Source organism: Streptomyces sp. DH10 (assembly GCF_029813805.1).
Lineage (GTDB): Bacteria > Actinomycetota > Actinomycetes > Streptomycetales > Streptomycetaceae > Streptomyces > Streptomyces coeruleofuscus.
Map to the genome: position 1 here is coordinate 55,509 of NZ_JARVKU010000011.1, position 57,671 is coordinate 113,179.

Annotated in this window: 46 protein-coding genes and 3 pseudogenes (2 of these 49 cut by a window edge); 27 read left to right on the forward strand and 22 right to left on the reverse strand. The window is 72.1% G+C overall.

The genetic code is table 11. The features are described 5' to 3' along the window. Window positions 1-522, reverse strand: partial view of an RNA polymerase sigma factor gene (locus QC385_RS22855; protein ID WP_279543195.1) — the 5' portion only. Its footprint begins 30 nt before the window's first position; the window shows 522 of its 552 coding nt (coding positions 1-522); the start codon lies at window positions 520-522; its stop codon lies off the left edge, out of view. A 105-nt stretch (window positions 523-627) separates the two neighbouring features. Here QC385_RS22855 and ctaD point away from each other — a divergent pair, with 105 nt between their 5' ends. Together ctaD and QC385_RS22865 are read left to right on the forward strand one after the other, a co-directional pair. Continuing rightward, entirely contained in the window at window positions 628-2,235 is a 1,608-nt protein-coding gene (gene ctaD / locus QC385_RS22860; RefSeq protein ID WP_279543196.1) for an aa3-type cytochrome oxidase subunit I, read from the forward strand. Further along, on the forward strand, window positions 2,232-2,582 hold the full coding sequence (locus QC385_RS22865) for a hypothetical protein (RefSeq protein WP_279543197.1): 351 nt from the start codon (window positions 2,232-2,234) through the stop codon (window positions 2,580-2,582). The genes ctaD and QC385_RS22865 overlap by 4 nt, the downstream gene beginning before the upstream one ends. 91 nt (window positions 2,583-2,673) lie before the next feature. Here the strand turns inward: QC385_RS22865 and QC385_RS22870 are convergent, their stop codons facing one another. Continuing rightward, window positions 2,674-3,561, reverse strand: a complete 888-nt coding sequence (locus QC385_RS22870; RefSeq protein ID WP_279543198.1) for an NAD(P)-dependent oxidoreductase — start codon at window positions 3,559-3,561, stop codon at window positions 2,674-2,676. A 149-nt stretch (window positions 3,562-3,710) separates the two neighbouring features. On the opposite strand from QC385_RS22870, the gene QC385_RS22875 reads away from it, so the two are divergent. Beyond that, entirely contained in the window at window positions 3,711-4,718 is a 1,008-nt protein-coding gene (locus QC385_RS22875; RefSeq protein ID WP_443032975.1) for a GlxA family transcriptional regulator, read from the forward strand. A 1-nt stretch (window position 4,719) separates the two neighbouring features. Here QC385_RS22875 and QC385_RS22880 read toward each other — a convergent pair whose 3' ends face one another. Next, window positions 4,720-5,379 (reverse strand): TetR family transcriptional regulator, encoded by a 660-nt coding sequence (locus QC385_RS22880; protein ID WP_279543200.1) that lies wholly within the window; start codon window positions 5,377-5,379, stop codon window positions 4,720-4,722. A gap of 164 nt (window positions 5,380-5,543) precedes the next feature. Between QC385_RS22880 and QC385_RS22885 the strand changes: the two genes are divergently transcribed. Further along, window positions 5,544-6,800: a YncE family protein gene (locus QC385_RS22885; RefSeq protein WP_279543201.1), complete on the forward strand. Its 1,257-nt coding sequence runs from the start codon at window positions 5,544-5,546 to the stop codon at window positions 6,798-6,800. Here the strand turns inward: QC385_RS22885 and QC385_RS22890 are convergent. Both QC385_RS22890 and QC385_RS22895 read right to left on the reverse strand, forming a co-directional pair. After that, a complete protein-coding gene (locus tag QC385_RS22890) occupies window positions 6,793-8,652 on the reverse strand; it encodes a cellulase family glycosylhydrolase (protein ID WP_279543202.1) in 1,860 nt (619 codons plus the stop codon). The two genes, QC385_RS22885 and QC385_RS22890, sit on opposite strands and share 8 nt — an antisense overlap. An 82-nt stretch (window positions 8,653-8,734) precedes the next feature. Beyond that, a complete protein-coding gene (locus QC385_RS22895; protein WP_279543203.1) occupies window positions 8,735-10,708 on the reverse strand; it encodes a TetM/TetW/TetO/TetS family tetracycline resistance ribosomal protection protein in 1,974 nt (657 codons plus the stop codon). A 197-nt stretch (window positions 10,709-10,905) separates the two neighbouring features. Here QC385_RS22895 and QC385_RS22900 point away from each other — a divergent pair, with 197 nt between their 5' ends. Next, a complete protein-coding gene (locus QC385_RS22900; protein ID WP_279543204.1) occupies window positions 10,906-12,012 on the forward strand; it encodes an XdhC family protein in 1,107 nt (368 codons plus the stop codon). Between the two features lies 1 nt (window position 12,013). On the opposite strand, the pseudogene QC385_RS22905 reads toward QC385_RS22900, so the two are convergent. Both QC385_RS22905 and QC385_RS22910 read right to left on the reverse strand, forming a co-directional pair. Next, window positions 12,014-12,829, reverse strand: a pseudogene (locus QC385_RS22905) (methyltransferase domain-containing protein). 7 nt (window positions 12,830-12,836) lie between these two features. Further along, window positions 12,837-13,382, reverse strand: coding sequence for a metallophosphoesterase family protein (locus QC385_RS22910; RefSeq protein ID WP_279543205.1), 546 nt, complete (start codon window positions 13,380-13,382; stop codon window positions 12,837-12,839). A 210-nt stretch (window positions 13,383-13,592) separates the two neighbouring features. Between QC385_RS22910 and QC385_RS22915 the strand changes: the two genes are divergently transcribed. Continuing rightward, window positions 13,593-15,533 carry a glycosyltransferase family 2 protein gene (locus tag QC385_RS22915; RefSeq protein WP_279543206.1) on the forward strand — a complete coding sequence of 647 codons (1,941 nt, stop codon included), beginning with the start codon at window positions 13,593-13,595 and terminating at the stop codon, window positions 15,531-15,533. A gap of 4 nt (window positions 15,534-15,537) precedes the next feature. Further along, window positions 15,538-16,146 (forward strand): dTDP-4-dehydrorhamnose 3,5-epimerase, encoded by a 609-nt coding sequence (gene rfbC / locus QC385_RS22920; RefSeq protein WP_279543207.1) that lies wholly within the window; start codon window positions 15,538-15,540, stop codon window positions 16,144-16,146. Window positions 16,147-16,810: 664 nt separating this feature from the next. On the opposite strand, the gene QC385_RS22925 is transcribed toward rfbC, so the two are convergent. The 7 genes from QC385_RS22925 to QC385_RS22955 all read right to left on the reverse strand — a co-directional run bounded on the left by QC385_RS22925 (window position 16,811) and on the right by QC385_RS22955 (window position 23,957). Then, window positions 16,811-17,614, reverse strand: a complete 804-nt coding sequence (locus tag QC385_RS22925; RefSeq protein ID WP_279543208.1) for a class I SAM-dependent methyltransferase — start codon at window positions 17,612-17,614, stop codon at window positions 16,811-16,813. Beyond that, window positions 17,611-18,489: a dTDP-4-dehydrorhamnose reductase gene (gene rfbD / locus QC385_RS22930; RefSeq protein ID WP_279543209.1), complete on the reverse strand. Its 879-nt coding sequence runs from the start codon at window positions 18,487-18,489 to the stop codon at window positions 17,611-17,613. The genes QC385_RS22925 and rfbD overlap by 4 nt, the downstream gene beginning before the upstream one ends. Further along, window positions 18,486-19,466 (reverse strand): dTDP-glucose 4,6-dehydratase, encoded by a 981-nt coding sequence (gene rfbB / locus QC385_RS22935; RefSeq protein WP_279543210.1) that lies wholly within the window; start codon window positions 19,464-19,466, stop codon window positions 18,486-18,488. Before rfbB ends, rfbD begins: the two co-directional genes overlap by 4 nt. Beyond that, on the reverse strand, window positions 19,463-20,530 hold the full coding sequence (locus QC385_RS22940; protein WP_279543212.1) for a glucose-1-phosphate thymidylyltransferase: 1,068 nt from the start codon (window positions 20,528-20,530) through the stop codon (window positions 19,463-19,465). The genes rfbB and QC385_RS22940 overlap by 4 nt, the downstream gene beginning before the upstream one ends. A gap of 103 nt (window positions 20,531-20,633) precedes the next feature. Beyond that, a complete protein-coding gene (locus QC385_RS22945; RefSeq protein WP_086850124.1) occupies window positions 20,634-20,816 on the reverse strand; it encodes a hypothetical protein in 183 nt (60 codons plus the stop codon). 179 nt (window positions 20,817-20,995) lie between these two features. Beyond that, window positions 20,996-21,415 (reverse strand): CBS domain-containing protein, encoded by a 420-nt coding sequence (locus QC385_RS22950; protein ID WP_279543213.1) that lies wholly within the window; start codon window positions 21,413-21,415, stop codon window positions 20,996-20,998. Between the two features lie 91 nt (window positions 21,416-21,506). Continuing rightward, window positions 21,507-23,957 carry a SpoIIE family protein phosphatase gene (locus QC385_RS22955; protein ID WP_279543214.1) on the reverse strand — a complete coding sequence of 817 codons (2,451 nt, stop codon included), beginning with the start codon at window positions 23,955-23,957 and terminating at the stop codon, window positions 21,507-21,509. Window positions 23,958-24,143: 186 nt separating this feature from the next. On the opposite strand from QC385_RS22955, the gene lanKC reads away from it, so the two are divergent. From lanKC to QC385_RS44090, 4 genes are all read left to right on the forward strand, one after another. Next, window positions 24,144-26,777, forward strand: coding sequence for a class III lanthionine synthetase LanKC (gene lanKC / locus QC385_RS22960; protein ID WP_279543215.1), 2,634 nt, complete (start codon window positions 24,144-24,146; stop codon window positions 26,775-26,777). A gap of 55 nt (window positions 26,778-26,832) precedes the next feature. Continuing rightward, window positions 26,833-26,949, forward strand: a complete 117-nt coding sequence (locus QC385_RS22965) for a SapB/AmfS family lanthipeptide (RefSeq protein WP_010040504.1) — start codon at window positions 26,833-26,835, stop codon at window positions 26,947-26,949. Between the two features lie 85 nt (window positions 26,950-27,034). Further along, window positions 27,035-28,786 (forward strand): ABC transporter ATP-binding protein, encoded by a 1,752-nt coding sequence (locus QC385_RS22970; RefSeq protein WP_279543216.1) that lies wholly within the window; start codon window positions 27,035-27,037, stop codon window positions 28,784-28,786. Continuing rightward, window positions 28,783-30,753: an ATP-binding cassette domain-containing protein gene (locus QC385_RS44090; RefSeq protein WP_443032968.1), complete on the forward strand. Its 1,971-nt coding sequence runs from the start codon at window positions 28,783-28,785 to the stop codon at window positions 30,751-30,753. The genes QC385_RS22970 and QC385_RS44090 overlap by 4 nt, the downstream gene beginning before the upstream one ends. On the opposite strand, the pseudogene QC385_RS22980 reads toward QC385_RS44090, so the two are convergent. Next, window positions 30,676-31,431, reverse strand: a pseudogene (locus QC385_RS22980) (LuxR C-terminal-related transcriptional regulator); the annotation flags it as partial. The gene QC385_RS44090 and the pseudogene QC385_RS22980 overlap by 78 nt on opposite strands. Window positions 31,432-31,517: 86 nt before the next feature. Between QC385_RS22980 and QC385_RS22985 the strand changes: the two are divergent. Continuing rightward, a complete protein-coding gene (locus QC385_RS22985; RefSeq protein ID WP_279543423.1) occupies window positions 31,518-33,674 on the forward strand; it encodes a SpoIIE family protein phosphatase in 2,157 nt (718 codons plus the stop codon). Window positions 33,675-34,224: 550 nt separating this feature from the next. Here QC385_RS22985 and QC385_RS22990 read toward each other — a convergent pair. Next, a complete protein-coding gene (locus tag QC385_RS22990) occupies window positions 34,225-35,643 on the reverse strand; it encodes a S1 family peptidase (RefSeq protein ID WP_279543217.1) in 1,419 nt (472 codons plus the stop codon). 745 nt (window positions 35,644-36,388) lie between these two features. On the opposite strand from QC385_RS22990, the gene QC385_RS22995 reads away from it, so the two are divergent. The 9 genes from QC385_RS22995 (at window position 36,389) to QC385_RS23035 (ending at window position 45,910) form a co-directional block, all read left to right on the forward strand. Further along, window positions 36,389-36,604 carry a type A2 lantipeptide gene (locus tag QC385_RS22995; protein ID WP_086851420.1) on the forward strand — a complete coding sequence of 72 codons (216 nt, stop codon included), beginning with the start codon at window positions 36,389-36,391 and terminating at the stop codon, window positions 36,602-36,604. A gap of 116 nt (window positions 36,605-36,720) precedes the next feature. Further along, window positions 36,721-37,527 carry an HlyD family efflux transporter periplasmic adaptor subunit gene (locus tag QC385_RS23000; RefSeq protein WP_279543218.1) on the forward strand — a complete coding sequence of 269 codons (807 nt, stop codon included), beginning with the start codon at window positions 36,721-36,723 and terminating at the stop codon, window positions 37,525-37,527. Continuing rightward, on the forward strand, window positions 37,524-39,749 hold the full coding sequence (locus QC385_RS23005; protein WP_279543219.1) for an NHLP family bacteriocin export ABC transporter peptidase/permease/ATPase subunit: 2,226 nt from the start codon (window positions 37,524-37,526) through the stop codon (window positions 39,747-39,749). Before QC385_RS23000 ends, QC385_RS23005 begins: the two co-directional genes overlap by 4 nt. Before the next feature lies 1 nt (window position 39,750). Then, the gene (locus tag QC385_RS23010) at window positions 39,751-42,573 is read left to right on the forward strand and encodes an NHLP bacteriocin export ABC transporter permease/ATPase subunit (protein ID WP_279543220.1); all 2,823 of its coding nucleotides are present in this window, start codon (window positions 39,751-39,753) and stop codon (window positions 42,571-42,573) included. 85 nt (window positions 42,574-42,658) lie between these two features. Continuing rightward, window positions 42,659-43,666, forward strand: coding sequence for a Ppx/GppA phosphatase family protein (locus QC385_RS23015; RefSeq protein ID WP_279543221.1), 1,008 nt, complete (start codon window positions 42,659-42,661; stop codon window positions 43,664-43,666). Window positions 43,667-43,712: 46 nt separating this feature from the next. After that, window positions 43,713-43,901, forward strand: a complete 189-nt coding sequence (locus tag QC385_RS23020) for a hypothetical protein (RefSeq protein WP_279543222.1) — start codon at window positions 43,713-43,715, stop codon at window positions 43,899-43,901. A gap of 133 nt (window positions 43,902-44,034) precedes the next feature. Further along, complete coding sequence (locus tag QC385_RS23025) at window positions 44,035-45,048, forward strand: iron-containing redox enzyme family protein (protein WP_279543223.1); 1,014 nt, start codon at window positions 44,035-44,037, stop codon at window positions 45,046-45,048. Beyond that, entirely contained in the window at window positions 45,049-45,723 is a 675-nt protein-coding gene (locus tag QC385_RS23030) for a HemK2/MTQ2 family protein methyltransferase (protein WP_279543224.1), read from the forward strand. Next, a complete protein-coding gene (locus tag QC385_RS23035; protein WP_279543225.1) occupies window positions 45,704-45,910 on the forward strand; it encodes a CDGSH iron-sulfur domain-containing protein in 207 nt (68 codons plus the stop codon). The genes QC385_RS23030 and QC385_RS23035 overlap by 20 nt, the downstream gene beginning before the upstream one ends. Before the next feature lie 154 nt (window positions 45,911-46,064). Here the strand turns inward: QC385_RS23035 and QC385_RS23040 are convergent, their stop codons facing one another. Beyond that, a complete protein-coding gene (locus QC385_RS23040; RefSeq protein ID WP_279543226.1) occupies window positions 46,065-46,499 on the reverse strand; it encodes a protease inhibitor in 435 nt (144 codons plus the stop codon). Window positions 46,500-46,824: 325 nt separating this feature from the next. Here QC385_RS23040 and QC385_RS23045 point away from each other — a divergent pair, with 325 nt between their 5' ends. The 4 genes and pseudogenes from QC385_RS23045 to QC385_RS23060 all read left to right on the forward strand — a co-directional run bounded on the left by QC385_RS23045 (window position 46,825) and on the right by QC385_RS23060 (window position 49,937). After that, window positions 46,825-47,391, forward strand: coding sequence for a hypothetical protein (locus tag QC385_RS23045; RefSeq protein WP_279543227.1), 567 nt, complete (start codon window positions 46,825-46,827; stop codon window positions 47,389-47,391). A 154-nt stretch (window positions 47,392-47,545) separates the two neighbouring features. Next, a pseudogene (locus tag QC385_RS23050) lies at window positions 47,546-47,884 on the forward strand (cytosine permease); the annotation flags it as partial. A gap of 108 nt (window positions 47,885-47,992) precedes the next feature. Then, entirely contained in the window at window positions 47,993-48,685 is a 693-nt protein-coding gene (locus QC385_RS23055) for an alpha/beta fold hydrolase (protein ID WP_279543228.1), read from the forward strand. Between the two features lie 82 nt (window positions 48,686-48,767). Continuing rightward, window positions 48,768-49,937, forward strand: coding sequence for a lactate 2-monooxygenase (locus tag QC385_RS23060; RefSeq protein WP_279543230.1), 1,170 nt, complete (start codon window positions 48,768-48,770; stop codon window positions 49,935-49,937). Between the two features lie 61 nt (window positions 49,938-49,998). Here the strand turns inward: QC385_RS23060 and QC385_RS23065 are convergent, their stop codons facing one another. The 3 genes from QC385_RS23065 to QC385_RS23075 all read right to left on the reverse strand — a co-directional run bounded on the left by QC385_RS23065 (window position 49,999) and on the right by QC385_RS23075 (window position 52,569). After that, window positions 49,999-51,651 (reverse strand): RICIN domain-containing protein, encoded by a 1,653-nt coding sequence (locus QC385_RS23065; RefSeq protein ID WP_279543231.1) that lies wholly within the window; start codon window positions 51,649-51,651, stop codon window positions 49,999-50,001. Window positions 51,652-51,942: 291 nt separating this feature from the next. Next, complete coding sequence (locus QC385_RS23070) at window positions 51,943-52,320, reverse strand: toxin Doc (protein WP_279543233.1); 378 nt, start codon at window positions 52,318-52,320, stop codon at window positions 51,943-51,945. 3 nt (window positions 52,321-52,323) lie between these two features. After that, entirely contained in the window at window positions 52,324-52,569 is a 246-nt protein-coding gene (locus QC385_RS23075; protein ID WP_003994883.1) for a hypothetical protein, read from the reverse strand. A gap of 186 nt (window positions 52,570-52,755) precedes the next feature. Here QC385_RS23075 and QC385_RS23080 point away from each other — a divergent pair, with 186 nt between their 5' ends. Both QC385_RS23080 and qcrB read left to right on the forward strand, forming a co-directional pair. Continuing rightward, window positions 52,756-53,688, forward strand: coding sequence for a sigma-70 family RNA polymerase sigma factor (locus QC385_RS23080; protein WP_279543234.1), 933 nt, complete (start codon window positions 52,756-52,758; stop codon window positions 53,686-53,688). Continuing rightward, window positions 53,685-55,166, forward strand: a complete 1,482-nt coding sequence (qcrB, locus tag QC385_RS23085; RefSeq protein WP_279543235.1) for a cytochrome bc1 complex cytochrome b subunit — start codon at window positions 53,685-53,687, stop codon at window positions 55,164-55,166. The genes QC385_RS23080 and qcrB overlap by 4 nt, the downstream gene beginning before the upstream one ends. Here qcrB and QC385_RS23090 read toward each other — a convergent pair. Beyond that, window positions 55,126-55,917, reverse strand: coding sequence for an alpha/beta fold hydrolase (locus QC385_RS23090; protein WP_279543237.1), 792 nt, complete (start codon window positions 55,915-55,917; stop codon window positions 55,126-55,128). The genes qcrB and QC385_RS23090 overlap by 41 nt on opposite strands. A gap of 76 nt (window positions 55,918-55,993) precedes the next feature. Then, on the reverse strand, window positions 55,994-57,671 hold the 3' portion of the coding sequence (locus QC385_RS23095) for a glycoside hydrolase family 9 protein (RefSeq protein WP_279543238.1). 566 nt of this gene lie beyond the right edge of the window; 1,678 of the gene's 2,244 nt are visible here — the last part of the coding sequence; its start codon lies beyond the right edge, outside the window; it ends in the stop codon at window positions 55,994-55,996.

A 57,671-nucleotide genomic window follows, 5' to 3' on the forward strand; every position in this document is an offset into this window, starting at 1 on the left:
CCCGGTGTCCGCCGCCACGGCGGGAGACATGCGGTCGATCTCGGCTCTGAGGCGGCGGCGGGCCCGGTGCAGCCGCATCGTGGCGGCACGCCTGCCGCAGCCGAGGGCGACCGCGACCTCGTCGATGCCGAGTTCCTCCCAGGCCGTCAGGCGCAGCACCTCCTGGTCGGACGCGGAGAGCCGGGCGAGTGCCTCGTGCACCCAGGCGCCGGGGGTCTCGGTCTCGGGGCCTGCCGCGATGTGCCGTCCGTGGGCGGTGTCGTCGTTGCCGAGCCGGTCGACGAGCCGGCGGCGGCGTCCGTGGCCGCGCACCGTGTTGGCCAGGCAGTTGCGTGCCACGCCGTACAGCCAGGGCAGCGGGGAGGAGGGCAGGTCGGCCCGGCGCCGCCAGGCGACCGTGAACACCTCCGCCACCACTTCCTCCACCTCGCCGGCCCGCCCGTCCAGTCGCCGCGCGACATAGCGGCTGACCGCCCAGTAGTGCTCGCGGTAGGCAGCGGCGAAGATCTCGTCGTTGCTCATGTCCCGTTCGTGTCCGGCACCTTCTCGATAGTCACACCCGTTTCCGTGATTCTCGTCGCGTCAGGAAAGTGTGACGTCAGGGCGGGGCGCGGACACAGGCGGGGCATGAGGCACCTGAAGTGGCTGACGACCACGGATCACAAGACGATCGGCACGCTGTACCTGGTGACGTCGTTCGCGTTCTTCGTCATCGGTGGCGTGATGGCGCTGTTCATGCGCGCCGAGCTCGCCCGGCCCGGTCTGCAGATCATGTCGAACGAGCAGTTCAACCAGGCGTTCACGATGCACGGCACGATCATGCTGCTGATGTTCGCGACGCCGCTGTTCGCCGGCTTCGCGAACTGGATCATGCCGCTCCAGATCGGCGCGCCGGACGTGGCGTTCCCCCGGCTGAACATGTTCGCCTACTGGCTGTACCTGTTCGGCTCGCTCATCGCCGTCGGGGGCTTCCTGACGCCGCAGGGCGCGGCCGACTTCGGCTGGTTCGCCTACAGCCCGCTGTCGGACGCGGTCCGCTCCCCGGGCATCGGCGCCGACATGTGGATCATGGGTCTGGCCTTCTCCGGCTTCGGCACCATCCTCGGCTCCGTCAACTTCATCACCACGATCATCTGCATGCGCGCGCCCGGCATGACCATGTTCCGCATGCCGATCTTCACCTGGAACGTGCTGCTGACCGGTGTGCTGGTCCTGCTGGCCTTCCCGGTCCTGGCAGCGGCCCTGTTCGCCCTGGAGGCGGACCGCAAGTTCGGTGCCCACATCTTCGACTCCGCCAACGGCGGCGCGCTGCTGTGGCAGCACCTCTTCTGGTTCTTCGGCCATCCAGAGGTGTACATCATCGCGCTGCCGTTCTTCGGGATCATCTCCGAGGTCATTCCGGTCTTCTCCCGCAAGCCGATGTTCGGTTACTCGGGTCTGATCGGCGCGACCATCGCGATCGCGGGTCTGTCCGTGACGGTGTGGGCGCACCACATGTACGTCACCGGCGGTGTGCTGCTGCCGTTCTTCTCCTTCATGACCTTCCTCATCGCCGTCCCCACCGGTGTGAAGTTCTTCAACTGGATCGGCACCATGTGGCGCGGAAGCCTCTCGTTCGAGACGCCGATGCTGTGGGCGACCGGCTTCCTCATCACGTTCGTGTTCGGCGGGCTCACGGGGGTGCTGCTGGCCTCGCCGCCGATCGACTTCCACGTCTCCGACTCGTACTTCGTGGTCGCGCACTTCCATTACGTCATCTTCGGGACGGTCGTGTTCGCGATGTTCTCGGGCTTCCACTTCTGGTGGCCGAAGTTCACCGGCAAGATGCTGGACGAGCGACTCGGCAAGATCACCTTCTGGACGCTGTTCATCGGCTTCCACGGCACGTTCCTGGTCCAGCACTGGCTGGGCGCTCAGGGCATGCAGCGGCGGATCCCCGACTATCTGGCGGTGGAGGGCCTGACGGCGCTCAACACGGTGTCGACGATCAGCTCGTTCCTGCTCGGCATGTCGATGCTGCCGTTCTTCTACAACATCTGGAAGACGGCGAAGTACGGCGAGCGGGTCACAACCGACGACCCGTGGGGCTACGGCCGTTCCCTGGAGTGGGCCACTTCCTGCCCGCCGCCCCGCCACAACTTCGTCGCGCTCCCCCGGATCCGCAGCGAGTCCCCGGCGTTCGACCTGCACCACGCGGACGTCGCGGCGGCGGACAGGGAGCTGACGCTCCGATGACCGCCATGGAAGGTCTGCCCGTGGATCTGCGGGTGTTCCACAACGAGGTCGAGGGCCATCTGCTCGCCGCCGCCGCGCACGAGGAGGCCCGGGCCGCCGCCGCGCGCTTCACCGCCCGGCTCGAACGGCTCCCGGAGGCCGAACGGGAGGAGGTGGAGCGGCTGTTCGCGGCGGAACACCTCGCCCTCGCCCGGGCCTCGTGGCAACGCACGGCTCAGCGCGGGCAGGAGCTTCGGGGCGAGTACGAGGCGGTGTACCGCAGGCTCCGCGCACGGCTGCTGGCCGGTTTGCTGCTGGGATGCGCGCTGCTGGCGGCGGTGAATCTCGTGGTGCTGGTGTCGGTCTAGCGGGTGTCAGGCCCCGGTGCTGGTCTAGCGGGTGCCAGGCCCCCCGGTGTCGGTCTAGCGGGTGCCAGGCCCCGCTGCCGGCCAGGCGGTATCAGGCCCCGCTGCCGGGGGGATTCCTCAGGACCTCGATCAGGCTGGCGTAACTGTCCTGTCCGTGTCCGGCGGCGGCGGCCTTCTCCATGGCGGTCTTGAGGAGTTCGGGCAGCGCGTTGTCGATGCCGCGGGCCGCCGCCGCGTGGATGAGGTGGTCGATGGCCGCGATCTGCACGTCGACGGTGGCGTCGTCGCCGGGGTAGCGGCCGGCGTCCACCTGGGGCGCGTACGTGGTGAGGAAGCGCGTCACCGTGCTCAGCCAGCGGATCGCGACCGGGGTGAAGGCGGTGGCCGGAGTCCGCTCGGCGCCGACCAGCGCGGTGCCGTGCAGCCAGCCGGTCATGGTGGACCACATCAGGCCGAGCAGGGCGGCGTCGTAGAGGGAGGCGAGGCCGGGGTCGGTGCCCAGGTGGAGGGGGTCGCCGAGGGTCGCCAGGGTGGAGCGGTGTGCGTCGAAGACCTCCCGGGAGCCGCTGTAGAGGAACATCATGGCGGGGTCGCCGACACCGGGCGGGGTGGTCATGATGGCTCCGTCGAGGTAGCCGGCCCCGTGGGAGTCGGCCCACTTGACGGCCTCCTGGGCCTGCTCGGGAGACCCGGAGGTGAGGTTGACCAGGGTTCTGCCCGCCAGTTCGCCGGTGGCCGGGTCGAGGGCGGTGTACAGCGCCTCGTAGTCCAGGACGCAGGCGATGGTCAGCGGTGAGGCGGCGATCGCCTCCTGGGGTGTGCCGGCCAGGCGGGCACCCCGGTCGACCAGGGGGCGTGCCTTGTCCGGGGACCGGTTCCAGACGGTGGTCGGATGGCCCCGGTCCAGCAGGGCGGCGGCCAGTGCCGAGCCCATCGAGCCCAGTCCGACGACGGTGACCGGCCGGTGTTCCGTGTTCATTTCCAACTCCTCTTTGCTGACTGCCACATGACGCGTGATCACGTACGGACACGCTCGCAGGGCACGCAGATCGGGAACAGTGACAGCGGTGACGGCCTCCACCAAATTCCTGCCATAGGCTGCGGAGCATGAGTGCCGGTTCTGTCGCCGTGGTCGTGACCGAGGAGATCGGGGTCCCCTCGTGGGATCTGTACGAACTGAGCATCCCGTGCACCGTGTTCGGCAAGCCACAGCCCGATCTGGCCGACCCCTGGTACGACCTGCGGCTGTGCGGGACCGGGGGCGGGCCTGAGGAGGAGGGGGACGGCGGGGCGGGCGGGCACGGGCTGAGCCTGCGCACCCGTTACGGACTGGACGACCTGGTCGGCGCCGACACGGTGATCGTGCCCTCGGTGCCCGACCCGTGCGTCGAGGAGGGCAGGCCGCTCCCGCGGGAGCTGATCGAGGCCCTGCGCCGGGCTCATGACGCGGGCGCCCGCATGGTCTCCCTGTGCACCGGTGCCTTCGCGCTCGCCGAGGCGGGGCTGCTCGACGGACGGCGTGCCACCGCCCACTGGATGCACACCGCACAGCTGGCAGAGCGCTACCCGAAGGTGCGGGTCGACGCGTCGGTGCTGTACGTGGACGACGGCGACGTGCTCACCAGCGCGGGACTGACCGCCGGACTCGACCTGTGCCTGCACCTGGTGCGGCGCGATCTCGGCGCGCACGTCGCCAACCAGCTGGCGCGCCGCATGGTGGTGCCCGCCCACCGGCCGGGCGGACAGGCGCAGTTCATCGAACTGCCCGTGCCGGCCGGCGACGACGAGGGACTGGCGCCCGTCCTCGAATGGGCGAGGGGCAACCTGGACCGGCCGCTGACCGTCGCCGACCTGGCGCGGCGGGCCGCGATGAGTCCGCGTACGTTCTACCGGCGGCTCCAGGCCGTCACCGGGACGACCCCGCTCCAGTGGCTTCTCGACCAGCGGCTGGGGCGCGCCCGGTCACTGCTGGAGTCGACGGACCTGCCGATCGAGAAGGTCGCGGAGCTGAGCGGCCTCGGCACGGCCAACAATCTCCGCCACCACTTCCTGAGGCACCTCGGGGTGTCGCCCGGCGACTACCGGCGGGCCTTTCCGGGGGCCCAGGCGACCGGGCGTGGACGGACGCGGGTCTGAGTCAGGTCCGCGGACTCCAGCCCGGGGGCCGCAGGATCCCCAGCAGTTGCCGGACCAGTTCGTCGACGACCTCGTCCAGCGTCGCGTCTACCCAGCCGGCGCTCCAGTCGTGCAGCAGGCCGTTGACGCTGCCGATGAAACCCGTCGCCGCGAGGCGGTAGTCGCGGGGTGCCGCCTCGCCGCGCGCGGCGGCCGCCCGGGCCTCGGCGCAGATGAGGTCGACCCAGCCGGCCCGGCGGGCGAGCCGCTGTTCCTCCAGGCGCGGGCTGACGCCGATGATCTCGACGAAGGTGATGCGGATCCGGCGCGGATCGGCGGCGAGGTTCCCGGCGTAGGCGCGGAAGATGGCGGTCGCGCGCTCGACGAGCGGCAGGTCCGCCGCACCTGCTGCCGCCTCCAACACCGCTGCTTCGGCCCAGTCGTTGACCTGGAGGTGCAGGGCCGCGAGGACGTCCTCCAGGGTGCGGAACTCCTCGTAGAACTGACGGGTGGACAGCGCGGCCGCCTCGCTGAGCGCCGCGACGGTGGTGGCGCGGAAGCCGGGGGTGTCGCCGAACAGCTGGAGCGCGGCGTCCAGGAACCGCCGGCGCCGCTCGGCCTGCCGCTCCTCGGCGGTCTTGCCGCCGTAGCGGCCGGTCGGCGCTCTGAGTCTGCCCGGCACCGGCTCTCCCTCCATCCGCTCGGACACCCATCTTCGCCCGAACGCGATTTTGTCGTGGCCGCGGTCTTGTGAAGAAGGCCGCCCCTTCCTTACTTTGCAGTAAGTTAACTCTGAAAGCACGTGTGTTCAGATTCCTCACCCCACCCGCAGAGGAGGGATCAGCCATGCCCGTCTTCCGACGACGGCACCTGTGCTCCCTGACCGCCGCCCTCGCCCTGACCGTCACCGTCCCCGCGACCACCGCCCACGCGGACGCCGCGGACTCCACCGCCGCGCTGCGCCAGGTGCTGTTCGTGGGCAACAACTGGGACGGCACCGCCGAAGTCATCAAGTCCACCGGTGACTTCGCGAGGATCGGCCGGATCAACGTCATCCCCGACAAGGACGAGCGGATGGCGGAGATCAACGCCGATCCGATCAGATGGATCGCCTTCATGACGATCCGCAACAGCGTCGGCGAGGGACACGACCAGTTCGTCGACGACATGTACTCCACGCCGGACGGCAAGTCGGTGGTCGTCTCCCGGCCCAGTTTCGCCGACGTCGTCTCCCTCGACCTGGCCTCCGGGCGGATCAACTGGCGCTTCCCTGTGTCCGGTTTCCGCGCCGACCACATGGCCGTCTCCCCCGACGGCAAGCGGGTCGCGGTGTCGGCCTCGACCGGCAACACCGTGCACGTCCTGGACATCGAGACCGGCAAGCAGCTCGGCAAGGCCGCCACCGGCGACAAGCCGCACGAGAACATCTTCACCAAGGACGGCAAGTACATCTACAACATGTCGATCGGCGAGGTGAACACGCAGACCGACGCGCCCTGGCTGGACTGGACGAAGGGCGACCGGCGCATCACCGTCATCGACGCGACCACGTACCAGCAGGTCAAGGTCATCGATATGCGCTCGCGCCTGGACGCGATCGGTCTGAAGGACTTCTCCGACGCGGTCCGCCCGGCCGTGTTCTCCCCGGACGAGTCGAAGCTGTACTTCCAGGTGTCGTTCTTCAACGGCTTCTTCGAGTACGACCTGGCCTCCGACAAGATCACCCGCACGAAGACCCTGCCGAAGAACCCGGCGACCAGCGACGACCGCACCACCTTCGTCAACGACTCCCGCCACCACGGCCTCTCGATGAGCCCGGACGGCAAGAAGCTGTGCGTCGCGGGGACCATGGACGACTACGCCACGGTCGTCGACCGCGGCACCCTCCAGGAGGGCCCGCTCGTCACCGCCGCCAAGCCCTACTGGGCCACGGTCAGCGGTGACGGCAAGAGCTGCGTCGTCTCCGAGAGCGGAACCGACCAGGTCACGGCCATCGACTTCGCCACCGGGAGGAAGGTCGCGTCCGTGCCGGTCGGGGACCACCCGCAGCGCGTCCGGCTCGGCCATGTGGAGGCCGGCTGGACGAGCCCGTCCGCTAGTTGACCTCCTTCGCGGTCCACGCGGCCAGTTCGGAGCGGGCCGCGTTCAGCAGCTCGGCCGAGGGAGCCGTCGCCCCGTTGGTCACCAGCGCGTAGTGCAGGGCTCCCGAGTCCGGCGCGGTGAGCAGCAGGCGGCGGCTTCCCGTGCCGCCGGGCTCCTGGGCCACGCCGACCGGGGTCGTCGAGGTGTACGCGGGCGGGGCGTGGGACGTGCCCAGGTCGGAGACGACCGTGGTGGACGCGGTCGGGAAGCTCGCCGGCAGGTGCAGTTCGGTGGGTGCCCGGCCGCCGTCCGAACGCCACAGCAGCAGCCCGTACTGCCCCGAGCCCACCAGCCGTTTCACGTTCGGCAGTGAGTCCGGCACCGGGTTCCAGGTCAGGGTCGTCGAGCCGTCCCGGGAGCGGTCCTCGTAGGTGAAGCCGACGGTCTTCCCGGCCGTGGCGCTCGGGTAGACGCGGTCCAGGAGCCGGGCGTCCTGGCGCAGCACCGGCTTGCCCGAGTCGTCGAGGCGTACGGCGGACAGGTCCTCGTCGTTCCAGGCGTCACCGGCGGTGAGCACCTTGCCGGGGTTGCCGTTCATCAGCTCGCGGTGCCGCCCGTTGTAGATGTCCCACTGCCACTGCGAGCCGGAGAGCACCGGCCCGGAGGCCGCCGGGTCGGACCACCAGTCGGCACCCTTCAGGCGGGAGTCGAGGGCCTGGTACATCGCCTTGAGGACGGTGGGCGCCTTGTCGGAGACGTTGCCCGCCAGGGGGTGGCCGAACTCGCTGACGACGGCGGCGGTCTGCGCGGCGGCCGCCCGGTCGCGGACCGTGCGGAAGTCGTTCGCGTACTGGCCGTCGGCCGCCTTGCCCCACATGAAGACGCCGGAGATGGCCTTCTGGTCGTAGAAGTGGGTGTTGAACACGTAGCGGGGTCCGAGCTTGCCCGCGTCGAGCAGGCCGCCCTCCTGCCTCTGGAAGTCGAGGTTGGCGTTCCAGAAGAGGTTCGGCTCCACGAAGGCGGGCTTGTCGCGCCAGCCGGCCGCGTCCATGCGGGCCCGGAACTTCTCGAAGAACGGCCACAGCACGTCCTTCTCCCAGGCGCGGCTGGTCTGCCCGGAGTCGTAGACGCCCGCGTGCGGCTCGTTGTAGGGGTCGAAGCCGACGACGCCCTTGAACTGGTCGGCGTTCAGGTGCTGTTCGACGTAGGCCATGGTCTTCTCGGCGGTGGCGAGGAAGGCGTCCTGCACGCCGTGCGCGTTGTGCCAGAAGTCGTACGTGGCACGCTTCACGGCCTCGTTCTGGGTGATGTTCTGCCCCCAGAAGAGGCAGATCCCGCAGGACTCGTCCGGGTAGTTCCCGGCGTCCACCGCCCACTTGGGCGCGCCGTCGCCGGTGTACCAGCTGTCGGCGTCGAACAGGTGCCGTGAGTAGAGGTCCTGGTGGAAGTCGGGGTAGACGCGGATGCCGGCGTCGAGGAACGCCTTCATCTGGGCGGTGGCTGCGGCCAGATAGGCGGTGTCCACCGTGCCGCGCTCGGGCTCGGCGTAGGCCCAGGAGAGCAGGAAGCGGACGGTGTTGCCGCCGCCGAGGGCGCGCAGGGCGGTCGCCGACTTGCGCGCGTCGGCGACGGAGGCGAAGGGCAGGCCCTTGTTCTCCGCGAGCTTGGTCTCGCCTGAGACGTTGTAGCCGCGCAGGACGACCTCGCGGCCGGAGGAGTCGGTGAAGCGGCCGTCCTTCACGGTGACGGTCGGGTCGTCGAACCAGAGGGAGCCGGGAGGGGGCGCGGCGGCGGCGGGCGGGACGCCCGCCACCGACAGGGAGCCGAAGAGGACAGCCAGGACAACCAGCAGACGTACTCGGATAGTCGGCATGTCCACTACAGTCCGGTGATATCAGGACACCGTCAACACCCCTGACTCTGGAGTAAGTTCCCTCTCGGCCAGCGCCCACACCTCAACCGCCCACTCTTCGTGTCACATTCAACAAGTACTCCTTCCTGTTCAGCGGGTTGTGGTCAGTGCGCGGACGCTCGGGAATCATGCCGTGCAGGACTGGCGCATAGTGGTCGAAGGCGCTCTCCAGCTCTCCCTCACCGCGGGTCAGCCCCGGCAGCAGTTGTCCGAGGGCGTGCACCCGGGCCGCCGGCACGGTGCCTTCGAGGACGCAGAGGTCGCCCCGGTTGCGCGTCGCCTCCGGTACGGCCGCGAGCCCGACCAGGACCGGAAGCAGAGCGCCGAGGGTGTCGGCCGGGGCCTCGACACGGAAGCGGTGCATCGGCTCGTGCACCCGCGTCCCGGCCCGCCGCAGCGCCTCGACGAGCACCAGCGGGGTCACGCCGCGGAAGTCGGCTCCGGTGCTCGACATGCTCTTGTCGAAGCCCTGGTGGGCGTGGCTCTGGCGGGGTGAGTAGCCGCTGTGGGTCATGGTGACGGTGCAGTCGGGGACCTGCCAGCCGTGCAGCCCCTGGTCGAGGGTCTCGCGCACGGTGTCCTCGACGGCCTTGAAGAAGGCGTACGGCATGGAACCGAGCTCCACCTCCAGCCGGAAGCCGACGCCCGAGCCGACCGGTGCCGGTTCGACGCGCAGACCGACCGTCGCGAGGAACGGGTTCGGGTCCTGCTTGTTGAACTCCACGGCATGCCCGGTACCGACGAGCCGTTCGACACACAGGGGGGTGGTCTCGCGGAAGGTGACGTGGAGACCGTACTCGTCGGCGAGCGTGGCCTGGACGACCTCCTTCTGCACCTCGCCGTAGAGGGACACGGAGGTCTCCTGCCGGCGTTCGTCGTGGCGCAGGCCGATCAGCGGGTCCTGTTCGGCGAGCTGGGTGAGCGCGATGTGCAGAGCGCCTCTGCTCACACCGGGCCCCGGGACGACGACCGTCTCCAGGGTGGGCGGGGCGAAGAAGTGCTCGTACGCCTTGCGGGGTTCGCCGATCGCGTCGCCGATCCTGATGTCGGCGAGACCCCACAGCCGGGCGATCTGCCCGGCGGCGACGGCGTCCGCACGGGTGTCCGTGCCGTGGCCGAAGACGCTGATCCCGGTGATCCGGCCCTCGGTGCCGTCCGCTCCGCAGGGGATCCGGTCGCGGGTGCGCAGCGTGCCGGAGAACATCCGGGCGTAGGCGACCTTCTCCCCCGCCGGTCCCCGCTCGACCTTGAACACGGTGCCGGAGACCGGCCCGTCCGCGTCCCCGCCGGCGGCCGGCAGCAGTCCCTCGATGCCGGACAGGAGCGCGTCCACGCCGGCGCCCGTGGCGGCGGAGCCGAAGTAGACCGGGTGGACCAGGGCCTCCCGGGTCTGGGTGACGAGGGACCCGCGCAGGAGGGCGTCCGTGACCGTGTCCTCGACGTACGCGGACAGCAGGGCGTCGTCGTGCTCGGTGAGGACGTCGAGGGCGGCGGCCGGGCCGGGCCCCGGGACGAAGCGGGCCGCGCGTGTGCCGAGGCCGGTGGCGGTTCCCATCGGCACGATCGCGGGTGTCAGGCGGGCCGCGACCGACCGCAGCACCTCCTCGTCCCGCGCCCCGCGCCGGTCGATCTTGTTGACGAAGAGCAGGGTCGGGATGCGCAGCCGCTGGAGCGTCCGCATCAGCACCCTCGTCTGCGCCTGCACCCCTTCGACGGCGGAGATCACGAGGACGGCGCCGTCCAGCACGCCGAGCACGCGCTCCACCTCGGCGATGAAGTCCGGGTGACCGGGTGTGTCGATGAGGTTGACCGTCACACCGTCCAGCGGGAACGAGACGACGGCGGACTTGATGGTGATGCCACGCCGGCGCTCCAGCGCGAGGGTGTCGGTACGGGTGTTCCCGTCGTCGACGCGGCCGACCTCGTCGATCACCCCGGCCGAATGGAGCAGCCGCTCGGTCAGACTGGTCTTACCTGCGTCGACATGGGCGAGAATTCCAAGATTGAGCAACTGCACGAAGCGTCATGTCCTTCGGAGAGAGATCCGTTCCTGACTGGGGGGACATGGACGCACGGCGCATCTGGGCTCCTAGGGACTCGGTGACGTCGTCGAATCGTCGACCCGTGCAGTGCAGCAGACCGGCCCGGTGGGCCACAACGGAATTAACCGCCGACGGGGTACCCGGCGGGGGCACGCAAGGAGAGGAGCCGGTCGTGCGTGACATCCTCCCGGTGCTCGGCCGCTGGTACGCGGCCGGGCTCCCGTTCGGCCTCGCGACGGTCGTCGAGGTCAGCCGCAGTGCGCCGCGCGACCCGGGCGCGGCGATGGCGGTGGGTCCGGACGGGCAGGTCGTGGGCAGTGTCTCCGGGGGCTGTGTCGAGGGTGCGGTGTTCGAGCTGGCGCAGGAGGTCGTGGCGAGCGGCGAGGCCCGGCTGGAGACCTTCGGCTACAGCGACGAGGACGCCTTCGCCGTCGGCCTGACCTGCGGTGGTGAGATCACGCTGCTGGTGCGTCCCGTGACGCCCGGGCTGGATCCCGCCTTCGGCTCGGTCGTGGACTGCGTCGCGGCCGGAGAACCGGTGACCACGGCGACGGTGACCGATGGTCCGGCCCCGCGCGGGGCGACGCTCGCCGTCCGGCCGGACCGGGTGTCGGGCACGCTGGGCGCGAACGGCCTGGACGCGGCCGTCACCGCCGACGCGCGCGGCGAGCTCGCTCTCGGTGCCACCGGCCTGCGGCACTACGGGCCTCAAGGACAGCGCCGCGAGGACTCCGTCAGCGTGTTCCTCCAGTCCTTCGCACCGCCGCCGCGGATGCTGGTCTTCGGCGCGATCGACTACGCGGCGGCCGTCGCCCGCATCGGGGACTTCCTCGGCTACCGGGTCACGGTCTGCGACGCCCGCCCCGTCTTCGCCACGCCCCGGCGCTTCCCCGAGGGCGTCGAGGTGGTCGCCGAGTGGCCGCACCGTTACCTGAGGGACACGGACACCGACGAGCGCACGGTCGTCTGCGTCCTCACCCACGACCCCAAGTTCGACGTGCCGCTGCTCCAGGAGGCACTGCGCCGGCCCGCCGCCTACATCGGGGCGATGGGCAGCCGCCGTACCCACGCCGACCGGGCGAAGCGGCTGGCCGAGGCCGGGCTCACCGAGCGGGAACTGTCCCGGCTGCGCTCACCGGTCGGGCTCGACCTGGGAGCCCGTACGCCCGAGGAGGTGGCGGTGTCCGTCGCCGCCGAGATCGTCGCGCTGCGCTGGGGCGGCACGGGGGCGCCGCTGACCGCCACGGAGGGCGCGGTGCATCCGCCCCGACCCCGGTGAGTCAGGGCCGCCGGCCGTCGTCGGCGGGCCGCCGGCCCCAGGCCGAGATCATCGGTGAGGTGGCGAGGTCGAGGCGGCCCGCCTCGACGTTGGCGAGGTGCCGCTCGATCTCCTCGTCCGTGGCGAGGCCCTCGGCGACGAGCTTGTCCCGCACCTGCCGGACGGTGGCCGCCTCCAGGACGTCGCACGCGGGCGAAGTGACCGGGAAGTACGCGTCGGCCTCGACACCGGCGAGCCCGGCCTCGCGCAGCAGCCGCGGCAGCCTGCGTCCGTAGGAGAGGTCGGCGCCACGCTGCCGCAGCAGCTCACGGAAGCCGGTGCGGAGCCGGTTGGCCAGCTCCTGCTCGGGGCCGTACTCGTCGGGGCAGATCAGCGGCTGGAGCGCGGGGTCGGCGTCCTCCACCAGCAGCCGGCCGCCGGGGCGCAGGGCCTGGATCATGGTGCGCAGCGCGGCGTCGCGCTCGGCCATGCGGACCAGGACGAGGCGGGCGTGAACCAGGTCGCAGGGGCCGGCCGGGGGTTCGTCGCGGCCGACGTCGTGGCGGAGCACCTCGACTCCGTCGGTGGTGGCCGCCTCGGTCCAGGACACGTCGATGTCGGTGGCGAGCACACGCCCGTGCGGCCCGACGCGCTCGCGCAGCCACGCGGCGACGCCCGGTCCGCCGGCCCCGACCTCCCAGCACCGCCACCCCTCGGCGACACCGACCGTCTAGAAGTGCCGGAACGTCGAGGCGTCGAAGAGGGCGGCCAGCGCGTCGAAGCGTGTACCGGCCTCGGCCTGCCGGTTGTCCAGGAGGTATCCGTCGTCCCGCGCCATGCGCCGATCATGACATGGCGGTTCCACGGCGGCCGGACACCCCCTGGCCGGGCGTGCGGGGTGGCAGCCGGTGCAGTTCCACGTCGGTGAGACGGCCGTCGGCGACGGTGGCGGTCATGTACGTGCAGTGGGGCTGGCGGCGGCGGTCCGTCGGGGAGCCCGGGTTGAGCAGGCGCAGGCCCGTCGGGGCCGTGGTGTCCCAGGGGATGTGGCTGTGGCCGAAGATCAGCACGTCGAGGTCGGGGAAGCGGGCGGCGCAGCGCTTCTCCCGGCCCTGGGCGGGGCCCGTCTCATGGATGACGCCGAAGCGCAGCCCGCCCAGCTCCGCGTACGCCACCTCGGGCAGCCGGGCGCGCAGGTCCGGTCCGTCGTTGTTGCCGTACACACCGACGAGCCTGCGGCAGCGGTCCTCCAGCAGGTCGAGGGTGGCCGTGTCGACCCAGTCGCCCGCGTGCAACACGACGTCGGCCTGCGGGAGTTCGGCCAGCAGCGGGGCGGGCAGGGCCTTGGCCCGCTTGGGCAGGTGAGTATCGGACATGAGAAGCAGGCGCACATTCTCACCCTAGAGGCTTCCGGCCGCCCCGCCCGGGAACCCGGTCGATCTTCAAACAGGCGGAGAGCGCAGCTCAGTTGCCCCGTGGCCGGAGATGATCACGTCCCGGTCTCGAAAGGTGAGGCAGTGTCGCCGACCGGGTTAGCATCGGGCAACACGCAGTACAACAGGACGTCTACGGCAAGCGACCCGAAGGGGCCCGGAAACCCGATGCCGGTCAAGGTCAGCGTCATCATCCCCGTCTACAACCCGGGGATCTACATCGAGGACTGCATCGCCTCGCTCCAGAGGCAGTCCCTGCCTCCCGAAGAGTACGAGGTGATCTTCGTCGACGACGGCTCGACCGACGAGACGCCGGCCCGGCTCGACGCGCTCGCCGCCGAGGACCCCCGGATGAAGGTCATCCACCAGGAGAACTCCGGCTGGTCGGGCAAGCCCCGCAACGTCGGCATCGAAGCCTCCCGCGGCGAGTTCGTCATGTTCGTCGACAACGACGACTACCTGGGCGACGAGGCCCTGGAGCGGATGTACGACTACGGCGTGGCCAACGGTGCCGATGTCGTCGTGGGCAAGATGGCCGGCAAGGGCCGCGGCGTGCCGGTGGAACTGTTCCGCCGCAACCACCCGCGCGCCACCGTCGAGAACGCCCCGCTCATCGACAGCCTCACCCCGCACAAGATGTTCCGCCGCGCCTTCCTGGACCGCATCGGCCTGCGCTTCCCGGAGGGCAGAAGGCGCCTGGAGGACCACGTCTTCATCGCCGAGGCGTATCTGCGCGCGGAGAACGTCTCCGTGCTCAGCGACTACGTCTGCTACTACCACCTCCGGCGGGAGGACGGCTCCAACGCCGGCTTCGAACGCTTCGATCCGGTCGGCTACTTCAAGAACCTCCGTGAGGCCCTCGACGTCGTCGAGCGGTACACCGAGCCCGGACCGCTACGGGACAAGCTCTTCCGGCGCTGGCTGCGCGTGGAGATGGTCGAGCGGCTGCGGGCCCGGCGTCTGCTGAAGCTGCCGGACGACTACCGCAGGGAGCTCTTCGCCGAGATCCACGAGGTCGTCGTCGAGCGGTTCGGACCCGGTGTCGCGGCCGGGCTCCAGCCGACGCAGCAGGTCGTCGCCGCGCTGACCGCGGCCGACCGGTACGACGACGTCGTGTCCTTCGCCCAGTGGGAGGCCGGGGTCGCTCCCAAGGCGGCCCCCGGGCACGTGGAGTGGCGGGACGGCTCCCTCAGCGTCGGTTTCACGGCCGAGTACACCTCCGGCGGGGAGCCGATGACCTTCCCCGCCGACGCCGAGGCGACGCCGCTGGACGACGCGCCCAAGGACGTGTCCGAGGCGGTGGAGTGGGTGGCCGCGCAGACCGCCGCGCGCTTCGGCCAGGCCACCGCGGACCTGCTGCTGCGGGAGCGGTCCAGCGCCGCGCAGTACTTCCAGCCCGTGCGGTTCACCCGCGAGACCGTGCCCGTCGGGGACGGCGAGGAGGTCCGGCTGGTGCTGCGGGCGACCGCCACCGTCGATCCGGCCGACCTGCCGAAGGACGGTGTCTGGGACGCGCTCGTCCGGGTCAAGCTGGGCGGCTGGACCAAGGAATGCCGGCTGGGCCCGGCGCCGCGGGAGAGCCGGCCCACGCCGGACGTGGGGGTCGTCGGCGGTCGGCCGGTACTGCCGTACTGGACGGATCCGCACGGCAACCTCTCCCTGGAGCTCGGCGTGCGGGGCAAGCGCCTCGGGCTGGGCCGCGCGAAGCAGTCCGGCGTCACCGTCTCCGGCGACCGCGTCCGTGCGCTGCTTCCGCTGTACGTCCCCGGCGACACCGAAGTGCGGCTGCGGTTCGTCTCCGCCCAGCAGATCCTCGAGGCGCCCGGCACGCTCTCCCCCGCCACGGACGGTACGGGAGCCGTGCTGACGGCGGCCCTGCCCGCGGAGAGCCTCTCGCGCGGCGTCTGGCGGGTGGCCCTGTGCCTGGCCCCGGACGCCGCCCGGCCGCTGTACACCGGTTTGCCGTTCGCGCTGCGCTCGGCGGGCGGGCGTGTGCAGGTGGCGCCGGTGCCGCAGCCCGGCCTGGCGCTGCGGGTGGCGCGGCGTGCGCGACGCGCGGTCGGTACCGTGCGTCGGAAGGTTTCCCGTATCAGGATCGGAGGGCAGTGACGGCATGCGACCACTGGGGATAGAGGGCGCCTGGGTTCTGGAGCCCAAGATCTTCCCGGACGACCGGGGCAGCTTCCACGAGTGGTACCGCAGCGCGGAGTTCCGCGAGGCCACGGGCTACGACCTGTCCCTGGCCCAGGCCAACTGCTCGGTCTCCCGGCGGGGCGTGCTGCGGGGTGTGCACTTCGCGGATGTGCCGCCCAGCCAGGCCAAGTACGTCACCTGTGTGCGCGGTGCCGTCCTGGACGTGGTGATCGACATCCGCGTCGGCTCCCCCACCTACGGGCAGTGGGAAGCGGTACGGCTCGACGACGACACCCGGCACGCGGTGTTCCTCGCGGAGGGGCTGGGCCACGCGTTCATGGCCCTGACCGACGACGCGACGGTGGTGTACCTGTGCTCGGCGGGCTACGCCCCGGAGCGCGAACACGGCATCCACCCGCTCGACCCGGCCCTCGGCATCGAGTGGCCGGACGGAATCGAGCCGCTCCTCTCCCCCAAGGACGAACAGGCCCCGACCCTGGCCGAGGCCGAGCGCCAGGGCTTGCTGCCGTCGTACGAGACTTGCCTGGCGTATTACGAGGAGCTGCGGGGACGGCGGCAGGACGGCTGACGTCCGCGTCTACGGCACACCTCGGGGCGTCGCGACCCGGACCGGGCGACGCCCCGAGGGGGTGTCCGGGGACGGGCCGGACGAAACGCGAGACGCCGGAGGGTGACCCGGCAGGGCCGGACCGGGCGCGTGCCGGGTTCCCGGCGCGGGCGCGCGCTGGAGCCTGCCCCGGCCCTGCAGACATCACGTCGCGAACGCCCTGGAGCACGGCGACGGTCACACGGTCACCGTCGCCTGGGCCCTCGCCGTCGAGACGGCAGAGAAGCGGGCGGCTCTTGACACTGGCGCCCGCCTCAGCACGCGGAGGCTCACTTCGCCGACACGCCATGGGGCCGGTCGGCGCGGCGGCCCGACACGCCGTACGGCCGGGCCGTGCAGCGCACGCGACACGCCGCCGGGCCAGTCCGCGCGGCACCCACATCACGCCGTAGGACCGGCCCGCCCAACGCCCGGACACGCCCCAGGGGCCAGTCCGCGCGACGCACGCGACACGCCGGAGGCTGCGCGGGCACGGCTGGGCCCGGGGCCCGGGCCCGGCAGATGGTCGGACGAGGCTGGTTCGGCAGGGCTCACTCCGGCCCTCCAGAGGCGCGAAGGCCCGGGCGCGTGCAGCGCCCGGGCCCGGATCCGCAAGACGCCGGGAAGGCCGACGACGCCGGAGAGGTCAGCGGCTGACGCCCACCTGTTGCAGGGCCTTGCGCAGGGGCTCCCAGCCGATGGAGCGGGGCAGGCCGCGGTTGCGGGCCTGGACGAGGGGGCGCCAGAAGCCTGCCTCCACGAGGGCCTCGGGGCGCACCGCACCGGCCCGTTCCAGGATCGCCTCGGGGACCTTCTGCGGGTCGGGGATCTTGTACTCGGCCATGATCTCGTCGTACTTGTCGTGCAGGACCCGGTTGTTCGGGTCGGCGCCGAAGACGACCAGCTGGCCGGTCGGGGCGGTGTCCACCTGCACCGTGACCAGGTCGGGGCGGTAACGCGCCAGCACCTCGGTGATCTTGAAGACGTCGCCGGTCCAGGCGTTGGTGTGCCGGTCCCGGGCCGCCTCGTCGATGCTGCGCGGCAGCATGTCGTCAAGGACGATCACGCTGGACCAGTCCGAGTACTTCTCGACGTTCATGAAGTCGCGCAGTGCGAACTCGAACAGGTGCATGCCGTCGATGAACGACAGGTCCAGCGTCGTTTTGCGCCAGTAGCCGATCGGGCTGCGGCCGCGGCGCAGGTTGCGCAGCGGGTGACGGCCGCCCTTGAGGTGCTGGAGGGGGTTGTCACGGGCGAAGAAGTCGTCGCTGGTGGCCTTCACCAGGTGGACGTCGCACTTCAGCTCCGACACCACCTTGAAGGCGGGGTCGATCGCGATGCTGGGGACCCGGGACAACGTCAGGCTGCGGCCGTCGTTGACGCCGATCTCCAGGTAGTTGCGATTGGCGCTGACCTTGTGCAGTTCCCGGAGGAACTCATGGCGTTTCACGAAGGGGGACCTTCCTTGCGGATACGGGGCAGTGCTTCGTGCAGGGCGGAGCGCCAGTCGCGCGGCAGGGGCAGGCCGATCTCCTGCCACCGGCGGTGTGCGAGGGCGCTGTACGCCGGGCGGGGCGCGGGCCGGGGGAAGGCCGCGCTGCTGGTGGGGCGTACCCGGTCCGGGTCGGCGCCGATGAGGGAGAACACCTCGCGGGCCAGTTCGTACCAGGTGGCCTCGCCCGAGTTGGTGGCGTGGAAGACGCCGTGCGCGTCGGGGCCGAGCCGTACGCCGAGGCCGGCGATCCGTTCGGCGACGTCCGCGCTCCAGGTGGGCTGCCCGCGCTGGTCGTCGACGACGTCGAGGGTGTCGCGGCGGGCTTCGAGTCCGATCATGGTCCGCACGAAGTTAGTGCCGTGAACCCCGTAGAGCCAAGCCGTGCGCACGACCGCGCTCGCCCCGGGCAGTTCCTCCAGCACGGCCCGCTCCCCGGCCAGCTTGGTGCGGCCGTAGGCGGTGCGCGGCCCCGTCGGATGATCCTCCGGGTAAGGGGTCGTGCGGGCCTCGCCGGAGAAGACGTAGTCCGTGGAGACGTGGATCAGGCGGGCGCCGTGCGCGGCGCAGGCCCGGGCGAGCAGGCGCGGTCCGTCCCCGTTGATCTCCAGGGCGCGGGCCTCGTCGCTCTCGGCGTCGTCCACGGCCGTGTACGCGGCGCAGTTCACGACCACGTCGGGCCGGTGGTCGCGCACAGCCGTGTCGACGGCGGCGGACCGGGCGATGTCCAGGGCCGCCCGGTCCAGGCCCACCACGTCCTCGCCGCGCCGGGTGAGCTCCTCGACCACGTCACGGCCGAGCATTCCGCCAGCCCCGGTGATCAGCCACCTCATGCGCGCTCCTGGGCGACGCGCTGCTTCAGTGGCTCCCACCAGGCACGGTTGTCGCGGTACCAGGCGACGGTCTCGGCGAGGCCGGTGGTGAAGTCGTGGCGGGGGCTGTAACCGAGTTCGTCGCGGGCCTTGGAACAGTCGACGGAGTAGCGCAGGTCGTGGCCCTTGCGGTCCTCGACGTACTCCACCCGGTCCCAGTCCGCGCCGCAGGCGTCGAGGAGCAGCCCGGTGAGTTCCTTGTTGGTGAGCTCGGTGCCGCCGCCGATGTTGTAGACCTCGCCGGGCCGGCCCTTGGTACGGACGAGGTCGATGCCCTGGCAGTGGTCGTCCACGTGCAGCCAGTCCCGGACGTTGCGGCCCTCGCCGTACAGCGGCACCTTGTGGCCGTCGAGGAGGTTGGTGACGAACAGCGGGATGACCTTCTCGGGGAACTGGTGCGGGCCGTAGTTGTTGGAGCAGCGGGTGACGCGCACGTCGAGGCCGTGAGTGCGGTGGTAGGCCAGGGCGAGCAGGTCGGAGGAGGCCTTGGAGGCCGAGTACGGGGAGTTGGGTTGCAGCGGGTGGTCCTCCGGCCAGGAGCCGGTCTCGATGGAGCCGTAGACCTCGTCGGTGGAGACGTGCACGAAGGGGCCCACGGCGTGGCGCAGGGCGGCGTCCAGCAGGGTCTGGGTGCCCAGCACGTTGGTGCGGACGAAGTCGGCCGCGCCGGTGATCGAGCGGTCCACATGCGACTCGGCGGCGAAGTGCACGACCTGGTCCGCGTCGGCCATGAGCTTGTCGACCAGTTCGGCGTCGCAGATGTCGCCCTGCACGAACTCCAGCCGGGGGTGGCCGAGTTCGAGGTTGTCGAGGGTGCCGGCATAGGTGAGCTTGTCCAGCACGGTGATGCGCGGCGCGCCGGGCGCGTCCGAGGCGAGCAGTGCGCGGACGTATCGGGAGCCGATGAACCCGGCTGCGCCGGTGACAAGGAGGTTCATGAAGTGATCTGTACCTTGCTGTGGTCTCCGAGGACGAAGCGGTGGGCGCTGGGGACGCTGGGGGCCGGCGTCACCTCGACGTGCCGGCCTATCAGCGAGGCCTCGATCCGGCCGACGCCCTGGATCGAGGAGTCCCGCAGCACGATGGAGAACTCCAGTTCACTGTCGGTGATCCGGCAGTTCTCCGCGATGGAGGTGAAGGGGCCCACGTAGGAGTTGCTGATGACGGTTCCGGAACCGATGACGGCGGGGCCGACGATGCGGGAGTTGACGATCCGCGCGCCCTCCTCCACCACCACGCGACCGATGGTCTCCGACGCGGTGTCCACGTCGCCGTCGATCCGGCGGTCCATGCCCTCGAGAACCATGCGGTTCACCTCGAGCATGTCGCCGACGTTGCCGGTGTCCTTCCAGTAGCCCGTGATGACCGTGGAGCGCACGTCGGCGCGGGAGTCGATCAGGTGCTGGATGGCGTGGGTGATCTCCAGTTCGCCGCGCCAGGACGGTTCGATGGCGCGTACCGCTTCGTGGATCAGGGGGGTGAACAGGTAGACGCCGACCAGGGCCAGGTCGCTCTTGGGCTGGTCGGGTTTCTCCTCCAGGCCGATGACCTGGCCGGAGGGATCGAGTTCGGCGACGCCGAAGGCGCGTGGGTCGGCCACGCGCGTGAGCAGGATCTGGGCGTCGGGCCGGTTGCCGCGGAATTCGTCGACGAGTGAGCTGATGCCGCCGACGATGAAGTTGTCGCCGAGGTACATCACGAAGTCGTCGTCGCCGAGGTAGTCCCGGGCGATCAGTACCGCGTGGGCCAGCCCCAGGGGCCGCTCCTGAGGGATGTAGGTGACCTTCAGGCCGAACTGCGACCCGTCGCCCACCGCTTCCTCGATCTCCGCGGCCGTGTCCCCGACGATCATGCCCACGTCGGTGATGCCGGCCTCGGCGATCGACTCCAACCCATAGAAAAGCACGGCCTTGTTGGCCACTGGCACCAGTTGCTTGGCCGACGTGTGTGTGATCGGCCTCAGTCTTGTTCCTGCGCCGCCGGACAGCACGAGAGCCTTCATTCGGTTCACCTTAGTCGTGAACCGGCGGATGTGAACATCACTTCTTTTAGTTGTCGATGCGCGGAGTTACGACCGTCGTCACCGCGCGGCCCTCCGGGAGCGGTCAGTCCTCGCCCCTGACGATGTTCCAGTCCGGCTCGGAGCGCGCGGTCCGGGTGGTGGCCCGGTCCTCCACGGCGGGGAGGCAGGTCCGCATCGCGGCCTTGCCGCGCAGGCGGCGTGCCTTCGACCAGCCGGTCTCGGGCCGACGGGCGACGGGCTTGTCACTGGTCTCCATGGACGTCACGACTCATCATCTTCCTTCTGCGTTCCACTGCTGTTCGAGTCCCCACCGGCAAACCGAACAAACACGAGTCGTGACGTCTCGGCCGCGCTCTGAAGTCCCGTACGCCACACGGCTGTTGTCCCACACAGGCCGGTCCCGCGCACAGTTCGTGCGCGGGACCGGCCGGCCGGGTGCTGTCGTCACGTGTTGGGACGCGCGGCGCTGATGTCTCCCAGCGCCGAGTCCGGGTCACGCTCCATGGCCATGTCGCCCAGGGAGACGATGCCCACGGGGTGGCCGTGGTCGACGACCGGGATACGGCGCACGGAGTGCTCGCGCATCAGCTGCACCGCCTGGTCCAGGTCGTCGTCGGGGCCGACGGTGACCAGTTCGTCACTGCACGCGCCGGCCACCGTGGTCTGCTCCGGGTCACCGCCCTGGCTGATCGACCGGACCACCAGATCACGGTCGGTGACCACACCGCGCAGATCGTCGCCGTCCGTCACCAGGACGACGCCGAGGTCCTCGTCGCGCATGATGCGGGCCACCTCGGCGACGGAGGTCTGCGGCTCGACCGTGGCCGGATCGCTGGTCATGATGTCGCGGACATGCTGAGCCATGACGTTCCTCTTCCTTCGGCTCGGGTTCTCCGTCTTGCGCCGCCCGGGTACCCGGCGAACCGGCCCGGTCACCAGGTCATCGGGGACGGGTTCACCGCCCGAGGACCAGCTCCGCCCACACCTGCTTGCCGCCGCTGACCGGCAGCGTCCCCCACGTCGCCGACAGCGCCTCGACGAGGAGGATGCCCCGGCCGCCGGTGGCCTCCCAGCCGATGCTGGCCGGCCGGACCGGGCTGCGCGGGGAGGCGTCGGCGATGGCGACGCGCAGGCGGTTGTTGATGAGCGTGAGGTCCATGCGGACCTGGCCGTCGGTGTGCACGAGGGCGTTGGTGACGAGTTCGGAGACGACGAGGAGGGCGGCGTCGACGTCCTCGGTGACGCCCCAGGAGCGCAGGGTGCGCCGGGCGAAGCGGCGGGCGTGCCCGACCGCCTGCGGGACGCGCCACACCGTCCAGCCGTCCCGCAGCGGGCGCAGGTCCATGCCGTCGTAGCGCATGAGGAGCAGGGCGACGTCGTCGCTGCGCGGGGCGTTGCCGAGGAGGGCGTCGGCGACGAGCCCCAGGTCGGCGGGGGCGGCTTCGGCCAGCCGGCCGGCGAGGCGGTCCATGCCCTCGTCGATGTCGGTGCCGGGCGTCTCGACGAGGCCGTCCGTGATCAGGGCGATCACGGTGCCGGGCGGCAGCCGGAGCGGGCTCATGGGGAAGTCGGCCCGGGTGATCACTCCGAGGGGCGGGCCGCCCTCGGCCTCCGCGATCTCGGTCCGGCCGTCGGGGTAGCGCAGCACCGGCGGCAGGTGCCCGGCGCGCACGCACCAGGCGGAGCCCTCCTCCAGGTCGACGTCGACGTAGGCGCAGGTGGCGAAGAGGTCGCTCTCCATGTCCATGAGCAGCCGGTTGGCGTGCGCGACCACGACATCCGGCGGGTGGCCTTCGACGGCGTAGGCGCGCAGGGCGGTGCGCATCTGGCCCATGAGGGTGGCTGCGCCCGCGCTGTGCCCCTGGACGTCGCCGATGACCAGGGCGACGTGGTTGTCGGGCAGCGGGATGACGTCGTACCAGTCGCCGCCGAGTTCGAGTCCGGCCGTGCTGGGCAGGTAGCGGGCCACGGCCACGGCGCCCGGCAGCCGGGGCAGGCGGCGTGGCAGCAGCTGGCGCTGGAGCATGCCGACGAGTTCGTGTTCGGCGTCGAAGGCCCGGGCCCGCACCAGGGCCTGGCCGGCGAGGCCGGCGCAGGCGGTGAGCAGGGCGCGCTCGTCGGCGCCGAAGTCGTGCGGGGTCTCCCAGCCGATCAGGCAGGCTCCGGCCATGCGGTTCCCGGCGGGCAGCGGCAGGACAGCCAGGCCGCCGGGGCCGACCTCGGCCAGGGAGCGCTCCAGGGGGCTGCCGGCGGGCCAGATCCGGGCCCGGCCCTCGCGCAGCGCGGCGGCGAGGGTGGGCATGGCGCGCACGGGCGCGTCGGGCCACTCGCCCCGCCACTCCGTGCGCCACAGCTCGGGCCAGGCCTCGGGTTCGGGCGGGTCGAGGACGGTGACGACGAGCCTGTCGCTCTCCAGCTCGGCGAGGGCGATCCGGTCGGCCCGCAGCGGCCGGCGCAGGGCGGCGACCACGGCGTTGCCGACGTCGCGGACGGTGACGGCGGTGGCCAGCGCGGTGGCCAGGCGCTGGACACGGGCCACGTCGGTGACGTCGGAACGCAGCGTGGAGGCGTCGGCGACGGTGCCCACGAGCCGCGCGGGGTGGCCCTCGCCGCCGGGCAGGAGACGCCCGCTCAGCCGGAGCCACTTCGGCGGCCCGGTGGGCTGGAGCACGCGGAACTCCAGCTCCCGGTCGCCGATGGACATGTGGTCCGCCTCCACCACGGACATCAGCGACGGCAGGTCCTCCGGCACGGTCATGCCGAGCAGGGTCTCGACCCGGCCGTCGAACTCCACGGGGTCCAGGCCGAACAGGTCCAGCAGTTCGTCACCGACTCGTACGCGGCCGGTGTCCATCGCGAGGCTGAAGGCACCCGGCGGCAGTTCACCGCCCTCGGCGAGCGCGGCCGGGGCGGTGACGGCGACCGCCTCGGAGATGAGTTCCAGGCACTTGCGGTCGTCGGTGTCGAACCCGGCGGGGCGCTCGCTCACGGCGAGCAGGCAGCCGCCGCCGTTCCCGTGCACCGGCAGGGCGACCAGGTGGAAGTCCCGGGACGGCACGCGCCGCGCCTGGGCGTGCTCGGCGAGTTCGGCCGGGGTCAGCGACACCGGCCGTCCGCCGCGGTGGGCCTCGGCGACGGGGGACCGCCCGGAGCGCGGGTAGCTGTCGCGCAGCCCGTACAGCGTCCTGGGCACCCCGGCCGACTCGACGAGGCAGAGCAGTTCGCCGTCCTGACCGGGCGTGTACACGCCGACGAACGCGGCACCGGCGAAGACGAGCGCCTGTTCGAGAACGCGGTGCACGCGTTCGGGCGACCCCTGATCGACCGCGATCGCTTTGAGGGCACCTTCGGCACGCAGCGTTCGCGTTCCGCGCTCTTGGGCGCCCTCACTGACCACGTTGGCCATTAGAGCGCTTATGAGACACCTGCGCAGCCCCTGTGACCGTTCCGTGGAGCCGAGCCCGAACGGGCGCTCGAAAGCCACCGAACATGTCTTTACCCATGCGTTCCGCACGGTGTTCTCGTGACAGGCGTGACTGTCCGGGCCCGTCGCGTGGCTGGAAGGCTCGGTGCTCGTCACGGAGGGGGACGCATGGACAAGCGGTACGAGGTGTACGCGCTCGCCGACCGGCACTTCTACGAGACGCCGGACCGGCTGCGGGGCGGGCAGGAGGCCGCGCAGGGGGCGGCCGCGCACCTCTACGAGACGGCCCGCCGGCCGGTGCCCGAGGGCTGGAAGGCGGCGCGGATCGGCGACTGGCTGACGATGACGCCGCTCGGCCCGGACGGCGAGCCGCTCCCGGGTCCGGCGCAGGGCTGGAAGATCCACGCCTCGGCGACCCGGTCGAACGCGGAACGGATCGCCGGGATCGTGTGGGACTACTGCGTCGAACGGCGGATCCCCTTCAAGTTCGTGCCGGGCCCGCACCTGCTGCACCTGCGCAACACCAAGTACGCGCCGCGCGACGGCAGCGGCAAGTTCGTCACCGTCTATCCGGCCGACGAGGAGCAGCTGCACGAGGTGCTGCGCGAGCTGGGCGCGCTGCTGGAGGGGTTCGAGGGGCCGTACATCCTGACCGACCTGCGGTGGGGCGAGGGTCCGCTGTACGTCCGGTACGGCGCCTTCGCGCGCTCGTTCGTCGTGGACGACCGGGGCTCGCTGGTGCCGGCGGTGCGGGACGGCGAGGGGCGGCTGGTGCCGGACCGGCGGGCGCCGTCCTTCCAGGTACCCGAGTGGGTGACGCTGCCGGAGTTCCTCAGGCCTCACCTGGACGCGCGCAACAACACCACGACGGGCGACCTGCCGTACCGCATCGAGAAGGCGCTGCACTTCTCCAACGGCGGCGGTGTGTACACCGGCACCGACACGCGCGACGGGCGCAAGGTCGTGCTGAAGGAGGGCCGGCCGCACGCCGGGCTCGCCTCGGACGGCGCCGACGCGGTCGCCCGGCTGGAGCGGGAGAAGCAGGCGCTGGAGCAGGTCGCGGGCACGGGTGTGGTCCCGGAGGTGCGCGACTGGTTCGAACTCGGCGGCCACCGTTTCCTGGTGATGGACTTCCTCGAGGGCCGTCCGCTCAACTCGTTCTTCGCCGAGCGGCATCCGCTGCTCGCCCAGGACCCCGAGCCGGAGGCCGTCGCCGCGTACACGGCGTGGGCGCTGCGCATCCACCGCAGAGTGGAGGAGGCCGTGGCGGCGGTGCACGCGCGCGGCATCGTCTTCAACGACCTGCACGTCTTCAACATCATGGTCGCCCCGGACGAGGAGTCGGTCTTCCTGCTCGACTTCGAGGCCGCGGCCCCGGTCGGGGAGAACGGCCGCCAGGTCGTGGCCCACCCGGGCTTCTTCGCGCCGCCGGACCGCCGGGGCGCCGACATCGACCGCTACGCCCTGGCCTGTCTGCGGCTGGCCCTGTTCCTGCCTGTCACCACGCTGTTCGTGGTCGACCGCGGCAAGGCGGCACATCTGGCCGAGGTGATCGCAGAGCAGTTCCCGGACGTGCCGCGGGAGTTCCTCGACGAGGCGGTCGCGGAGATCACGCGGGAGGTGTCCGGCCGTACGGTGGCCGCTCCCTCCTCTCCGGTGGACCCCGGCGACTGGCCCTACAGCCGGGACTCGATGGTCAAGGCGATCCTCGCCTCGGCCACCCCGGAGCGCGACGACCGTCTCTTCCCGGGCGACGTCGCCCAGTTCTCCGACGGCGGCGGGCTCGGGATCGCCCACGGCGCGGCCGGGGTGCTCTACGCACTGGACGCGATCGGCGCCGAGCGGTACGAGGAGGGCGAGCGCTGGCTGCTGGCCCGGACGGCGCCGGCCCCGGTCGGCACACCGCTCGGCCTGTACGACGGGCTCGCGGGCGTCGCCCTGGTCCTGGACCGGCTCGGGCACCGGCAGCGGGCGCTGGACCTGGTCGAGGGCATCCTCGCGGAGCGGTGGCAGAACCTCTCCTCCGATCTGCACGGCGGACTGGCCGGACTGGGCCTCGTCCTGGGCCACTTGGCGCGCACCACCGGGGAAACCGCGCTGCGCGAGCGGGCCGACGAGGCCGCCCGGATCCTTGTGCGACGGCTCACCGAGCCGCCGCCTGCCACGCCCCGGCGGCGCGCCGGACTGCTGCGGGGCGCGACCGGTCCGGCGCTGCTGCTGCTGCGGCAGTACGAGTGGACCGGCCGGGCCGAATGGCTTCAGGCGGCGGCCGTGGCCCTGCGCCGGGACCTGGAGTCCTGTGTGACCCGCGAGGGCGGTGCGCTGGAGGTCGACGAGGGCTGGCGGACCCTGCCCTATCTCGGCGACGGCAGCGCGGGAATCGGGATGGTCCTCGACGACCTCGTGGCCCACGCCCCCGAAACGGCCGGGGAGTTCGGCCCGGCCCGCTCCGGTGTGCTGACCGCCGCCACCTCACGCTTCTACGCGCAGCCCGGGCTGTTCCAGGGCCGCGCCGGAATGATCCTGCACCTCGGCCGCACGACCGAGCCGGGCGCGACCGCGGAACGGCTGGCCGGGCAGATCGCTGGACTCGGCTGGTTCGCGATGGCCTACGAGGGCCAACTCGCCTTCCCCGGACACCAGATGATGCGGCTGTCCATGGACCTCGCCACCGGAACGGCAGGGTGCCTGCTGGCGCTCGGCGCGGCCCTCGACCCGGCGACCGACGCCCACCTGCCGTTCCTCCCGCCGCCGGACCGGCGGCCCACCGATACGCGGTTCCGCGATCCCGCGGAGTCGTGACACCACCCCGTCCCCACGGATGACCACGGACGGACACCCAACGGAAGGACACACCATGGCACTTCTCGACCTGCAGACCATCGAGTCCGAGGAGCGGACGGACGGTGGCGGCGCCAGCACGGTGAGCCTGCTCTCCTGCATCAGCGCGGCGAGCGTCCTGCTCTGTCTCTGACCGACGGTCCGCGGCATGGCTCCGGGCGGCTCTCTCCCTTCGGGGAGGGGCCGTCCGGGGCCCTCCCGTTTCCCGAAAGGCCCGTATGACCACGCGTGGTGACGACGACCCGGCGACCGGACACGCCCGCGTGCTGCTGCGTACGGCCACCCGGTACAGCGGGGCCCGCTGCGCGGCGCTGTGTCTGTTCAGCACCGCCGCGACCGGTGCCGGGCTGCTGCTGCCGGCCGCGCTGGGCCGGGCCCTCGACCTGCTGCTGGCGCAGGCCCCGGCAACCCGCTGGGTGCTGTACTGCGCCGCTCTCGTACTGCTGCTCGCCCTGCTGGACGCGGCCCAGACCGTGCTGACCGGAACCGTCGACGCCCGCAGCACCGCGTGGCTGCGCCGCCGGCTGACCGGGCACGTCCTGGGCGTCGGCCCGCGGGCCGCCGACCGCTTCGGCTCGGGTGACCTCGTCGCGCGCCTGGTCGGCAACGCCGCCGAGGCGGGGACCACTCCGGCGGCCCGTGCGGCACTGCTCGCCGCCCTCGCCGGCCCTCTCGGGGGTGTGGTCGCGCTCGGCCTGATCGACTGGCGGCTCGCGGCCGTCTTCCTCGCCGGGGCGCCCGTGCTGACGTTCCTGCTGCGTGCCGTGGCCCGTGACACCACGCAGAGCGCGACTCGTTACCAGGCGGCCCAGGGCCGGATCGCCGCCGCGCTGGCCGAGGCCGTCGAGGGCTTCCGCACCGTCCGGGCGGCGGGTGCCGAGGGCCGGGAGACGGCCCGCGTGCTGCGGCCGCTGCCCGGCCTGTCCGAGGCCGGGCACCGCATGTGGCGGGTGCAGGGGCGCGCCGCCGCACAGGCGGTCGCCGTGGCACCGCTGCTCCAGCTCGGGGTCGTCGCCGTGGCCGGTGTGCTGCTCACCCGGGACCTGTTGTCCGTGGGCGAGGTGCTCGCGGCCTCGCGGTACGCGGTGCTCGCGACGGGCGTCGGCGTCCTGGTCGGCCGGCTCGCGGGCCTGGCCCGGGCCCGGGCGGCGGCACGGCGCCTCGGCGAGGTCCGGGCCGAGCCCGCCACCGCGTTCGGCGCACGGCGGCTGCCCGACGGGCCCGGACGGCTGGAGCTGCGGGGCGTGACGGCCCGGCGCGGTGGACGCACCGTGCTCGACGGAGTGGACCTCGTCGTACCGGGCGGCACCACCCTGGCCGTGGTGGGCCGGTCGGGCGCGGGCAAGTCGCTGCTGGCCGCGCTCGCCGGGCGGCTGGCCGACCCGGACGCGGGCGAGGTGCTCCTCGACGGTGTGCCGTTGCGCGAGCTGCCGCACGACGATCTGCGGCGCGCCGTCGGCTACGCCTTCGCCCGCCCGGCCCTCCTCGGCGGCACGGTCGAGCGGGCGATCGGCCTCGGCCTGGCATCGCCCTGCCCCGACCGCGTCCGTGCGGCGGCCCGCACCGCCCTCGCGGACGACTTCGTCCGCCGCCTGCCCGACGGATACGGCACGGCCGTCGCCGACGCCCCGCGCTCCGGCGGCGAGTCCCAACGGCTGGGCCTGGCCCGGGCGTTCGCACACGGCGGCCGGCTGCTGATCCTCGACGACGCCCTCTCCAGCCTGGACACGGTGACGGAACGCCACATCACCGACGCCCTCCTCGGCGACGGCCCGGCCGGCACCCGGCTCCTGGTCGCCCACCGCGGTGCCACTGCCGCGTGCGCCGACGCCGTGGCCTGGCTGGACCAGGGGCGGGTGCGTGCGGTGGGGCGGCACGAGGAGCTGTGGCGGCTCGCGGAGTACCGGGCGGTGTTCGGGGAGGGGACGGACTCCGCGTACGCCGGGGCCGGGAGCGGGGCAGAGGCATGACGGGCATGACGGACAGCCCCGTGCGGGGCGGACTGCCTTCGCGGGGCCTGCGGTTCCTGCTGGCCCGGTGGCGGGTCCTGCTGCGGCTCACCGCATGGTCGGTCCTGGAGACCGGGCAGACCTTCCTCATCGGGTACGGGCCCGCCCGCGCCCTGGACGACGGGTTCCTGCGAGGGCGGCCGGACGTCGGACTGGCCTGGCTGGCGGTGGCCGGGCTCGGTGTCCTGGCCGGGGCGTACGGGACCGCACGGGTGTACGCGGCCGTCGCCGCGCTGGTCGAGCCGTTCCGGGACCGGCTCGTGGAGCGGGTGGTCGCGCGCGGAGTGCGGACCGGGGATCCGGGCTCCCTGTCCGGGCTCACCCAGCAGGTGGAGATCGCGCGGGACACCTTCGCCGGGCTGGTCATGGTCTCCCGTTCCTTCGTGTTCACCGCCGCCGGTGCCCTGGCCGGGCTGTTCGCGCTCGCCCCGCCGCTCCTGCTGGTCGTCGGGCCGCCCCTGGCCGCGGGGGTGGCGCTGTTCGCGGCGACCCTGCGGCCGCTCGCCCGGCGGCAGGAGGCGTTCCTCGTCGCCGACGAGGCCCTCGCGGGACACCTGGGCACCGTCTGCCCGGGTCTGCGGGACATCACCGCGACCGGCGCCGAGGCGCACATCGCCGCCGCCACCGGTGAACGGGTCAAGGCGGAATTCCGGGCGGCACGCTCCCTGGCCCACTGGGGCGTACTGCGTGTGGCGTCCCTGGCGCTCGGCGGTCAGCTGCCGATCGTGCTGCTGCTCGCCACCGCCCCGTGGCTCCTGGCCCACGGCGTCACCACGGGCGCCCTGGTCGGCGCCCTCGCCTACGTCACCCAGTCCCTGCTGCCCGCCCTGCGCAACCTGATCCACGGCCTGGGCACCAGTGGCTCCCGCCTGACGGTGGTGCTGCGCAGGCTCGCCCCGGCGGGTTCCGCCGAGACCGACGGCACGGGCGGCGACGGAACGCGGTCGCGGACGGGCAGGCGGCCCGGGGATACGACGAACGGGAGTGCGCCCACCGCCGACGGCCGGACCGCCCCCGCCGGTCATTCGCTGCCCGCCCCCTCTCCCCCAGCCCTGTCCCTCTCCTCCGTCACCTTCGCCTACGGCCCCGCCAGCGCCCCCGTCGTCGACGGGCTCGACCTCACCCTGCCGACCGGCTCGCACCTGGCCGTCGTCGGCCCCAGCGGTGCCGGCAAGTCCACCCTCACCGCCCTCGTGGCCGGGCTTCTCACGCCGGACCGGGGCACCATCGCGGTGGCCGGACACCCCGTGCCCGGTCCGGAGGCGGCCGCCGCGCGGGTGCTCATCCCGCAGGAGGCGTACGTCTTCGGCGGCACGCTGGCCGAGAATCTCGCGTACCTGCGTCCGGACCCGGTGCCCGAGGAGGAACTGCTCGCCGCGGCCGAGGCGGTCGGCCTCGCCCCGCTGGCCGACCGGCTCGGCGGCCTGTGCGCCCGGGTCGATCCCGCCGCCCTGTCGGCCGGCGAACGGCAACTGGTCGCGCTGACCCGGGCCTACCTGTCGTACGCCCCGCTCGCCCTGCTCGACGAGGCGACCTGCCATCTGGACGCCGAGGCGGAGGAGCGCGCCGAGCGGGCCTTCGCCGCGCGGCCGGGCGGGACCCTCGTGGTCGTCGCCCACCGCATCAGCTCGGCCCGCCGCGCCGGCCGGGTGCTGGTCATGGACGGCCGGAGCACGGCCTGCGGCGGCCACGAGGAGCTGATGCGGTCCTCGGCGCTGTACCGGGACCTCGTCGGGAGCTGGGCGCCCGCACCGCCCCGGCGGCGGTCAGAGCCAGCCCTGTCCCTGCGAGATGCGGATCGCGTCGATGCGGTTGCGGGCCCCGGTCTTGCGGGTGATGGACGCCATGTAGTTGCGCACGGTCCCGTGGGACAGGTGCAGGCTCCCGGCGATCTCCGCGATGGAGGCCCCCTCGGCCGCGAGGGATAACACGCTCAGCTCTCTTCGGGTCAGCGGCATCTCGGCCGCCTTGAGGAAACCGAACCCCAGGGAGTCGTTGACGAAACGTTCCCCCTGGGCGACCCGGCGGATTCCGCGCAGCAGGTTCTGCGGCGAACCCTCCTTGTCGACGTAGCCGAGCGCCCCCGCCTCGGCCGCCCGCTTCAGCAGTCCGGGCCTGTTCGCGGTGGCGAGCACGAGCAAGCGCGGGCGCGTCCGGTCCGGGCCCGGCCGGCACAGCTCGCCCAGCGGCGGGATGCCGTAGGAGTCCGCGCACTCCAGGTCTGCCGCACAGACATCCGGCCGCACGGACGGCAGCAGTCCGGGCGCGCCTCGCCACGACGTGTCGTGCACCACGAGATCGGACTCCCCCCGCAGCCACTCCGCCAGCACCGATCGCACCAGACACTCGTCGTGCACCAGCAGCACCCGGATCACTGCCACCCCCTCGGCTCGCCGTACGCCACCTCTTCGTGTTGAGCGCGTGCCCCATTGTTCGCGACCGTGACCCTGCGTGGGCGCGGAGAACCGGCCATCAGGGTGCGTGGGGGCGCACGCGCGGCGCCCGTACACCCCGCCGCGCTTCGACTTCGGCGGCATGGGACGCGGCGGTCGGGGTACGCGGGCGCCCTCAACGGTGCCCGTGGGTCTGTGACCGACGGTAACCATGTCCGTCCCCGTGCCGCTCGTCGTGCGCGACGGGCCGCCAGGGAGGAGATTTGTTCGTGGGCCCGGTCGCGCGGCCGTGCGAGGAGGTGGTCGGCGTGTCCGACGGACAGTCGTCCGCGCAGGCGCCGGCGGCCGCCAGGACGCCGGTCGGCCGACCCCTGCTGTCCTTGGCGCTGGCCTCGATGATGGACGAGGTGCACGCCCACTCCGGCGCGGTGTACCTGCTGGCGCAGGACCAGCCGGTGCTGGAGATGGCGGTGATGGCGGGGCTGCCCCGGGCGTTCGCGGCGCCCTGGGAGCGGGTGGGGCTGAGCGCGCCGATCCCGGTCGCCGACGCGGCGCGCGAGCGCAGGCTGGTATGGGTCGGCGGCGAGGAGGAGATGGCCCGCCGCTATCCGCGGATCGCCGTGGTGCTGCCCTATCCGTTCGCCCTGGCGGCGGTGCCGGTGGCCACCGAGTCCACCGTGTACGGCGCGGTGTTCGTGACCTGGCCGGGCGGGCATCCGCAGGAGCTGTCCGACCGGGAGAGCGAGGGCCTGACCGCAGCCTGCGGCCGGCTGGCGGTCCGGCTGGAGCGGGCCGCCGAGCACAGCATCCCGCCGCACCCCGAGACCGATCTGGTCGCCTCGCCCATGGTCGGCGGTATGGCCGGCACGCTCGGCACGGTCGAGGCGGCCCGGATGGTGAGCCGGCTGCCCTACGGGCTGGTCTCGCTGGATCTGCACGGGCGGATCGGCTTCGTCAACGCGGCGGCGGCCGAGCTGCTGAACGTCCCGGTCAGCCGGCTGCTCGGCACGCAGCTGTGGGCGTCGGTGCCGTGGCTCAACGACCCGGTGTACGAGGACCGTTACCGGGCCGCGCTGATGAGCCAGCACACCGCCTCGTTCGTGGCGCTGCGCCCGCCCGGCGAGTGGCTGTCGTTCCGGCTGTACCCGAGCACGACGGGCCTCAGCGTCCGGATCACCAGGTCCCGGGCCGTGACGGAGATGAACCGGGCCGCCCCGCCGGCCGACGGGACGCCGACCCGGCTGGTCACCATGTCGCAGGTGCTGGACCTGGCCAGCGCGCTCACCGAGGCGGTGGGGGTGCAGGACGTGGTGCAGCTGGTCGCGGACGAGATCGCCCCGGCCGTGGGCAGCCAGGCACTCGTCGTGCTGGGCTCGCGGGCGAACCGGCTGCGGGTGCTCGGGCACCGCGGGTACCGGAACGCGGCCGTGGTGGAACGGTTCGACGGGATGCCGCTGACCGAGCCGACCCCGGGCACACAGGTGCTGCGCACGGGCGTGCCCGCCTTCTTCGAGTCGCAGGAACAGCTGGAGCGCCTCTACCCGGCGCGGGTCGCCACGCCCGACGGCTTCGCGGCCTGGGCGTATCTGCCACTGATCGCCCAGGGTCGGCCGGTGGGGACGTGCGTGCTCTCCTACGCCGAGCCGCACCACTTCCCGACGGAGGAGCGGGCGGTGATGACCAGCCTGGCCGGGCTGATCGCCCAGGCGCTGGAGCGGGCGCTGCTCTACGACGCCAAGCACCGGCTCGCGCACGGCCTCCAGGAGGCGCTGCTGCCGCACTCCCTGCCGTCGCTGCCCGGCATCGAGGCGGCGGCCCGCTATGTGCCGGCCACGCAGGGCATGGACATCGGCGGCGACTTCTACGACCTGGTGCGCACCCAGGGGATGGCGGCGGCAGTGATCGGGGACGTGCAGGGCCACAACGTCACGGCGGCCGGGCTGATGGGGCAGGTCCGCACCGCGGTGCGCGCGTACACGGCCGTGGGCCAGGCGCCCGAGGAGGTCATGCGCAGCACCAACCGGCTGCTGCTCGACCTGGGGTCCGACCTGTTCGCCAGTTGCCTGTACCTGCGCCTGGACCCGGCGCACGGCCGGGCCGTGATGTCCCGGGCGGGTCATCCGCCGCCGCTGCTGAGACGTCCGGACGGGCGGGTGCGTGTCCTCGACCTGGCGGGCGGCCCGCTGCTGGGCATCGACGCCTCCGCGGTGTACCCGACGACGGAGGTCGCCCTCGCCCCCGGCTCCCTGCTCGTCCTCTACACCGACGGGCTGGTCGAGTCCCCCGGAACGGACTTCGAGGAGGCCCTCGCGAGCCTGGGACGCCGCCTGGCCGACGCCGGGGACCAGCCGCTGGACGAGCTGGCCGACAGCCTCGTCCGCCAGGAACCCCTCCGCACGGACGGGGAGGAACGGCTCGACGACATCGCCCTGTTGCTGCTCAGGGCCGTCGGGTAGGACCCGGACACTCTCCTGCGGAGTCCGCCGCGCGTGCGGACGGGCCGGCCCTCCCGCCGGAGGGCCGGCCCGGTCCACCACCGGCCGGAACCGCACGAGCGCGGCTCAGGCCGGGGCGGCTTCGAACGCCGGTGGGCGCCGCCGACCAGGACCCGCCAAGCGCGCCCCAGCCCGCTCGGCGGCCGGAAACGCCGCCGGGCGCCACCGGCCCGGCACCGCAGCCCAGCCCGGTCGACGGCCGTGAACGCGGGTGGGCACCACCGGCCCGGCACCACGCCGCAGCCCGGTCGACGACCGCGAACACCGCCGGGCGCCACCGGCCCGGCACCGCAGCTCAGTCCGCTCGGTGGCCGCGAACGCCGACGGGCGCCACCGGCCCGGCACCACGCCTCAACCCGGTCGACGACCGCAAACGCCGCCGGGCGCCACCGGCCCGGCACCGCGCCTCAGCCCGGTCGACGGCCGCGAACACCGGTGGGCCGGCCCGGTCCCGCCAGGAAGGGGGCGGAACCGGGCCGGCTGCGTCGGACCGGCTGCCGACGTTCTCGGGTCAGCGGGACTCGGTCAGACCGGAGTTGTCCTCGACCCCTTGGCCCGCGTCCTGACCGGCACCGGCTCCGGCGCCCGCGTCCTCGCCTCCGGCCTGCTCACCGGCACCGGCACCAGCGCCGGCACCCGCCTCTTCACCGGCACCGGCGTCTTCGCCCGCACCCGCACCGGCCTCACCGCCGGCTCCGGCCTCTTCACCGGCGCCCGCTTCCTCACCGGCACCGGCACCGGCACCGGCGTCCTCACCAGCACCGGCTTCCTCGCCCGCACCGGCCTCGTCACCCGCGCCGCCGGCCGCGCCGCCCGCGCCGAGGGTCGCGCCGACCGCCTCCAGGGCGGTGGTCACCGGCTGGAAGAACGTCTCGCCGCCGACCGTGCAGTCGCCGCTGCCGCCCGAGGTCAGGCCGATCGCGAGACCGTCCTGGGTGAACAGCGAGCCGCCGCTGTCGCCGGGCTCGGCACAGACGTTGGTCTGGATGAGGCCGGTGACGGTGCCCTCGGGGTAGTTCACCGTGGCGTCGAGGCCCAGGACCTGGCCGTCGGCGAGCCCGGTGGTGCTGCCCATCCGGAAGACCTCCTGGCCGACGGTCGCCTCCGCGGCCTCGGTGATCTGGACGGTCTGGTCACCGGTGTTGACCTCGCTGGGCGCCTCGGTCGCCGGGTCGTCGTACTTCACGAGTGCGAAGTCACCGTCGCCGGGGAAGGTCGACTGGTCGACCGTGGCGATCGGCTGGCCGCCCTGCGTGTCCGACCACTCGTTGCCGCCGAGGGTGCAGTGACCGGCCGTCAGGAACGCCGGGGAACCGTCGCCCGCGGTGACGTTGAAGCCGAGGGAGCAGCGCGAGCCGCCCGCGAAGATGGCGTCACCGCCCGAGACGAACGGCTTGAAGGTGCCCGCGGACTTCTTGAGGGTCGCCATGCCGGAGCCGAGGCTCTGCACGGTGGACTCCAGTCTGTCCCACTTGGCACCGGTGACGGTGCTGTCGGCCGTCACCAGGAGCTTGTTGGTGCGCGGGTCGATCGCCCACGAGGTGCCCGCGATGGTCGCGTCCGACTTCAGGGTCTGCGCCCCGCTCTTCAGCTCCGACCAGCTGTTGTCGACCTCGCGGACCTTCGCGCCCGCGGCCTTCGCCTGCACGACCACGTTGTTGTTGTCGCCCGGTACGACGTTGACGACGAGCTGCTGGCTGTCGCTGTCGTAGTAGGAGCCGCCGAACGCCTCACCGAGGAGCCCGGAGAGCTGCGAGGCGAGATCCGAGGCGTCGCCCGCCTTCAGGGTCTTCGGCGCGGCCGCCGCGTCGTCGGACGAACCGTCCTGCGACGCGTTGGCGTTGGGGAGCAGGATCGCGGCCGCGCCGAGCGCCACCACGCTGCCCGCCGCTATCGCGGCCTTGCGCTTCGGAATTCGCTTGTGACTCAAACTTCTCTCCTCCTGGGGAACGGAGTAGGTGCCGCCGTCCGGCAGCTCTTGGGGGGCGCCTGGATGGCTGTTGGTACGCACGTGCCGTCCGGGGCGTTCAATTCCGTTTGCAAGTGATCCATTCGCATCGCGGAATCAGCCAACTCCCGCCACCCGGACACCGACCGCACGGTCTGCGACCGCCCTGGTCACAGCGGCACGCCGGGGAGGAGGAAACGCGTCGATCCGCTTCTCGCCCATGGCCGGATGACGGCGTTTCAGATGCGGCGCTCGTGACGGCATACCGAACGAACACGGTCCGTGTCCGACCGTAAACGATCTGTTGAGATCGCTGAGCGGAATCTCACCTTCAGCGAATCTGCACATCGAATGCTCAACCCGGTCACCGAGTCGAGGGTTATCCGCGCGCCGACCGCGTCGGTCATGCCTTTGGGGCGGGAGTGCCGGATTCGCCGTTCCACGGTGCAAGGGGCCGGATGGGCCGATGCCGTGCCGCATGTGAAGAAGTCGCCACGAAGGCGTGCCCACACCTGCACGCTTCGGTGCCTCCGGGGCGCAAGTTGCCTGGTGGGACGGGTGGTTGATTGGAAGCCCGCGCCCGCAGCGTGCTTTGATCCATCGCACCGCGGGGGCCGCTCAGGACACTCGGAAACGGGAGTCCGGCACCCGCGGTCGCGGCCGTCATCTGTCCCCAGAGGGGGCCGCTCCCCCCTTGTGAGATATCCATACGGAAGGAAGTTCCATCATGAACTCCACCCCCCAGGTTGAGACCGTCGAGATCGCCGACGCCGAGCTCGACGCCGTCTCCGGCGGCCTGTCCGTGAACGCCGTGAACACCGTCACCGACACGGTCGACGGCATCGCCCCGGTTTCCGGCCTGGTCAACACGGCCGTCGGCACCGTCGAGGGCGCCACCGGCCTGAACACGGCCCCGGTCACCAACCTGGTCGCCGGTCTCTGATCGAGCCCCAGTGCCGTTGACTCCCGGAGCCGCAGCCGGCGGTTCCGGGATCTTCGGGTGCCGTAACCACGTCCGCTACGGCTGTAAGTACCTCTTCTACGGGTGAGGGAAGTTCCTTGCAGTTCCGCCAACAGGCCCTCGCCAAGCTCCAGTCGCCGGAAGAACTCGACCTTCCGGTGCGTTTCGCCCGCCCGCAGGGCTGGCTCGTGCTCTCGGTGACGGTGGTCGCGATGGCGGCCGCCTCGGCATGGGCGGTGACCGGCTCGGTGACCTCCACCGTCAGCGCACCCGCCATCCTCACGCACGGGCAGGGCAGTTATCTCCTCCAGAGCCCGGTGGCGGGCCAGGTCACCTCGGTGCTCGCGAAGCAGGGCGAGCGGTTGCCGGCCAACTCCCCCGTGCTCAAGGTCCGTACGTCCAAGGGCGAAACCGTCGTCCGCACGCTCGACGCGGGCCGTGTCTCCGCGCTCGCCGCGACCGTCGGGCAGATCATCCAGACGGGCGCGAACGTCGCCGCCGTCGAGAAGGTCGCCCGCACCACGGACGCCTTGTACGCGACGGTCTACGTCCCCGCCGAGAACGCCGCCTCGGTCCCCGACGACGCCGCCGTCGACCTGACCGTGCAGTCGGTGCCGACCCAGGAGTACGGCGTGCTGCGCGGCCATGTGAAGTCGGTGGACCGCTCGGCCCAGTCTCCGCAAGCGATCGCCGCGTTCCTCGGGGACAGCCAGCTGGGCGAGCAGTTCACGAAGAAGGGCAGGCCGGTGGCCGTGACGGTCCGGCTGGACAAGTCGTCCGCCACGAAAAGCGGTTACAAGTGGTCCTCCTCGGACGGGCCGCCGTTCAAGCTGAACTCCATGACACTGGCCTCGGGGTCGATCCGGCTGGCCGACCAGCGTCCCGTCGACTGGCTGCTGCCGTGACCGCGACCGCACCGGACACCCGGGGCCGGCGCCGCGCCGCCCCGCCAAAGCGCAAGGTGCCCAAGGCCGCGGCGAAGACCGTCCGCACGCCCACCGTGCTCCAGATGGAGGCCGTGGAGTGCGGCGCCGCCTCCCTCGCGATGGTGCTCGGCCACTACGGCAAGCACGTCCCGCTGGAGGAGCTGCGCATCGCCTGCGGCGTCTCCCGCGACGGCTCACGCGCCAGCAACCTCCTCAAGGCGGCCCGCAGTTACGGCCTGACGGCCAAGGGCATGCAGATGGACCTGGCCGCCCTCGCCGAGGTGAAGTCGCCGGCCATCCTGTTCTGGGAGTTCAACCACTACGTCGTCTACGACGGCATGGGCCGCCGCTTCGGCCGCCGTGGGGTCTACATCAACGACCCGGGCAAGGGCCGCCGGTTTGTCCCCATGGAGGACTTCGACGGCAGCTTCACCGGTGTCGTGCTGGTCATGGAGCCCGGCGAGGACTTCAGTCGGGGCGGCCGCAAGCCCGGCATCCTGGGCGCGATGCCCGCGCGGCTGCGCGGCACCGCGGGCACGATGCCCGCAGCCGTCCTGGCGAGCCTGCTGCTGGTGGCGGTCGGCGCGGCGGTGCCCGCGCTCAGCCGCACCTATATCGACGAGTTCCTGATCGGGAACCAGACCTCGCTGCTGCCGACGCTGTTCACGGCGATGGCGGCGTGCGTCCTGTTCACCGTCGTCCTCACCTGGCTCCAGCAGGCCAACCTGCTGCACGGCCGGATCATCTCCTCGACCCTCTCCAGCGCCCGCTTCCTGCGCCATCTGCTGCGGCTGCCGGTCACGTTCTTCTCCCAGCGCAGCCCGGCGGACCTGGTACAGCGGCTCCAGTCCAACGACGCGGTCGCCGAGACGCTGTCCCGCGACCTCGCGGCGGCGGGCGTGGACGCGGTCGTCGTCGTCCTGTACGCGGTGCTGCTGTACACCTACGACCCGCAGCTGACGTTCGTCGGCATCGGCGTGGCGCTGCTGAACGTCGTGGCCATGCGGGTCGTCATCCGGCTACGGGCCACGCGCACGGCGAAGCTGCGCGCCGACACGGCCCGGCTGACCAACACCGCCTACACCGGCCTCCAGCTGATCGAGACGATGAAGGCGACCGGCGGCGAGGACGGCTACTTCCGCAAGTGGGCCGGGCAGCACGCCACCACCCTGGAGGAACAGCAGCGGCTCGGTGTGCCGAGTGCCTGGCTGGGTGTGGTCGCGCCGACGCTGGCCACCCTCAACAGCGCGCTGATCCTGTGGATCGGCGGCATGCGGGCGGTCGAGGGTCACATCTCGGTCGGTCTGCTGGTCGCCTTCCAGGCCCTGGTCACCCGGTTCACGGCCCCGCTGACCCGGCTCAACGGCGTCGCGGGCCGTATCCAGGACTTCGCGGCCGACGTGGCACGGCTGAAGGACGTGGAGAACTTCAAGGCCGATCCGCTCTACGGCCGCCCCGAGTCCGGCGAGTCGACGCGCCGCCTCCAGGGCCATGTCGAGCTGGAGAACATCACCTTCGGCTACAGCCCGCTCGACAAGCCCCTGCTCACCGGCTTCGACCTGACGGTCGGTCCCGGGCAGCAGGTCGCGCTGGTCGGCGGGTCCGGCAGCGGCAAGTCCACGGTGTCGAGGCTGATCTCCGGCCTGTACGCGCCGTGGGAGGGCGTGATCCGCATCGACGGACAGCGCATCGAGGACATCCCACGGGGGGCGCTGGCCGCCTCCGTCTCCTTCGTCGACCAGGACGTGTTCCTCTTCGAGGGCACGGTCCGCGACAACGTGGCGCTGTGGGACCCGTCGATCCCGGACGAGGCGGTGGAGGACGCGCTGCGGGACGCCGCCCTGCACGACGTGATCACGCGGCGTCCGGGCGGCATCCACAGCAAGGTCGAGCAGGACGGGCGCAACTTCTCCGGCGGGCAGCGCCAGCGCCTGGAGATCGCGCGGGCGCTGGTGCGCCGGCCGAGCATCCTGGTCCTCGACGAGGTGACGAGCGCGCTGGACGCGGAGACCGAGCTGGTCGTCATGGACAACCTGCGCAGGCGCGGCTGTGCCTGTGTGGTGATCGCGCACCGGCTCAGCACGGTCCGCGACAGCGACGAGATCGTCGTCCTCCAGCACGGCACGATCGTGGAGCGGGGACGGCACGAGGACCTGGTGGCGCGCGGCGGAGCGTACGCGGCCCTGGTCAGGGAGCGGTGAGATGACGGCCGTTCAGGGACACGAGGGTGACCTCGTCCTCGACGCGTTCGGGCAGATGGGCTCGCGCATCGACTGCACCGGGTTCAACCGCCTCGACCTGGAGGGCCCGCAGGTGCTGTGGCTGGTCGCGTCGGGTGCCGTCGACCTGTTCGCGGTGGACGCCGGCCAGCAGGGCCACTGGCACCACCTGGGCCGCCTGGAGGCGGGCTCGCTGGTGCTCGGACCCGTGGCGGGGCCCCAGCACACCCTGGTGGCCCGCCCGCTGCGGGACTGCGTGGTGCACCGCATCGGCCTGCGCGAGCTGTACCAGCCCGCCAACACCGCGACCTGGTCGTACGACGAGTACGGCAACCCGCAGTACGTGCCGCCGACGACTAGCCCGCTGGAGTACGCCCTCGCCCTGGGGGTTGGCCGCAGCCTGTCCATCCTCTTCCAGGCGCCGATGGCGACCGAGCGGGCCGCCGCGCCCACGGACGACGACGTGTTCTGGATGCAGGTGCCGCCGGGCAGCGTCCAGTACGGCTCGCTGTACGGCGCGGAGGCCGCGGCCGACCTGCTGATGGACCCGGCGCTGTGGCAGACCATGGTCGACCAGCAGTACCGGCTGCTGACCACGCTGGACCGCTGGATCGAGCAGCTGGAGCGCACGCACGAGTCGCGGACGGCCGAGGGCATCAAGGCCGGTGAGGCGGTACGCGCCCAGGCCGACCGGACGCTGCTCGCCTCCATCGGCAAGCGGTCGTCGAAGCGGACCACCGCGGCCGACGCCGACGCCACGTACGCGGCGTGCAAGCTCGTCGCGCAGGCGGCCGGGATCAGCCTCACCGAGCCCACCCAGAAGGGCACCGGCGGCGACCGCCTCGACCCGGTCGAGCAGGTCGCCCTGGCCTCCCGGGTCCGTACCCGGTCGGTGCGCCTGGACGGCCGCTGGTGGCGGGACGACGTCGGGCCGCTGGTCGGTCACCGGGCCCTGTCCGGCGCGCCGGTGGCGCTGCTGTGGCGGCGCGGCGGATATGTCGCCGTCCATCCGTCGACGGGGCGTGAGACGCCGATCGAGAAGGCCAACGCCGACGAGTTCGAGCCGCGCGCGGTGATGTTCTACCGCCCGCTGCCCGAGCGGCGGCTCAGCCCGCTCAGGCTGCTGCGGTTCTGCATGCGGGGCACACGCCGGGACCTGACGGGGCTGCTGCTCAGCGGACTGGTGACGGTGGCGATCGGCGCGCTGGTGCCCATCGCCACCGGCAAGGTGCTCGGCGAGTTCGTGCCGAAGGCGCAGACGGACCTGATCGTGCAGGTGTGCCTGGCGGTGATGCTCAGCAGCGTGGTGGCGGCGGCCTTCATGCTGTTGCAGAACCTGACCATCCTGCGGCTGGAGGGCCGCATCGAGGCCACGCTCCAGCCTGCCGTGTGGGACCGGCTGCTCAGGCTGCCGACGAGGTTCTTCACCGAGCGCTCCACCGGCGAACTGGCCAGCGCGGCCATGGGCATCAGCTCGATCCGCAGACTGCTGGCGGGAGTCGGTCCGACGGTCACCCAGTCGGTGACGGTCGGGGCGATGAACCTGGGGCTGCTGCTGTGGTTCAGCGTGCCGATGGCGATGGCCGCGGTCGGCATGCTCGTCGTCATCGCGGCCGTGTTCCTGGGACTCGGGCTGTGGCAGGTGCGGTGGCAGCGGCGGCTGGTCGTGCTCTCCAACAAGCTGAACAACCAGGCCTTCCAGACGTTGCGCGGTCTGCCGAAGCTGCGGGTGGCCGCCGCCGAGAACTACGCGTACGCCGCGTGGGCGTCCCAGTTCGCGCGCAGTCGTGAGCTCCAGCAGAAGGTCGGCCGCATCAAGAACCTCACGTCGGTGCTGGGCGCGGTGTACCTGCCGCTGTGCACGCTGCTGATGTTCATGCTGCTGGCAGGTCCGGCCCGGGGCTCGATGTCGGCGGCCGCGTTCCTCACCTTCAACACCTCGGTGACGATGGTGCTGACCTCGGTGACCCAGCTGACGAACGCGTTCGTCTCGGCCGTGGCCGCGCTGCCGCTGTTCGAAGAGATCAAGCCGGTTCTGGACGCGACACCCGAGGTGCGCACGGCGAGCACCCGCCCGGGTCCGCTGACCGGGGCGATCGAGGCGCGGCGGCTGTCCTTCCGCTACTCGGACGACGGTCCGCTGGTCCTGGACGACGTGTCGTTCGAGGTGCGGCCGGGCGAGTTCGTCGCGGTCGTCGGCCCGAGCGGCTGCGGCAAGTCGACGCTGCTGCGCCTGCTGATCGGCTTCGACCGCCCGGTGTCGGGCAGTGTCCTCTACGACGGTCAGGACCTGGCCGCGCTCGACCAGTCGGCGGTGCGCCGCCAGTGCGGTGTGGTGCTCCAGCACGCGCAGCCGTTCACCGGCTCGATCCTGGACGTCATCTGCGGCACCGAGCCGTACACGCCGGAGGAGGCGATGGCGGCGGCCGAGATGGCCGGGCTCGCCGAGGACATCAAGCGGATGCCGATGGGCCTGCACACCATCGTCTCGGGCAGCGGCGCCGTCTCCGGCGGCCAGCGCCAGCGGCTGATGATCGCCCAGGCGCTGATCCGCCGGCCGCGGATCCTCTTCTTCGACGAGGCGACCAGCGCCCTCGACAACGAGACCCAGCGCACGGTCATCGAGAGCACCAAGGCCCTCAACGCCACCCGGATCGTCATCGCCCACCGGCTGTCGACCGTGCTGGACGCCGACCGGGTCGTGGTGATGGAGGACGGCAAGGTCGTCCAGCAGGGCCCGCCCGCACAGCTGCTCGCCGACACCAGCGGCCGGCTGCACGAGCTGGTGCGGCGCCAGATGGCGTGACGATCCGCGGCCCGCGGTGGCGTGTCTTCGCCCTGCCCCGCGGCCCGGACCGTTGGTCTCCGTCAGAAGTGGGTACCCACGGCCCATGCGAATGAGCGTGGTGGACGTGGGATCGAACACGGTCAGACTTGTGGTCGCGGACGCGGACGACGGCGTACCGCTTCCGGTGCACACCGCCAAGTGGCGGCTCAGGCTGTCCGAGCAGGTCACACCAGGGGGACCCATCCCGGAGCAGGCCGTCGAACAGCTGGTGCACGCGGTCGCCGAGGCGAGCCGGACCGCCACCCGTTGGGGTGCGGCCGGCCCGCTGGCGTTCGCGACCGCCGTGGTACGCGGCGCGCCGAACCGGCACGAGGTGCTGCACACCGTCCGGGCCCGTACGGGCGTGGACCTGTGCACCCTGCCGGGCGAGGTCGAGGCGGAACTGACGTTTCTGGGGGCCCGGCGCTGGATGGGCTGGCGGTCGGGGCCGCTCGCGCTGCTCGACATCGGCGGCGGCTCACTCGAAGTCGCCTTCGGGCGCGGCCGGTTGCCCGATTTCGTGGCCTCGCTGCCGCTGGGCGCGGGGCGGCTCACCCACGAGTTCTTCAAGGACGAGGACCCGCCGTCGCCGGAGCGGGTGCGGGCGCTGCGCCGCAAGGTCCGCCACCAGCTGCGGGACGTCGCGGCGCGGATCCGCTGGGAGGGCCCGCGCACCGCGGTCGCCACCTCCCGCACCTTCCAGCAGCTGGGACGGCTGTGCGGTACGGCACCCGGACGCCACGGCCCGTTCGTGGACCGGCAGTTGCACCGCACGGCGCTGCGGGAGGCGATCCCGCGGCTGGCCGCCCTGCCCGCCGCCGAGCGCGCGCTGCTGCCCGGCATCTCCGCGCCCCGGGCGGCGCAGAGCCTGGCCGGAGCGGTGGTCGCGCACACCGCGATGAAACTGACCGGCATCCGGTCCGTCACGGTCTGCCCGTGGGCGATCCGTGAGGGCGTGCTGCTGCGGCACATCGAGGACGGCCCCGCCTGGTGGGCGGAGGTCACCCGCCGCAACGAGGAGGCGGCCCCGCCCGACCCGGTGCCGCTGCGCATCGCCACCGCCTCCAGCTGAGCACCGGCGGACCGGACGGACGCACCGACGCAGAAAGGAGACCCCCGTGTCCCAGGACAAGAATCAGGACAGCTCCGGCAAGCAGCCCGAGACGGCGCTGGAGGAGGTCCTGCGCGAGATCGAGAACGCCGAGAACCGCACGCAGGACTCCGCCGAGCAGCGCCGCCACCGGGGCGAGGCCGGAGAGGCCATCACTCCCAACACGCGCGCCCAGGAGGAGTCCCGCGGGGACTGAAATGGGGAGTCAGGAGGGGCCGGGCCCACGCCCGGCCCTCGATGACGTGCCCAGTCCTTTCCACCCCAGTGCCTTTCCACGCCGGTGCTACGCGGGTAGGTGACCCCGGGCGCCGGCCGGGTACCCGGTGCGCATGGAGCACCACCGTGAAGAACCAGGACTGCCACCCTCGCGCGGCCCGCTGAGCGAGGGCGTCGAGGCGTACCTGCGGGGCGCGGGCCGGCTGCCCCGCCTCGAGGACGTCGCCCGTGCCGAGGTGTACGGCGAGGATCTCCAGCTGGCGCTCTACCTGTGCTACGAGCTGCACTACCGCGGGTTCGCGGGGGTGTCCCCCGACCGCGAGTGGGACCCGGGCCTGCTGCGTGTCCGGGCGGCCCTGGAGCACCGCTTCCTGTCCGCCCTGCGGGCCGATGCCCGGGTCCACGACAGCGTGGACGAGGCGCTGGCGGACCTCCTGGTCGAGCCCGTCGACGGCGCGGGTGTCACCCACTACCTGCGCGACGAGGGCGAGCTGTGGCACCTGCGCGAGTACGCGGCGCAGCGCTCCCTGTACCACCTCAAGGAGGCGGACCCGCACGCCTGGGTGCTGCCGCGGCTGTGGGGCCGGGCGAAGGCGGCGATGGCGGCGGTGGAGTTCGACGAGTGGGGCGGCGGCCGGGCCGACCGTGTGCACGCCCGGCTGTTCGCCGACCTGATGACGGACCTGGGCCTGGACACGACGTACGGCCGCTACCTCGACGCGGCGTGCGCCGAGGCCCTGGTCACGGTGAACCTCATGTCCCTCTTCGGCCTGCACCGGGCCCTCAGGGGTGCCCTGGTCGGCCACTTCGCGACGGTCGAGATCACCTCGTCACCGGGATCGCGGCGACTCGCCGAGGCCATGCGCCGCACCGGCGCCGGGCCGGCGGCCGAGCACTTCTACGACGAGCACGTCGAGGCCGACGCAGTCCACGAGCAGGTGGTGCGCCACGACGTCATCGGCGGTCTCCTGGCGGAGGAGCCGCACCTGGCCCCGGACGTCGCGTTCGGGATCGACGCCACCGAGTTCGTCGAGGACCGCTTCGCCACCCGGCTGCTCGCCGACTGGCGTGCGTCGCGTTCGTCACTGCATGCCCCGCTCGCCCTGGAAGCAGCCCATATCTCCTGAATGCCCGGGTACCCGAGCACCGTGAACCCACTGGTACCCCCGGGCGTGTACGCCCCACAGGAAGACACAGAGTTGCTGGCCGGCGCCCTGTTCGACGAGCCGTTGCCACCCGGCGCGGAGGTCCTGGACGTCGGCACCGGCACCGGTGCCCTGGCCTTGGAGGCCGCGCGACGGGGTTTCCGTGTGACCGCCGTGGACGTGTCGCGCAGGGCGGTGTGGGCCGCGCGGCTGAACGCCGTACGGGCGAGGCTGCCGGTCCGCATCCGGCGCGGCAATCTCTTCGATCCGGTGCGCGACGAGTCGTTCGACCTGATCCTGGCCAATCCGCCGTACGTGCCGGCGCCGGACGGTGCCCGACGGCCGCGGGGCGCGGCCCGGGCCTGGGACGCGGGCGACGACGGACGGCTGGTCGTGGACCGGATCTGCCGGGAGGCGCCTGAGCTGCTGCGTCCGGGCGGGGTGCTGCTGCTGGTGCAGTCCGCGCTGAGCGGCCCGGACGTGACCGTCGGGCAGCTGCGTGCGTCCGGCCTGAAGGCCGCGGTGACGTGCCGGCGGCGGATCGCGCTGGGCCCGGTGCTGCGGGGCCGGGAACGCTGGCTGCGGGAGCGGGGGCTGCTGCCGCCCGCCGAGGACAAGGAAGAGCTGGTGGTCGTCCGTGCCGAACTCCCCGTCTGACCGGTCCGCGACGCCGCGCCGCGTCACGGTCCAGCGCAAGGGCCCGCTGCTGATGGAGGGCCCGGTGGAGGTGGAACTGGAGGACGGTTCCGTCGTCACCTCGGACCGCTTCCGCGTGGCCCTGTGCACCTGCCGCCGCAGCCGGCGCTATCCGTGGTGCGACACGAGCCACCGCGACCGGGCCTGAGCCCGGCGGCGGTGGCCGGCGAACCCAGGGGCCGGCGGGCGGCCCCACTCCGCCCACCGGCCCCCTCGTACGAGATCGCAGGTCCCCGCGACAGCGGCCCGGCTCCCCAGCCTCGAACCGCTGTGTCTCACGGGAACGGCGCGATCCCGGTCTTTCAGAACGCGAAGACGCCGGAACCGTAGGCGTTCTTCACGCACTCGTTGGAGAACGTGCGCTCGTACGAGACCCTCTGGCCCTGCCAGACACCGTCGACGGTGACGACCACCGGGTCGTACTGCTTGGTGCACATCACGCCGTCCGCGGCGGTCAGGGCGTGGATGTCGCCGCCGACGCCGCGCAGTTCCGCGCAGGCCGAGGCGGCGACCGGGTGCGTGCCGGAGGACCTCGGGGCACAGGTCAGGGTGACCGCGCGTTCCGGAGTCGCTGCGGCCGCGCTCTCACCGTGGCCCACCGTGAGAACGAGGGCCGAGGGGGCGTAGAGCGCGGTGGGGGCCTGATCCGGAGTGGCGAGCGCGGACCCGGTGAGGGGTCCGCAGACGGCGGTGGCCGTCAAGCCGAGAGTCATGGCCCAGCGCGCGGTGTTCCGCATTGTGTGCATCCTTCCGCTCGATTACAGGGTGTGCCGGCCCGTGCTCGGTCGGTGCCCGGGACGGCGAACGCGAGTCTGCCGAGTCCGCCTCCGAAACACACATCGACCCCACCGGTTTCAGTAACCTTGCGTGTTGAATCAGTGGCGCGAAGTTACGGAACGCGCCCACGTGAAGCCCGTAACCGCGCGGGCTCCGGGATCACGAAGCGGCCAGATGGCCGATTTCCGCGTGTTCGTTAATAGGCCTGAAACATTCCGATTCCGCTCTCGGCCGACTGCTTCGCGACCCCTTGTGTTCATGCTCGGGCCGAGTAATCGTCATTACATGATTACGACAGAGCAGCGAGAGAAACTGCGCGGCTGGTTCGCCGGCCGCCTTCCCGACGACCTCTTCGAGGAACTGACCGAGATCACGGTCGACCGCGAGGAGATCACCGTGATCGGCCGCATCCCCGCACCCCGGCTGGCCGAGGACGCCCCGGCCGCCGAGCGGGAGGCGGCCCTGGAGAGCCGGGTGCAGGAGTTCCGGGAACGCACGCGTGAGGACCGGATGGCCGTGGCCCGGGAGGCCGAGCACCGGTTCCGCCGGAAGGTGTCCTGGGGTGTGGAGTGCGGCGGACGGCGGACGCTCTTCACACACGTGGCCGCGCCCGTGATGACGCGGCTGCGCCAGCCGGAGCGCCAGGTCCTCGACACCCTGATCGCCGGCGGCGTCGCCCGCAGCCGCAGCGACGCGCTGGCCTGGTGCGTGCGCCTGGTCCAGCGTCACACCGACGACTGGCTCGCGGAGTTGCGCGACTCCCTCGAACACGTGCAGCGGGTCCGGGCCCAGGGGCCGGACGCCGAGCCGGATCAAGCGGATCACGCCGAGCACACGGATGACGAGGAGTGACCCCGAAGTGGACGATCGGTCCACTCACAGCACCGGGAATGGATGAACCGTCCTCTGGTGTCGTCCGCCCGCGGCGCCCTACCGTCGGCAGCACCCCAGAGGACGGGATCCGCACGCCGCCGCACACCCACGCGCCGGCGAGCGGCCGTCCGCCATGCCGCCGCGCCACCCCGCGCTCCACCGCCCCGCCCCCGCCGGAGCCCTCTTGTCCTCGCCGGCCGAACGTCCCCCGGGTGCCGACCTCCCCTCCCCCGCCACGCCTCCCCCGTCCCTGACGGAGGTCGAGGCCCACGGTGTCGACCGCATCCCTGACGCCGAGCGCACCGCCACCCCGCTGGACCTGTTCCGGCTCGCCTTCGGCGGCGCCAACACCTTCTCCACCTGTGTCCTGGGCGCCTTCCCGATCCTGTTCGGCCTCTCCTTCTGGCAGGGCCTGACGGCCACGCTCCTCGGGGTCGTCGCGGGCGCGCTGATCCTGTGCCCCATGGGTGTACGGGCCCGAGGGCGCGCGGCTGGCCCGGACCGTCGAGGTGCCGGTGCCGCCGATCACCGGGCCCGGCGCCGAGGGGGCGCTGTCAGACCCTCCGGCTAAGTTGCCGGCATGACCGACTTCGTATTGGTGGCGGGGACGTGGCTCGGAGCGTGGGCGTGGGACGAGGTGGCCGCGGAATTGCGCGGAGCCGGGCACGACGTCCATCCGCTGACGCTCTCGGGCCTCGCCGAGAAGCAAGGTGTACCGGCCGGGCAGCGCACGCACGTGCGGGACGTCGTCGACGAGGTGGAGCGCCTCGGCCTGCGCGACGTCGTCCTCGTGGGGCACAGCTACGCGGGCATACCGGTCGGGCAGGCCGCCGAGCGGATCGGGGAGCGGCTGCGGCGCGTGGTGTTCGTCGACGCGAACGTGCCGGTGGACGGGGAGTCGTTCCTGTCGGGCTGGCCGAGCGGCCCCGTGCGGCAGGCGATCGCCGAGCACGACGGGGTCTGGCCGCCGCTCGGCCCGCCGGAGTACGCGGGGCAGGGACTGACGGACGAGCAGATCGCCCGGATCGTCGGCGGCTCACCGCATCCGGGTGCCACACTCACCGAACCGGCCGTGCTGGCAGGTCCCTTGGGCGAGCTCCCGGCGACGTATGTGAAGTGCCTCCTCGACCGGGACGAGCCGATGCCGGCGGTGGCCGAACTCCTCGAGAGTGAGAGCTGGGAGCTCGTGGAGCTGGACACCGGCCACTGGCCGATGTTCTCGCAGCCGCGCGCACTCGCCCGCATCCTGGACGCGGCAGGGGGCCGCCCCTGATCCGCCGTCGCGCACACCCCTCGGTATCGTCGGCCGTCGGGCACGGTCTCGACGAGGAGACGACGAGGGGCGGTTGCGTACGGTGGGCAAACACTGGGCGGACTTCCAGTACGAGATCTACCTGAATGGGATGACGGGTGCCGTACCGCGGCTGCCCACCGATCTGACCCGGCTGGAGGAGCTGACCGAGCAGCGGCTCGGGCCCGGCCCGGTCGGCTATGTGGCGGGCAGCGCGGGCAACGGCAGCACGGCCCGCGCCAACCGGACGGCCCTGGAGCGCCGCCGGATCGTGCCGCGCATGCTGCGGGACGTGCACGAGCGGGACCTGTCGGTCGAGGTGCTGGGCCGTGCCCTGCCGGCCCCGCTGGCACTGGCCCCGGTCGGCGTGCTGTCGATCATGCACCCGGACGCCGAGTGCGCCGCCGCGCGGGCCGCCGCCGCGCAGGGCGTGCCCTTCGTCCTGTCATCCGCGTCGAGCACACCGATGGAGCAGGTCGCCGAGGCGATGGGCGACGCCGAGCGCTGGTTCCAGCTGTACTGGCCCAGGGACCCCGAGGTGGCCCGCAGCTTCCTGAACCGAGCGCGGGCGGCCGGGTTCAGCGTGCTCGTGGTCACCCTGGACACGCCGCTGCTGGCATGGCGGCCGCGCGATCTCGACCAGGCGTATCTGCCGTTCCTGCACGGCGTCGGCACGGCCAACTACTTCTCGGACCCGGCCTTCCAGGCGGGTCTGGCCAAGCCGGTGCACGAGGATCCGAACGCGGCCGTGATGCACTTCGTGGGGATGTTCGCCGACCCGGCGAAGAGCTGGCCGGACCTGGCGTTCCTGCGGGAGAACTGGGACGGCCCGATCGTCCTCAAGGGTGTTCTGCACCCGGACGACGCCCGGCAGGCCGCGGAGGCGGGCATGGACGGTGTCGTCGTCTCCAACCACGGCGGGCGCCAGGTGGCCGGGTCCGTCGCGGCGGCCGACGCGCTGCCCCGCGTGGCGGATGCCGTGGGCGACCGGCTCACCGTCCTCTTCGACAGCGGCATCCGCACCGGCGACGACATCTTCAAGGCACTCGCCCTGGGCGCCCGCGCCGTCCTCGTCGGCCGCCCGTACGTCTACGGTCTCGGCCTCGACGGCCGGCCGGGCGTCGAACACGTCATCCGCTGCCTGCTGGCCGAACTCGACCTCACCCTCGCCCTGTCGGGCCACGCCACGCCGGGCACGATCGGCCCGGCCGACCTCGTCGAGGCCCCGGCCTGACAGCCGGGCTGCGCGGACGCGTGCGCCGCGCAGCCCGGCTCGGGCCCGGGGCCCGCCATGGTCACGCCGTGCGGTCGTGGGGCACGGTCACCCGCCGGGCCGCCGGACCCTCCTGTTCCTCGATCGACAGGGAGCCCGCCGCCGTCGGCACGGGCTCGGCCTGCCAGCGCTGCTCGTCGGAGCGGTCGCGGACCTTGACGACGATGTCGGCGCCGGGGTCGTCGTTGGTGGAGGCGAGGGCGAGCTGCTCGTCCCAGCGGGGCAGCAACTGCCCTCGCACGGTGAGGTCGTAGCGCACGTCCTCACCCCGCTCGGAGTCCTCCTCGGCGCAGGTGCCGAGGACGACGACGCCGGCGTCCTTGTGCGAGTCCAGGCACAGGCCGGGATCGGCGACGCTGCGCAGCAGCCCGTCGTTCTCGTACGTCCACTGCTGGGTCCACGTCGTCGAGCACTCCGCCAGCTTCGTCCCCGAGCCCTCCTTCGGCAGGTCCCGGACGTCGAGGCACAGGCCGGCGCCGGCGTTGCGCAGCCGCGTCACGCCCGGTGCCCCCGTGGGAAGCCCCGCCGTGCCGGGCGGCGTCACGGACTCGGTGCCGTTGCCGCCGGCGGCGCTGCTGGAGCCGGCCGGATCGGCCTGGCCGCCGTCGTAGGACGACACGTTGATGATGAGCACGGTCGCCAGCACCCCGGCCGACACCGCGCCGACGCCCGAGAGCAGCGCCCGTGAGGAGCGCACCGCGTCCGGGATGCGCGCGCCCGGAACCCGGCGCACCTGCACGGGGATCCGGGACAGCAGGCGGTGGCGTCCGCCCCCGGGACGCCCGTCGCCCCGTCCACCGCCGCGCCGGCCCGTACGCTTGCCCCGGGTGCCGTGCGAGGACCGGCCCGGGCGGGAGTCGAGGTAGCGGCGGGCTCCCCAGCCGAGCACCGCTTCGGCGATCAACGGGCCCAGCCCGCCCTCGAAATGGCTCAGTTGTTCGGCCGCGCTCCGGCAGTAGCGGCACTGCGCCAGATGTTCCTGGACGTCGGGCAGCAGTGCGCCGCCCCGGCGGATCGGGACGTCGAGGAGGCGGTTGTAGAAGCGGCAATCCTGGGTGGGCGCGAGTTCGCTATGAGCATGTACACAACCCTCGCGGAATGCGGCACGCGCTTGTTCGAGTGCGGCCGACGCGATGTCGGTATCCATGCCCAGCAGGCCGGCCGGGACGCTTAAAGGATCGGCCTCGACCTCGACGTGCCAGAGCAAACAGCGCGCGGCTGCGGGAAGTGCCTGAAATGCCCGCTCCGCGAGGGCGCGATTTTCGGGCGTCATGGACGTCGCCGCGCGCAGCCCGCGCCCTCCGGCCGGTTTCTGCAAGGCCGGCAGTACGGCGGATATCCGATCGTCGGCGGACCACTCCCGGACCGTGTCGCGCACGGTCACCAGGAGCGCCGGGCGCAGCGCGACGGCCGACTCGCCGAAGGCGAGGCGGTTGAGGGTCCGGTGGAAGGCGGTCCCCGTGACCATCTCGGCGACCTGCGCCGACGAGGCGAGACAGATGACCGCGTACTCGTGCACCGGCTGCCAGTGCCGCGCCATCAGCAGCGCGACGGAATGGGCGGCGACCCCGCCCTCCGGGCTGCCTCTCAGGGGGGCGGCGAGTGATTCATCGGATTCCCCGGCATCCCCGCCGGGCGGGGGATACGGAGGACGAGGGGGGTGGGGGGTGGGCACTGAGATGGTTCCTTCCCACGCGCATGTGACACACAGAAGTCCTGCCGCCGAAAAAGGAGCCCGGTTGGTGCGTACCTCTTTTGGCGCGGCGCGGGAGGTGCGAATTCACCTACGGCGAATCGGACCCGGTCTGCAAAACGCGTGCGACACTCGGCCATTCCCCCCGCACGTCTGTTTCACTCTTGCACAACCCCCACACGGCCAACAAGGCGCCCGTGCAACATCAAGCCCATTGACAGAAAGTCAGAAAGGGGAACACATACGCGCCGGTCGCACCGGTTTTCGACCTTTTCAGATCTGCCAGGACCGCAGCCGGTCGGCCGCGCCGTAGACGTCGGTGGTACCGGACATCAGGTCGCGGGCGAGGTCGACGAGGGCACCGTAGGGCGGGTCGATGCCGACGCCGCTGACGAACATGTAGGCCACGGCCGTCGCACACGCGAAGCGGGCGTTGGCCGAGGGCAGCGGGCGGAGCACGGTGATGGTGTGCAGCAGCGCGGCGGCCCGCCAGGCCGGGTCGGAGTTCACCCCGAGGCGCGGCGGGTCGACGCGGTGCCGGGCGACGGCGGCGACCAGCGCGGAGAAGTCGTTGACGGTGGGCTGGTCCGGCAGGACCTCTTCGTGGCGCTGAAGCAGCCAGGGCACGTCGATATGGATGACGGGTGCCATCGGTCAGGCGGCCCGCCCTTCGCCCTTGCTGGGCGGTTCGTCGTCGGGGAAGGCCGCGGCGAACTCGTCGGCGTGGGTCGCGAAGAACCTGCGGAAGGCCTCCGCCCCCTCCTGGAGGGCCCGGTGGCGCGCTATGTCGGCCGCGGCCGCCTCGCGCACGAGCGCCTTCATGGACGTACCGCGCTCCTTGGCGATCTGCCGCAAATCCTCAAGTTCGCGGTCGCTGAACTCCACGTTGAGAGCTGGCATGCCTTCACGGTACCGCTCGGGTACTGACTCGTAAATACCAGCAGGTCAGAGGGCAGACTGCGCGGTACCTGAGGCGGCGCACCCCGGCCATCCGCTGAGATCTGCATCACATCACATCTCCCGATGTCACATTCCGGGCTCCCCGGCGGCTCGCAGTAGTGACCGCGTCTTCTGGGAGGACCACGCATGACCGAGACCCCCGTCCCCGGCACCGCAGCCCCGCTCGACGTGGCGACCGGGGTGTTCGTGGACCATCGCGAGCTGCTGTTCGGCGTCGTCTACAACATGCTCGGCAGCGTCGCCGACACCGAGGACGTCCTCCAGGAGACATGGCTGTCCTGGACGGCCCGCGGCGGGGGCGCTCCCCTGGCCGGCGTCGACAATCCCCGGGCCTATCTGGTCCGGGTGGCGGTCAACCACGCGCTGCGGCGCCGGGCCGTGATCAGCCGCAGGCAGGAGACGTACGTGGGCTCCTGGCTGCCCGAGCCGCTGGTCGCCGACGAGGGTGCCGACAGCGCCGACGGCCCGGCCCTGCGCTCCGAGTCGGTGTCGCTGGCGATGCTGGTGGTCCTGGAGTCGCTGACCCCGCTGGAACGGGCCGTGTTCGTCCTGGGCGAGGTGTTCGGCTACCCGCACGCCGAGATAGCCGGGATCATCGACCGCTCCCCCGCCGCCGTACGGCAGTTGGCGCACCGGGCCCGGGAGCACGTGAACGCGCGGCGGCCGCGGTACGCGGCGCATCCGCGGGTGCGGCGGGAGGCGACCGAGCGGTTCGTACGGGCGGCACTCGGCGGTGACATCGCCGAGCTGATGGAGGTCCTCGCGCCGGACGTCACGGCGTGGACGGACGCCGGCGGCAAGCGCAAGCCGGCGAGCCTGCGCCCGGTGCACGGCCGGGACAAGGTGGCCCGCCTGCTCACGTCCGGGCGGGGCGGCCCGAGCAACCCGGTGTTCCGCTACCGGCGGGTCAACGGCGACGACGCGGCGGTGCTGTTCGACGGCGACGCGCCGTTCGCCGTCCTGGTGCTGGACCTCACCCCGGAGGGCGACCGGGTGCGGGGCATCTACGTCGTGGCCAACCCGGACAAGCTCGCCCACCTGCCCAGGGAGGCGGCGTGAGCGCCGGACGCGGCGAGCGTCTCGCCGACTGGTTCGACGGCCGCCTCGGCACTCACACGCTCGGCCGGAAGTACCTGCGCAAGGTGTTCCCCGACCACTGGTCCTTCCTGCTCGGCGAGATCTGCCTGTACAGCTTCGTGGTGCTGGTCCTCACCGGCGTGTACCTGACGCTGTTCTTCCATCCGTCGATGAACGAGGTGACCTACCAGGGGAGTTACACGCCGCTGAACGGCGTGCGGATGTCCGAGGCGTACGCCTCGACGCTGGACATCAGCTTCGACGTGCGCGGCGGGCTGCTGATCCGGCAGCTCCACCACTGGGCGGCGCTGGTCTTCGTCGCCGGGATGCTGACGCACATGATGCGGCACTTCTTCACGGGCTCGTTCCGCAAACCGCGGGAGGTCAACTGGCTGTTCGGCTGGCTGCTGCTCTTCCTCGGCCTGTTCGAGGGCCTGTTCGGCTACTCGCTGCCGGACGACCTGCTCTCGGGCACGGGCCTGAGGTTCGTGCACGGCGCGCTGCTGTCGGTGCCGATCGTGGGGACGTACCTGGCGATGTTCCTGTTCGGCGGCGAGTTCCCCGGCGACGACATCGTGGCCCGCTTCTACTCGCTGCACGTCCTGCTGATCCCCGGGGTGATGGCGGCGCTGATCGTCGTCCACGTGCTGCTGGTCGTGTACCACAAGCACACCCAGTTCGCGGGCCCCGGGCGCACCGAACGCAATGTCGTGGGCGCGCCCTTCATGCCGGTGTACCTCGCGAAGGCCGGCGGCTTCTTCTTCCTGGTGTTCGGGGTGCTCGCGCTGATGGCGGCGGTGGCGACGATCAACCCGGTGTGGTCCTACGGCCCCTACCGCGCCGACCAGGTGTCCACGGGCGCCCAGCCCGACTGGTACCTCGGCTTCGCCGAGGGCCTGGTGCGGATCATGCCCGGCTGGGAGGTCACGCTGTGGGGCCACACGCTGGTGCTGGGCGTGTTCATCCCGATCGTGGTGTTCCCGCTGCTGCTGCTCTTCATCGGCGTGTACCCGTTCCTGGAGGCCAGGTTCACCGGTGACAGGCACGAGCACCATCTGCTGGACCGGCCGCGCAACCGTCCGGTCCGCACGGCGATCGGGGCGGCCTGGATCAGCCTCTACCTGGTGCTGCTGGCGGGCGGCGGGAACGACATCGTGGCGACCCGCTTCCACCTGTCGATCAACACGGTGACCTGGGCGGTGCGGATCGCGATGTTCGTCGTGCCGGCGGTCGTCTTCGTCGTCACCCGCCGGATCTGCCTGGGGCTCCAGCTGCGCGACCGGGAGCTGGTGCTGCACGGCCGGGAGACCGGCGTGATCAAGCGGCTGCCGCACGGCGAGTACGTCGAGGTGCACGAGCCGCTCGACCAGGCCCGGCTGCACACCCTGACCGCCCATGAGCGGCCCGGGGAACTCGTGGTCAGGAGCGGGCGCGACAGAACTCCCGGACGGTCCGGTTGAACGATTCCGGGGCCTCGATGTTGCTGAGGTGCCCGGTGCCGGGCAGCACGACCAGGGTGGCCTCCGGGATCGCCTCCAAGAGGGGACGGGCGACGAGATCCACCGGCGAGCGTGCGTCCAGCTCGCCCCACAGCAGCAGGGTCGGCACCGTGATCTTGGACAGCAGGTCGCGCTGGTCGGCCTCGGCCATGATGGTGAGCTCCGTCCGCATGCTCCGGGGCCGGGTGTCGGCGGACATCACGGACAACAGGCGGACGGCTTCGGCCGGTGGCCGCCCGGCGAACAGGCCGGGCATGGTCGGTGCGAACTCCTCGTCCGGGACCGCGAGCATCCGCTCCGCCCCCTCGACCCGCTTGCGCACCTCCGCCGCGGGCAACGAGCCCTTCCAGCCGGCGTAGGTGTCCACGAGGAGCAGGGTCCGGACGAGCTCGGCGTGGTGCCGGTAGAGCTCCAGCACGACGGTCCCGCCCCACGACAGGCCGAGGACGTGCGCCGGACCGAGGTCCACGTCCTCGATGACGGCCGCCAGGCAGCGGGCGTAGTCCGCGAGGACGAAGGAGGGCGGTACGTCGGAGGAACGGCCGGCGCCGGGCTCGTCCCAGGCGACCACGGTGAACTCGTCGGCCAGGTCCGCGACCTGCGGACGCCACAGGCGGGCGTCGGTGGTGGCGCCGTGCGCGAGCACCAGGGGCGGGCCCTGGCCCACCCGGTCGTAGGCGACCTCGATGCCGTCGACCCGCACCGCGTGCATGACACCAGGCTACGCGCGGGTGCCGGAGGCGTCCTGTCGGCGGACTCCCCCGGCACCCGGCGTGCTCGTACGATCCCTACCCCTGGTCCGCCACGAAGGCGGCCATGCGGGTCAGGGCGGCGTTCCAGTTGATCGTGTGCTCGTTGGTCGACCAGGACTGGATGTCGTCGATGTAGCAGAACTGGCCGACGCAGCCCTGGAGTTTGCTCTGTGCGTAGGGGTCCTGGATGCTCGAGTTCGGCCCGCCCGCGAGGGTGCCCTTCGGCGGGTTCGGTTGGTTCGGGTCGAGCTGGCGGGCGTACCAGCGGCTGTGCTGGTTCTGGGCGCTGACCTCGCCGTAGCCGGTGACGTAGGAGATGTTCAGGGCGTTGCGGCCCAGGATGTAGTCCATGCTCTGGAGCGCGCCGTCGCGGTACTTCGAGGCGCCGGTGATGTCGTACGCGGTGGCGAGGACGACGGCGTTGTTGAGGACCTGGTGGCTGGAGCCCCAGTCGTACTTGTTGCCGTCCGGGGCGTACGGCATGCCGTAGGGGTGTGCCTTCAGGGTGGCCAGGTAGCGGTCGGCGCCCTTGACGACGGACTGGCGGACCTTGTCCCGGCCGGGCAGCCTGCTCGGCACCGAGGCGAGGTCGAGCCGTCCCGCCGCGCCCGTGCGGGCCCAGTCGAAGCCGATGGGCTTGAAGAGGTCGGCCGTGTGGACCGGCGACTTCAGGACGTAGTCCTGGAACTGCTTCTCACCCGTGCTGAGGTACAGCTCGGCCGCCGCCCAGTAGAAGTCGTCGGTGACGTCGCTGTCGGCGTAGGCGCCGCCGCCGACGCCGTCGCTCTCGGAGGCGTAGCGGTCGGGGTGGGCCAGCGCCGCCGTCCATGCCTTGCGGGCGGCCGCCAGCGCCCTGTCGGCGAATGCCCTGTCGTAGGGCCGGTAGAGGCGGGCCGCCTGTGCGGCCGTGGCCGCGAGGTTCAGGGTGGCCGCGGTGGACGGCGGGTGCAGTTCCCGCTTCTGCGGGTCGTCACTGGGCAGCAGCGGCAATCCGGTCCACTGCTCGTCGTGCATCTTGTGGTGGGCCATGCCGGCCAGCGGCTTGCCGTCGGGCACCTGCATCCTGAGCAGGAACTCCAGTTCCCAGCGGGCCTCGTCGAGGATGTCGGGGACCTTGTTGGCGCTCTCGGGGATGTCGAGCGTGCCGTCGCCGAGCTTGCGGGGGTCGCCGGTGCGGGCGTGCAGCGCGCGCTCGTGGGTGCTCAGCACCTCCCAGGTGGAGATGCCGCCGTTGACGACGTACTTGCCGTGGTCGCCTGCGTCGTACCAGCCGCCGCTGACGTCCAGGGTGTAGTCGCAGACGCCGGGCTGGCACGGGACGTCGGTGTCGCCCTTGTTGGGGGCCACGCCCACGTGACCGGCCGGCCGGCCGTAGCCGGGCCGCAGGTCGTCGCGTATCGCGATGCCGCTGCGCTGGGTGTAGTAGTACTTCGCCGAGTCCAGCCGGAGCCGCTCGTAGGCGCTGGCGTCGATGTCGAAGGGGCGGCTGGTCTCGCCGTCGGCGACGAGTGTGAGGCCCGTGCCCTTCTTGCGGTACGCGCCGAAGTCGATCGAGTGGACGTTCTGCCCGGAGGAGGCGTCGACGCCGCGCGGCACGGTCGTGCCCCGGGCGACCGTCTTCCCGCCGGAGGTCCTCAGCTCCCAGGGCAGTTTCGCCGTGGCGTCGGTGACCAGGGTGGCGTTCTTCGGCCCTGCGGGCAGATAGCCGACCTGG

Excerpts from the sequence above, each read along its gene's own strand:
- ctaD (WP_279543196.1), top strand. The coding sequence starts at position 628 with ATGAGGCACCTGAAGTGGCTGACGACCACGGATCACAAGACGATCGGC.
- QC385_RS22865 (WP_279543197.1), top strand. The coding sequence starts at position 2,232 with ATGACCGCCATGGAAGGTCTGCCCGTGGATCTGCGGGTGTTCCACAAC.
- QC385_RS22870 (WP_279543198.1), bottom strand. The coding sequence starts at position 3,561 with ATGAACACGGAACACCGGCCGGTCACCGTCGTCGGACTGGGCTCGATG.
- QC385_RS22885 (WP_279543201.1), top strand. The coding sequence starts at position 5,544 with ATGCCCGTCTTCCGACGACGGCACCTGTGCTCCCTGACCGCCGCCCTC.
- QC385_RS22890 (WP_279543202.1), bottom strand. The coding sequence starts at position 8,652 with ATGCCGACTATCCGAGTACGTCTGCTGGTTGTCCTGGCTGTCCTCTTC.
- QC385_RS22915 (WP_279543206.1), top strand. The coding sequence starts at position 13,593 with ATGCCGGTCAAGGTCAGCGTCATCATCCCCGTCTACAACCCGGGGATC.
- rfbC (WP_279543207.1), top strand. The coding sequence starts at position 15,538 with ATGCGACCACTGGGGATAGAGGGCGCCTGGGTTCTGGAGCCCAAGATC.
- rfbD (WP_279543209.1), bottom strand. The coding sequence starts at position 18,489 with ATGAGGTGGCTGATCACCGGGGCTGGCGGAATGCTCGGCCGTGACGTG.
- rfbB (WP_279543210.1), bottom strand. The coding sequence starts at position 19,466 with ATGAACCTCCTTGTCACCGGCGCAGCCGGGTTCATCGGCTCCCGATAC.
- QC385_RS22940 (WP_279543212.1), bottom strand. The coding sequence starts at position 20,530 with ATGAAGGCTCTCGTGCTGTCCGGCGGCGCAGGAACAAGACTGAGGCCG.
- QC385_RS22950 (WP_279543213.1), bottom strand. The coding sequence starts at position 21,415 with ATGGCTCAGCATGTCCGCGACATCATGACCAGCGATCCGGCCACGGTC.
- QC385_RS22955 (WP_279543214.1), bottom strand. The coding sequence starts at position 23,957 with ATGGCCAACGTGGTCAGTGAGGGCGCCCAAGAGCGCGGAACGCGAACG.
- lanKC (WP_279543215.1), top strand. The coding sequence starts at position 24,144 with ATGGACAAGCGGTACGAGGTGTACGCGCTCGCCGACCGGCACTTCTAC.
- QC385_RS22965 (WP_010040504.1), top strand. The coding sequence starts at position 26,833 with ATGGCACTTCTCGACCTGCAGACCATCGAGTCCGAGGAGCGGACGGAC.
- QC385_RS22970 (WP_279543216.1), top strand. The coding sequence starts at position 27,035 with ATGACCACGCGTGGTGACGACGACCCGGCGACCGGACACGCCCGCGTG.
- QC385_RS44090 (WP_443032968.1), top strand. The coding sequence starts at position 28,783 with ATGACGGGCATGACGGACAGCCCCGTGCGGGGCGGACTGCCTTCGCGG.
- QC385_RS22995 (WP_086851420.1), top strand. The coding sequence starts at position 36,389 with ATGAACTCCACCCCCCAGGTTGAGACCGTCGAGATCGCCGACGCCGAG.
- QC385_RS23010 (WP_279543220.1), top strand. The coding sequence starts at position 39,751 with ATGACGGCCGTTCAGGGACACGAGGGTGACCTCGTCCTCGACGCGTTC.
- QC385_RS23015 (WP_279543221.1), top strand. The coding sequence starts at position 42,659 with ATGCGAATGAGCGTGGTGGACGTGGGATCGAACACGGTCAGACTTGTG.
- QC385_RS23025 (WP_279543223.1), top strand. The coding sequence starts at position 44,035 with ATGGAGCACCACCGTGAAGAACCAGGACTGCCACCCTCGCGCGGCCCG.
- QC385_RS23030 (WP_279543224.1), top strand. The coding sequence starts at position 45,049 with ATGCCCGGGTACCCGAGCACCGTGAACCCACTGGTACCCCCGGGCGTG.
- QC385_RS23040 (WP_279543226.1), bottom strand. The coding sequence starts at position 46,499 with ATGCGGAACACCGCGCGCTGGGCCATGACTCTCGGCTTGACGGCCACC.
- QC385_RS23045 (WP_279543227.1), top strand. The coding sequence starts at position 46,825 with ATGATTACGACAGAGCAGCGAGAGAAACTGCGCGGCTGGTTCGCCGGC.
- QC385_RS23055 (WP_279543228.1), top strand. The coding sequence starts at position 47,993 with ATGACCGACTTCGTATTGGTGGCGGGGACGTGGCTCGGAGCGTGGGCG.
- QC385_RS23070 (WP_279543233.1), bottom strand. The coding sequence starts at position 52,320 with ATGGCACCCGTCATCCATATCGACGTGCCCTGGCTGCTTCAGCGCCAC.
- QC385_RS23075 (WP_003994883.1), bottom strand. The coding sequence starts at position 52,569 with ATGCCAGCTCTCAACGTGGAGTTCAGCGACCGCGAACTTGAGGATTTG.
- QC385_RS23080 (WP_279543234.1), top strand. The coding sequence starts at position 52,756 with ATGACCGAGACCCCCGTCCCCGGCACCGCAGCCCCGCTCGACGTGGCG.
- QC385_RS23090 (WP_279543237.1), bottom strand. The coding sequence starts at position 55,917 with ATGCACGCGGTGCGGGTCGACGGCATCGAGGTCGCCTACGACCGGGTG.